This is a genomic window from Actinoplanes siamensis, from assembly GCF_016862395.1.
Classification (GTDB): Bacteria; Actinomycetota; Actinomycetes; order Mycobacteriales; family Micromonosporaceae; genus Actinoplanes; species Actinoplanes siamensis.
The window spans coordinates 1-56,943 of sequence record NZ_BOMW01000067.1 but is presented as its reverse complement, the minus strand read 5'-3'; the positions used below and the strand labels follow the sequence as shown (position 1 = coordinate 56,943).

The 56,943-nt window shown below is 71.4% G+C and carries 51 protein-coding genes, 2 tRNA genes and 1 pseudogene (1 of these 54 only partly in view); 39 read left to right on the top strand and 15 right to left on the bottom strand.

Annotation, left to right across the window (positions count from 1 at the left end):
- Positions 1–12: the beginning of a hypothetical protein gene (locus Asi03nite_RS31430; RefSeq protein WP_239103053.1), read on the bottom strand. It extends 522 nt beyond the left edge of the window; 12 of the gene's 534 nt are visible here — the first part of the coding sequence; it begins with the start codon at positions 10–12; its stop codon lies beyond the left edge, outside the window.
- 246 nt (positions 13–258) lie between these two features.
- Here Asi03nite_RS31430 and Asi03nite_RS38165 point away from each other — a divergent pair, with 246 nt between their 5' ends.
- Entirely contained in the window at positions 259–516 is a 258-nt protein-coding gene (locus Asi03nite_RS38165) for a hypothetical protein (protein WP_239103057.1), read from the top strand.
- A 14-nt stretch (positions 517–530) separates the two neighbouring features.
- On the opposite strand, the pseudogene Asi03nite_RS38160 reads toward Asi03nite_RS38165, so the two are convergent.
- Positions 531–671, bottom strand: a pseudogene (locus tag Asi03nite_RS38160) (FmdB family zinc ribbon protein); the annotation flags it as partial.
- Between the two features lie 221 nt (positions 672–892).
- On the bottom strand, positions 893–1,570 hold the full coding sequence (locus Asi03nite_RS31420; RefSeq protein WP_203684132.1) for a 5-formyltetrahydrofolate cyclo-ligase: 678 nt from the start codon (positions 1,568–1,570) through the stop codon (positions 893–895).
- Between the two features lie 81 nt (positions 1,571–1,651).
- Here Asi03nite_RS31420 and Asi03nite_RS31415 point away from each other — a divergent pair, with 81 nt between their 5' ends.
- The 6 genes from Asi03nite_RS31415 (at position 1,652) to Asi03nite_RS31390 (ending at position 7,993) form a co-directional block, all read left to right on the top strand.
- Positions 1,652–3,772: a diguanylate cyclase gene (locus tag Asi03nite_RS31415; protein ID WP_203684131.1), complete on the top strand. Its 2,121-nt coding sequence runs from the start codon at positions 1,652–1,654 to the stop codon at positions 3,770–3,772.
- A 60-nt stretch (positions 3,773–3,832) separates the two neighbouring features.
- Complete coding sequence (locus Asi03nite_RS31410) at positions 3,833–4,744, top strand: UTP--glucose-1-phosphate uridylyltransferase (protein WP_203684130.1); 912 nt, start codon at positions 3,833–3,835, stop codon at positions 4,742–4,744.
- On the top strand, positions 4,741–6,051 hold the full coding sequence (locus Asi03nite_RS31405) for a molybdopterin molybdotransferase MoeA (protein ID WP_203684129.1): 1,311 nt from the start codon (positions 4,741–4,743) through the stop codon (positions 6,049–6,051). Before Asi03nite_RS31410 ends, Asi03nite_RS31405 begins: the two co-directional genes overlap by 4 nt.
- Positions 6,052–6,687 (top strand): GNAT family N-acetyltransferase, encoded by a 636-nt coding sequence (locus tag Asi03nite_RS31400; RefSeq protein WP_203684128.1) that lies wholly within the window; start codon positions 6,052–6,054, stop codon positions 6,685–6,687. It abuts the gene before it with no gap.
- 118 nt (positions 6,688–6,805) lie between these two features.
- Positions 6,806–7,558, top strand: coding sequence for a divisome protein SepX/GlpR (gene sepX, locus Asi03nite_RS31395; RefSeq protein WP_203684127.1), 753 nt, complete (start codon positions 6,806–6,808; stop codon positions 7,556–7,558).
- Positions 7,559–7,916: 358 nt separating this feature from the next.
- Positions 7,917–7,993, top strand: a tRNA-Ala gene (locus Asi03nite_RS31390).
- A gap of 260 nt (positions 7,994–8,253) precedes the next feature.
- On the opposite strand, the gene Asi03nite_RS31385 is transcribed toward Asi03nite_RS31390, so the two are convergent.
- Positions 8,254–8,772: a DUF2199 domain-containing protein gene (locus tag Asi03nite_RS31385; RefSeq protein WP_203684126.1), complete on the bottom strand. Its 519-nt coding sequence runs from the start codon at positions 8,770–8,772 to the stop codon at positions 8,254–8,256.
- 143 nt (positions 8,773–8,915) lie between these two features.
- Here Asi03nite_RS31385 and Asi03nite_RS31380 point away from each other — a divergent pair, with 143 nt between their 5' ends.
- The gene (locus tag Asi03nite_RS31380; protein ID WP_203684125.1) at positions 8,916–10,160 is read left to right on the top strand and encodes a GAF domain-containing sensor histidine kinase; all 1,245 of its coding nucleotides are present in this window, start codon (positions 8,916–8,918) and stop codon (positions 10,158–10,160) included.
- A gap of 70 nt (positions 10,161–10,230) precedes the next feature.
- Here the strand turns inward: Asi03nite_RS31380 and Asi03nite_RS31375 are convergent, their stop codons facing one another.
- The 3 genes from Asi03nite_RS31375 to Asi03nite_RS31365 all read right to left on the bottom strand — a co-directional run bounded on the left by Asi03nite_RS31375 (position 10,231) and on the right by Asi03nite_RS31365 (position 15,385).
- Positions 10,231–12,585, bottom strand: coding sequence for a bifunctional polysaccharide deacetylase/glycosyltransferase family 2 protein (locus Asi03nite_RS31375; protein ID WP_203684146.1), 2,355 nt, complete (start codon positions 12,583–12,585; stop codon positions 10,231–10,233).
- Between the two features lie 50 nt (positions 12,586–12,635).
- The gene (locus tag Asi03nite_RS31370) at positions 12,636–13,283 is read right to left on the bottom strand and encodes a hypothetical protein (RefSeq protein WP_203684124.1); all 648 of its coding nucleotides are present in this window, start codon (positions 13,281–13,283) and stop codon (positions 12,636–12,638) included.
- A 521-nt stretch (positions 13,284–13,804) separates the two neighbouring features.
- Entirely contained in the window at positions 13,805–15,385 is a 1,581-nt protein-coding gene (locus tag Asi03nite_RS31365; protein ID WP_203684123.1) for a dolichyl-phosphate-mannose--protein mannosyltransferase, read from the bottom strand.
- 60 nt (positions 15,386–15,445) lie between these two features.
- Here Asi03nite_RS31365 and rsmI point away from each other — a divergent pair, with 60 nt between their 5' ends.
- Entirely contained in the window at positions 15,446–16,303 is an 858-nt protein-coding gene (gene rsmI, locus Asi03nite_RS31360) for a 16S rRNA (cytidine(1402)-2'-O)-methyltransferase (protein ID WP_203684122.1), read from the top strand.
- Here the strand turns inward: rsmI and Asi03nite_RS31355 are convergent.
- A complete protein-coding gene (locus Asi03nite_RS31355; RefSeq protein WP_203684121.1) occupies positions 16,297–17,295 on the bottom strand; it encodes a hypothetical protein in 999 nt (332 codons plus the stop codon). The two genes, rsmI and Asi03nite_RS31355, sit on opposite strands and share 7 nt — an antisense overlap.
- A gap of 119 nt (positions 17,296–17,414) precedes the next feature.
- Here Asi03nite_RS31355 and metG point away from each other — a divergent pair, with 119 nt between their 5' ends.
- Complete coding sequence (metG, locus tag Asi03nite_RS31350; protein WP_203684120.1) at positions 17,415–19,214, top strand: methionine--tRNA ligase; 1,800 nt, start codon at positions 17,415–17,417, stop codon at positions 19,212–19,214.
- A gap of 58 nt (positions 19,215–19,272) precedes the next feature.
- On the opposite strand, the gene Asi03nite_RS31345 is transcribed toward metG, so the two are convergent.
- Positions 19,273–20,307 (bottom strand): hypothetical protein, encoded by a 1,035-nt coding sequence (locus tag Asi03nite_RS31345; protein WP_203684119.1) that lies wholly within the window; start codon positions 20,305–20,307, stop codon positions 19,273–19,275.
- A 70-nt stretch (positions 20,308–20,377) separates the two neighbouring features.
- Between Asi03nite_RS31345 and Asi03nite_RS31340 the strand changes: the two genes are divergently transcribed.
- From Asi03nite_RS31340 to Asi03nite_RS31320, 5 genes are all read left to right on the top strand, one after another.
- The gene (locus Asi03nite_RS31340; protein WP_203684118.1) at positions 20,378–21,307 is read left to right on the top strand and encodes a TatD family hydrolase; all 930 of its coding nucleotides are present in this window, start codon (positions 20,378–20,380) and stop codon (positions 21,305–21,307) included.
- 54 nt (positions 21,308–21,361) lie between these two features.
- Positions 21,362–22,249, top strand: coding sequence for a 16S rRNA (adenine(1518)-N(6)/adenine(1519)-N(6))-dimethyltransferase RsmA (gene rsmA, locus Asi03nite_RS31335; protein WP_203684117.1), 888 nt, complete (start codon positions 21,362–21,364; stop codon positions 22,247–22,249).
- Positions 22,246–23,193, top strand: coding sequence for a 4-(cytidine 5'-diphospho)-2-C-methyl-D-erythritol kinase (locus Asi03nite_RS31330; RefSeq protein ID WP_203684116.1), 948 nt, complete (start codon positions 22,246–22,248; stop codon positions 23,191–23,193). Before rsmA ends, Asi03nite_RS31330 begins: the two co-directional genes overlap by 4 nt.
- A gap of 8 nt (positions 23,194–23,201) precedes the next feature.
- Positions 23,202–24,998 (top strand): ABC-F family ATP-binding cassette domain-containing protein, encoded by a 1,797-nt coding sequence (locus tag Asi03nite_RS31325; protein WP_203684115.1) that lies wholly within the window; start codon positions 23,202–23,204, stop codon positions 24,996–24,998.
- Between the two features lie 115 nt (positions 24,999–25,113).
- Complete coding sequence (locus Asi03nite_RS31320) at positions 25,114–25,539, top strand: DUF4383 domain-containing protein (protein ID WP_239103052.1); 426 nt, start codon at positions 25,114–25,116, stop codon at positions 25,537–25,539.
- A gap of 46 nt (positions 25,540–25,585) precedes the next feature.
- Here the strand turns inward: Asi03nite_RS31320 and Asi03nite_RS31315 are convergent, their stop codons facing one another.
- Complete coding sequence (locus Asi03nite_RS31315) at positions 25,586–26,191, bottom strand: TetR/AcrR family transcriptional regulator (RefSeq protein WP_203684145.1); 606 nt, start codon at positions 26,189–26,191, stop codon at positions 25,586–25,588.
- A 112-nt stretch (positions 26,192–26,303) separates the two neighbouring features.
- Between Asi03nite_RS31315 and Asi03nite_RS31310 the strand changes: the two genes are divergently transcribed.
- From Asi03nite_RS31310 to cysN, 10 genes are all read left to right on the top strand, one after another.
- Entirely contained in the window at positions 26,304–27,185 is an 882-nt protein-coding gene (locus tag Asi03nite_RS31310) for a helix-turn-helix domain-containing protein (protein ID WP_203684113.1), read from the top strand.
- A 38-nt stretch (positions 27,186–27,223) separates the two neighbouring features.
- A tRNA-Gln gene (locus Asi03nite_RS31305) sits at positions 27,224–27,294 on the top strand.
- An 82-nt stretch (positions 27,295–27,376) separates the two neighbouring features.
- On the top strand, positions 27,377–28,819 hold the full coding sequence (gene glmU / locus Asi03nite_RS31300; protein ID WP_203684112.1) for a bifunctional UDP-N-acetylglucosamine diphosphorylase/glucosamine-1-phosphate N-acetyltransferase GlmU: 1,443 nt from the start codon (positions 27,377–27,379) through the stop codon (positions 28,817–28,819).
- A 112-nt stretch (positions 28,820–28,931) separates the two neighbouring features.
- Positions 28,932–29,912 carry a ribose-phosphate diphosphokinase gene (locus Asi03nite_RS31295; RefSeq protein WP_203684111.1) on the top strand — a complete coding sequence of 327 codons (981 nt, stop codon included), beginning with the start codon at positions 28,932–28,934 and terminating at the stop codon, positions 29,910–29,912.
- 360 nt (positions 29,913–30,272) lie between these two features.
- Positions 30,273–30,878, top strand: a complete 606-nt coding sequence (locus Asi03nite_RS31290) for a 50S ribosomal protein L25/general stress protein Ctc (protein WP_203684110.1) — start codon at positions 30,273–30,275, stop codon at positions 30,876–30,878.
- A gap of 82 nt (positions 30,879–30,960) precedes the next feature.
- Positions 30,961–31,548 carry an aminoacyl-tRNA hydrolase gene (gene pth / locus Asi03nite_RS31285; RefSeq protein WP_203684109.1) on the top strand — a complete coding sequence of 196 codons (588 nt, stop codon included), beginning with the start codon at positions 30,961–30,963 and terminating at the stop codon, positions 31,546–31,548.
- A gap of 137 nt (positions 31,549–31,685) precedes the next feature.
- A complete protein-coding gene (locus Asi03nite_RS31280; RefSeq protein ID WP_203684108.1) occupies positions 31,686–33,458 on the top strand; it encodes a sugar transferase in 1,773 nt (590 codons plus the stop codon).
- A gap of 25 nt (positions 33,459–33,483) precedes the next feature.
- Positions 33,484–34,374 (top strand): 3'(2'),5'-bisphosphate nucleotidase CysQ, encoded by an 891-nt coding sequence (locus Asi03nite_RS31275; protein WP_203684107.1) that lies wholly within the window; start codon positions 33,484–33,486, stop codon positions 34,372–34,374.
- A gap of 51 nt (positions 34,375–34,425) precedes the next feature.
- Positions 34,426–35,337 (top strand): sulfate adenylyltransferase subunit CysD, encoded by a 912-nt coding sequence (gene cysD, locus Asi03nite_RS31270; RefSeq protein WP_203684106.1) that lies wholly within the window; start codon positions 34,426–34,428, stop codon positions 35,335–35,337.
- Positions 35,337–36,635, top strand: a complete 1,299-nt coding sequence (cysN, locus tag Asi03nite_RS31265) for a sulfate adenylyltransferase subunit CysN (RefSeq protein WP_203684105.1) — start codon at positions 35,337–35,339, stop codon at positions 36,633–36,635. The genes cysD and cysN overlap by 1 nt, the downstream gene beginning before the upstream one ends.
- Positions 36,636–36,643: 8 nt before the next feature.
- Here cysN and Asi03nite_RS31260 read toward each other — a convergent pair whose 3' ends face one another.
- From Asi03nite_RS31260 to galE, 4 genes are all read right to left on the bottom strand, one after another.
- Complete coding sequence (locus tag Asi03nite_RS31260; RefSeq protein ID WP_203684104.1) at positions 36,644–37,453, bottom strand: ATP-binding protein; 810 nt, start codon at positions 37,451–37,453, stop codon at positions 36,644–36,646.
- 317 nt (positions 37,454–37,770) lie between these two features.
- Positions 37,771–37,974 (bottom strand): hypothetical protein, encoded by a 204-nt coding sequence (locus Asi03nite_RS31255; protein WP_203684103.1) that lies wholly within the window; start codon positions 37,972–37,974, stop codon positions 37,771–37,773.
- 366 nt (positions 37,975–38,340) lie between these two features.
- Positions 38,341–39,486 (bottom strand): galactokinase, encoded by a 1,146-nt coding sequence (galK, locus tag Asi03nite_RS31250; RefSeq protein ID WP_203684102.1) that lies wholly within the window; start codon positions 39,484–39,486, stop codon positions 38,341–38,343.
- A 67-nt stretch (positions 39,487–39,553) separates the two neighbouring features.
- Complete coding sequence (gene galE / locus Asi03nite_RS31245; protein ID WP_203684101.1) at positions 39,554–40,528, bottom strand: UDP-glucose 4-epimerase GalE; 975 nt, start codon at positions 40,526–40,528, stop codon at positions 39,554–39,556.
- A 138-nt stretch (positions 40,529–40,666) separates the two neighbouring features.
- On the opposite strand from galE, the gene trpS reads away from it, so the two are divergent.
- The 12 genes from trpS to Asi03nite_RS31185 all read left to right on the top strand — a co-directional run bounded on the left by trpS (position 40,667) and on the right by Asi03nite_RS31185 (position 52,177).
- Positions 40,667–41,692 (top strand): tryptophan--tRNA ligase, encoded by a 1,026-nt coding sequence (trpS, locus tag Asi03nite_RS31240; RefSeq protein ID WP_203684100.1) that lies wholly within the window; start codon positions 40,667–40,669, stop codon positions 41,690–41,692.
- Positions 41,693–41,697: 5 nt separating this feature from the next.
- Entirely contained in the window at positions 41,698–42,228 is a 531-nt protein-coding gene (locus tag Asi03nite_RS31235) for a 2'-5' RNA ligase family protein (protein ID WP_203684099.1), read from the top strand.
- 46 nt (positions 42,229–42,274) lie between these two features.
- A complete protein-coding gene (locus tag Asi03nite_RS31230; RefSeq protein ID WP_203684098.1) occupies positions 42,275–43,195 on the top strand; it encodes a YihY/virulence factor BrkB family protein in 921 nt (306 codons plus the stop codon).
- A gap of 7 nt (positions 43,196–43,202) precedes the next feature.
- Positions 43,203–43,589: a hypothetical protein gene (locus Asi03nite_RS31225; RefSeq protein WP_203684097.1), complete on the top strand. Its 387-nt coding sequence runs from the start codon at positions 43,203–43,205 to the stop codon at positions 43,587–43,589.
- 22 nt (positions 43,590–43,611) lie between these two features.
- Positions 43,612–43,881: an SCO4848 family membrane protein gene (locus Asi03nite_RS31220; RefSeq protein WP_203684096.1), complete on the top strand. Its 270-nt coding sequence runs from the start codon at positions 43,612–43,614 to the stop codon at positions 43,879–43,881.
- Positions 43,882–44,127: 246 nt separating this feature from the next.
- A complete protein-coding gene (locus tag Asi03nite_RS31215; RefSeq protein WP_239103051.1) occupies positions 44,128–45,219 on the top strand; it encodes a BMP family lipoprotein in 1,092 nt (363 codons plus the stop codon).
- Positions 45,220–45,303: 84 nt separating this feature from the next.
- A complete protein-coding gene (locus Asi03nite_RS31210) occupies positions 45,304–46,902 on the top strand; it encodes an ABC transporter ATP-binding protein (protein WP_307834041.1) in 1,599 nt (532 codons plus the stop codon).
- On the top strand, positions 46,899–48,149 hold the full coding sequence (locus Asi03nite_RS31205) for an ABC transporter permease (protein WP_203684094.1): 1,251 nt from the start codon (positions 46,899–46,901) through the stop codon (positions 48,147–48,149). The genes Asi03nite_RS31210 and Asi03nite_RS31205 overlap by 4 nt, the downstream gene beginning before the upstream one ends.
- 4 nt (positions 48,150–48,153) lie before the next feature.
- On the top strand, positions 48,154–49,422 hold the full coding sequence (locus Asi03nite_RS31200; protein WP_203684093.1) for an ABC transporter permease: 1,269 nt from the start codon (positions 48,154–48,156) through the stop codon (positions 49,420–49,422).
- Positions 49,423–49,502: 80 nt separating this feature from the next.
- Positions 49,503–50,216, top strand: a complete 714-nt coding sequence (locus Asi03nite_RS31195) for a cytidine deaminase (protein WP_203684092.1) — start codon at positions 49,503–49,505, stop codon at positions 50,214–50,216.
- Positions 50,213–51,490, top strand: a complete 1,278-nt coding sequence (locus Asi03nite_RS31190) for a thymidine phosphorylase (RefSeq protein WP_203684091.1) — start codon at positions 50,213–50,215, stop codon at positions 51,488–51,490. The genes Asi03nite_RS31195 and Asi03nite_RS31190 overlap by 4 nt, the downstream gene beginning before the upstream one ends.
- A gap of 6 nt (positions 51,491–51,496) precedes the next feature.
- On the top strand, positions 51,497–52,177 hold the full coding sequence (locus tag Asi03nite_RS31185; RefSeq protein ID WP_203684090.1) for a DUF4272 domain-containing protein: 681 nt from the start codon (positions 51,497–51,499) through the stop codon (positions 52,175–52,177).
- A gap of 55 nt (positions 52,178–52,232) precedes the next feature.
- On the opposite strand, the gene Asi03nite_RS31180 is transcribed toward Asi03nite_RS31185, so the two are convergent.
- The gene (locus Asi03nite_RS31180) at positions 52,233–53,093 is read right to left on the bottom strand and encodes a putative RNA methyltransferase (RefSeq protein WP_203684089.1); all 861 of its coding nucleotides are present in this window, start codon (positions 53,091–53,093) and stop codon (positions 52,233–52,235) included.
- A 26-nt stretch (positions 53,094–53,119) separates the two neighbouring features.
- On the opposite strand from Asi03nite_RS31180, the gene Asi03nite_RS31175 reads away from it, so the two are divergent.
- Both Asi03nite_RS31175 and Asi03nite_RS31170 read left to right on the top strand, forming a co-directional pair.
- Complete coding sequence (locus Asi03nite_RS31175) at positions 53,120–54,241, top strand: adenosine deaminase (protein WP_373872189.1); 1,122 nt, start codon at positions 53,120–53,122, stop codon at positions 54,239–54,241.
- Between the two features lie 450 nt (positions 54,242–54,691).
- Positions 54,692–56,943: sensor histidine kinase (locus Asi03nite_RS31170; protein ID WP_203684088.1), on the top strand; the 2,252-nt coding region annotated here is incomplete at its 3' end.

Sequence of the window (56,943 nt, the reverse complement as noted above, 5' to 3'; positions counted from 1 at the left end):
TCGCCATCGCACCGGATCCAGTCGCTCGTTCGGATCACGGGATCGGCCCAGCACTGCGCCCTCCTGCCGTCGGCATGTCCAGGCGGGCGAGGCTAGGCGAGATCCGCGTCGGGCGCGGCTGGCCCTGTGGACAACCGCGCACTGTGGATAACTCAGGACGCGGAGCCGGCCGGGGTTAGGGTGGGCTCACGCGCGGCGAGACCGTTGGTTTGACAACACAAGAGCGATTGGCGGGTACGACGAAAAGGGCGCCCCGCAGTGGGCACGCCCTTCTCCGTCAGCTGCGGTCAGGAGGCCGCGGCGGCCTTCGCCCCGGACGAGGAGCCGCTGCTCGACGAGCTGGAGGCGCTCGACGAGCTGGACGAGCTCGACGACGAGGTGCTCGTCGAAGTCGAGGAGCCGCTGGTCGAGGCGGCCGTCGAGGCCGGGGTGCTCTCCGTCTTCTTCGCGGCGGCATCGCCGGAGCCGTTCGACTTGTCGGCGCTCACGTTGCCGGAGCGGGAGTCGTTGCGGTAGAAGCCGGAGCCCTTGAAGACGATGCCGACCGAGTTGAACACTTTACGGAGCTTGCCGTGGCAGTTCGGGCACTCGGTGAGCGCCGGGTCGGAGAAGGACTGAACGGCTTCGAGATGCTCACCGCACTCGGTGCAGGCGTACTGGTAGGTAGGCACGGCTCCTCCGGATCTGTCGGCTGCTGGCACTCGCCAACTCCGAGTGCCAATGTTGCGGCATCGGAGGTAATTTCGTCCACTCCGGCCCGGGTCTGAGGCCCCGGTGGGCCGCCGGATGTGACGAACTACGCCCGCGGGCGCGGTGGGCGGTCACCCGCGGGCCTTCCCGCCTGCCGTGACCCCGGTCGTCCGGTCCGGCCGTTCCGCGCCCGGGAACGAGGTCAGGCCGGGCGGGCGGAGAAGCCCGCGGTGGGGGTGAGGACGCCGTGGACGGGACGGTCGTGTGGCTCGGCCGGGACCGAGTCGACGGCCTCGTGGTCGTGCAGGAGCGCGACTACCAGCGGGCCGAGTGGGGCCGAGCCCGCGCCGGGCGCCGGGTCCGGGGAGGGTGAGCCGGTGGCCGGCTGGTTCCGGGACGGCAGGCGGGACAGGGCGCGGTCGTAGGAGCCGCCACCGCGGCCCATCCGGACGCCGTCACGGCCCACGGCCAGGGCCGGTACCAGGATCAGGCCGGCGGAGCGGATCGCGGTCACGCCCAGGCGCGGCCCGCTCGGCTCGCGCAGGCCGCGGCGGCCGGTGAGCAGGGCGCCGGTGTACTCCGCCCAGTCCAGGTCGTTGTCCGGCAGGAGCACCGGGAGGAGCAGGCGGCCGGCGGGCGGGAGGGCGTCGCGGAGGACGTCCGGCAGGTCGGGACCACCCGGCTCGGAGCCGGACGGGACGTAGGCGGCGATGGTCGTGGGGGCGATCCGCCGTACCAGAGCAAGGATTTGACTTTGAAGTTGCGCGGCGGCGACCGCGCGAGCGGCGACCGAGAGTGATCTACGTGCGGTGAGTAGCTGCGCGCGTAGCGTGATCTTGTGGTGGGGTGATTTTTCCGCAGGAACGGCTAAATCCGACATGCAACACCCCCTTTCTAAAAGCGGCAAACGGTGCACACTATGTCAGCATCGCTCCAAAGAGGGCCAGTCCCGGGAGGATGTGTGACTTTACGTGGCCGGCTCACCAGCGCCTTCCTGGTGGTCGTGCTCGGTCCGGTCCTGCTCGGGTCCATCTTCGTCGCGTTGACTGTCGCGGCGGTCAACCGGGACCGGACCGACGACCGTCTTGATCATGCGGTGACGACCGTTCAGGCCGCGGTCGGGGAGATCTGCGGGCGGCTCCAGGCGGCGGCCGACGCGGTGGCCGTGGTTCCGGCGGAGGCCCGACCCGCGGTCGCCGACCAGTTGATCGAGCGCGGCCTGGCCGGCGACATCCGGGTGACGGGCGCCGAGCCGGCCGGGCTGGCCCGCCGCGCGCGGACGGCCCCGCCCCGGGACGCGCAGGCGCAGGACGGCTGGCAGGACTGCGCCGCGCCGAACAGAAAGCAGGCCGCCGCGGAAGGGCAGGCCGCCGCGGGGAGCCAAGCCACGGCGGGAGGTCAAGCCACTGCGGGAGATCAGGCCACTGCGGGAGATCAGGCCACCGCGGGAGATCAGGCCACCGCCGGAGGCCACGTCACCGCGCTTGCCGCTTCCGCACATGCCGTGGACGTCACCGTGCTGGCCGCCCAGCCGGTCGACGCCGCCCTGTTGCGCCGCCTCGGTGAAGCCGGCGGCGTCGCAGTCACGCTCGGCGCGGACGGCCGGAACGCCAGTGACGGCCGAGACGACGACAAGGTCCGGCGGGTGCCGGCGGGCGTGGGCCGGCCGCTGCCGCTCACGCTGACCGCGTCCCCCGCGCGGCCCACCTTCCGGTACGCCGTCATCCCTCTGATCGTGCTGGTCACCGCAGGCGTCGCGGTGATCGCCGCGCGGTGGCTGGCGCGTTCGACGACCAGGCCGCTCGGGGACCTGGCCTGGGCCGCGGACCGGGTGGCCAACGGGGACCTGGACACCCGGGTGCCGATCCCGCGGCCCGACGAGCTGAGCCGGCTGGCCGGGACGTTCAACCGGATGACCCGCGAGCTGCAGTCCTACGTGCAGGCGCTGACCGCGAGCCGGGATCAGCTGCGGCGGCACCTGGCGATCCTCGGCGACACCCTGTCCAGCACCCACGACCTGGACCGGATCCTCCCGGTGATCCTGCGCACCGCGATGACCGCCACGGGCGCCCGGGCCGGGCTGGTGCTCCTGGTCGACGCGGCCGACGGGTCGCTGGGCGCGCGCTGTGGCGCCGGACTGACCGGTGAGTGGGACCTGCCGGCCGCGGAGCTCGCCCAGCGGCGCCTGGTGAGCGGGCGGGGCGTGCTCGGCGCGGTGGCCGCCACCGGGACGCCGCAGCGGGGCGCCGCCGGGACCGCGCCCGGGGAGCCGGCCTGCGAGTCGTACCTCGCGGTGCCGATCTGCGCGCCACCATCGGGTGAAGAGACCGAGCCGGGTCCGGGCACGCTGGGCGTGCTGGCGCTCTACGACCGGCTCGGCAGTCCCGCCTTCGACGACGCCGACCTGCGGACTCTTCGCACCTTCGCGGGGCAGGCCGGGGTGGCCGTGCACAACGTGCGGGTGCACGAGGAGGCGCAGCGGCTGTCCTTGACCGACCCGCTCACCGGGCTGTGGAACTACCGTTATCTGCGCGAGGTGCTGCGCCGGGAGGTGGAGCGGGCCAGCCGGTTCGGCCGGATGCTCACCGTCCTGGTGCTGGACCTCGATCACTTCAAGGAGGTGAACGACACGTACGGGCACCCGGCGGGCGATCAGGTGCTGGGCGAGTTCGCCCGGCGGATCCGGGTCGGTCTGCGCGAGGTGGACGTGGCGTTCCGGCAGGGCGGGGAGGAATTCGTGGTGCTGCTGCCGGAGACCGACGCGTACGGCGGGGTGATCGTGGCCGAACGGCTCGGCTCCCTGGTGCGGGACCGGCCGGTGCACCTCGACCCGCGGCGGCCCGGGGTGGCCGACCGGGTCTCCATCACCGTCTCGATCGGGATCGCCGTCTTTCCCGAGCACGGCTCCGACGCGCAGGAGGTGCTCGACGCCGCTGACGAGGCGCTGTACGCGGCGAAGAACGCGGGCCGCGATACGTATCGTCTCGCGGAGAGCGTTTCGTCTCGGATGAGTAAGGGGAATTTCGATCCCGCCACTGCCGCGAGTGGACCGCAACCGCCGCGGCGTGGTCTCGGCGGATAGTCTCGCGGCATGCTTCCGAGCCATACAGCCGGGCACGATCCAGCGAAGGTGCGGTGACTGATGACAACGAACGCGCAAGGGTCTGGCAAGCGCGCGGTGAAAGCGGTGATTCCGGCGGCCGGCCTCGCCACGCGTTTCCTGCCTGCCACCAAGGCCGTGCCGAAAGAGCTCCTGCCGGTCGTCGACCGGCCCGTCCTGCAGTACATCGTCGAGGAGGCGGCCTCCGCCGGGATCACCGACGTGCTGCTGGTGACCGGGCGCGGCAAAACCTCGATGGTCGACCACTTCGACCGCCGGCCGGACGTCGAGCAGCGGCTGGAGGAGAAGGGCGACACCGAGCGCCTCGCGGCGGTGCGCCGCACCAGCGAGCTCGCCGACATCTACACCTGCCGCCAGGGTGAGCCGCTCGGACTCGGCCACGCGGTCGGCACCGCCGCCTCGCACGTCGGCGACAACCCGTTCGCGGTCCTGCTCGGCGACGAGTTCGTCGACGAGGGCAGCCCGCTGCTGCCGGACATGCTCGACCTGCAGGCCCGCACCGGCGGCATCGTGCTCGCGTTCATCGAGGTCAAGCCGGAGGAGACGTCCCGCTACGGGATTGCCTCGGTGCGCGAGTCCGACCTCGGCGAGGGCGTCGTCGAAGTGACCGGCCTGGTGGAGAAGCCGGCGCCGAGCGAGGCGCCGAGCAACCTGGCGGTGGTGGGCCGCTACGTGCTGCCCGGCAAGATCTTCGACGCGATCGCGGACACCAAGCCCGGCAGCGGCGGCGAGATCCAGCTGACCGACGCGATGGCCGCGCTGCTGGAGGCCGGCACCCCGGTGCACGGCATCGTCTACCGGGGCATCCGGTACGACACCGGCCAGCCCCTGGGCTACCTGCAGACCGTCGTGCAGCTCGCCGCCCAGCGGCCCGACCTCGGCGAGGAGTTCCGGGCCTGGCTCACCGACTTCGTCGGTGGTCAGAAGGGATGACCGCCACGGCCGATGCCGAGGCGGCCGCCAACGAGCTGATGCCTCTCGCCGAGTACCTGGGCAGCGTGCTGCGCAGGCTGCGGGCGCTGCCTCCGCTCGACCTCGACCTCACCCAGGCGCACGGGAACGTGCTCGCGGCGGACGTGATCGCGCCGCACCCGTTCCCGGCGTTCGACCAGGCCGCGATCGACGGATACGCGGCCCGCTGGGAGGATCTGGCCGGCGCCGGGCGCCTCGGCACGCACCCGGCGTTCGGCCAGTTCGACAACCCGACCCGCGGCGTCCGGCTGAACGTGGTCGGCGATCTGGGCGCGGCCAGCTGGCGGCCGGTCCGGCTGACCGCGGGCACCTGCTTCTCGGTCGCGGCCGGCGCGCCGCTGCCGATCGGCGCCGACGTGGTGGTCCCGGTGCACTGGACCGACCAGGGCATGGCCGCTGTGGAGATCCTGCACGCCCCGAAACGCGGTTCCGGGGTGCGGCGGGCCGGCGAGGAGCTCGCCGTCGGCCAGGTGCTCGCCACCGCGGGGACCTATGTGACACCGCCGATGGTGGCCACCTTCGCCGCGGCCGGGATCGGGCACGTGCTGGTCCGGCCCAGTCCCCGGGTGGTGGTCGTGGCCACCGGCGACGAGCTGGTCGACGTGGGCCGGCCCAGCCAGCCGGGGCAGGTGGTGGACGCCAACTCGCACGCTCTGACCGCTGCCGCGGTGGAGGCCGGGGCGCTGGCGTACCGGATCGGCATCTGCGACGACGACCCGGAAGGGCTGCGCGGCCTGCTGGAGGACCAGACGCTGCGCGCCGACCTGATCATCACGACCGGAGGCACCGGCACCGGGCCCGGCGACATGCTCCGCCGGGTGCTCTCCCGCCCCGGCACCGGCCGCGGCACCGTCGAGTTCACAGACGTCGCGCTCTGCCCGGGCACCGCGCTCGGGTTCGGCACGGTCGGTGGCGAGGAGGTCCCGGTGGTCTGCCTGCCCGGTGAGCCGGGCGCCGCGCTGATCGGCTTCGAGGTGCTGGCCCGGCCGGCGATCCAGCTGCTCGCCGGTGCCGAGCCGGTGTTCCGCCCGAGTGTCAAGGCGCACCTGCTGGAGACCGTCTCCTCGCCCGGCGGGCTGCGCGAGTTCCGCCCGGCGCACATCGCCCAACGGCGTGGTGGTGGTTACACTGTGCAGCCGCTCGCCGGTGGGCCGTACACTCTCTCCGGTTTGGCCGAGGCCAACGGATTGCTGGTGCTCGGTGAGCGGGTCACCACGGCGGCGGCCGGCTCGACCGTGGACGTCCTGCTGCTCGACCGGAGGCGATGAATGCTCGGGGCAACCCCCGGCTGGCCCGCTGTGCTGGCGGACGGGCCGGTGTTGCTGCGGCCGTACAAGCGGTCCGACGCGCGGGCCTGGTCCGAGGTGCGGATCGCCAACCAGGCCTGGCTGGCGCCCTGGGAGTCGTCACCTCCGGGGCCGTGGGCGGAGATGAACTCTACCCGGGCGTACGGATACGTCTACCGCGACATGAAGCGCGCCGCCCGGCGCGGCGACAGCATGCCCTTCGCCGTCTGCCTGCTCGAGAGCGGCCGGGAACGCCTGGTCGGGCATGTGAACCTGGGCAACATCGTGCGGCGGGCGTTCGCGTCGGCGTACGCCGGCTACTGGGTCGACTACCGGGTCGCCGGCCGCGGTGTGATCCCCACCGCGCTGGCGCTCGCCGTCGACCACGCGTTCGGCCCCGGCGGCCTGCACCGCATCGAGGTCAACATCCGCCCGGAGAACGGCCCGAGCCGCCGGGTGGTGGAGAAACTGGGCTTCCGCGAGGAGGCGTACCACAAGCGTTACATGCACATCGACGGCGGCTGGCGCGACCATCTCGGATACGCGATGACCAGCGAAGAGGTGGCCGCCGAGGGTGGTCTGCTGTGCCGCTGGAAACGGGTACGCACCGCCAAGTGATCTTGAGGGCGCCGGTGCCGTCGGCGCGGCGCACGAAATATCCCCGCTACCGCCCGTAACCTCGCATTCGTCGTGTCATTTTTCATGTGATCTGTCGTGGCGGAACGGAAGGGTGAGGATGCCGACCTCGGTGCTCCTCGCCGTCCTCGCCGCGGCCGGGCTGCTCGCTCTCGCCCCGGCGCTGGTTCGCCGGTACGACGCCACCGAGCGCCTCGCCGCGGAGCGGGCGTCGTCGACGGCGCGGGTGCTGCAGCGCCGCCGCCGTCGCCGAACTGTGCCCGGACGACGACCGATCAACCCCGCGCGCCGCGTTACGGTTACGGTGCCCGCTCCATCGGGTGAATCTGCCGCCCCGCCACCGCAGCGCCGGCTGCGCCTGGTCACCGGCCGGCGCCCGCCGCGCCGCGCCGCCCGTCGCCGGGGCGCCCCCGCCGTCGTCCGCCGCCGCCGGGTCTTCGCCGCTCTGGTTCTGCTCAACGCGATCGAGCTGGTCGGCGTGATGGCCGTCGGCCCGGGCTTCTGGATCAGCTTCGCGGTCACCGGGACGCTGCTCGGCATCTACCTGGTCCACCTGCGCAACCGTGCGCTGGTCGACCGGCGCCGGCGCCGGGTGCAGGCCCGGGAGGCGGCGTGGCTGGCCGCGCGCCAGGCCGAGGTCCGCCGGGAACAGGCCCGCCGTGCCGCTGCCCGCCGCGAGACCCAGCGTCGCCTGGCCGCCCAGAAGGAGGCGGTGCGCCGCGCCGCGATGGGCTTGGACCGGGAGCCCTCGGACCTTCCGGTCGCCTCGAACGGCGGCTCGGTCTCCTATCGCCGGCGGGGTGGGCTGCGGGGCCGCCCCTACGAAGCCGGTGGCCGCCACCACACCGCATGACCGCTGTCGGCCGGTCCGCCTGAGCGGTGTCCCACTGCCGACGTGCCCCCGGCTGCCGGTCGGCGAGCTCGGGCTGGCGTCCAGGGGTGTCTCCGGGCTGCGGATGGACTCGAGTGCCAGCCGGCGGGTTCGGGCCGGCGGTCAGGGGTGTGTCGCGTCAGTCGAGGGACCCCGGCCGCCGACTGGCGGGTTCCGGCTGGTGGTGATGGTGGATCCGGGCTCTGGTGTGCCCGGGAGGTTGTTCCGGAGAGGGGGCGGGGGTTCGGGCGGCGGAGGGGAGGGGTGGTTCGCGGGGTGGACCGGAGACCTGTTAGCCTTTCGGAGGTTCCACGGTGAAGGCCTCACCGAGGACCGACCAGGGGCTGTGGCGCAGACTGGTAGCGCACCTCGTTCGCATCGAGGGGGTCAGGGGTTCAAATCCCCTCAGCTCCACCACTGGTGGCTGGCTGTTCCGGAGATTCCGGGACAGCCTTCGTGCGTTTGCGAGCCCTTCAGGCCTCACCGGCAGGTCTTTTCCGGCGTTGTCGTCGACGTGGAGTCAGGGGACTCCGCGGGGCGGAGCCGAGCAGGGCGGCAGTGACTGACGGTGGTCAGCCCCGGAGGAACGCGAGCAGCGGTCGGCTCGGCGGCCGAGGCGGTGTCGGCCTGGGACAGGACAGCGGTCAGCGTAGAACGCCGAGAGGGGCGGCGCCGATCTACGGCTGGCTCTCCAGCCGGTGCAGGTGGAAGCTGGCGATCTCCTCCACCCGGGACCGGAAGATCCCGGCGCGCTGTTCGATCGCCAGAGGGTGGCCGGTGGGCTCCAGCTCGATGTAGGGCGGCTGACCGACCGGCCGGGTGTGGACCATGGTCTTCAGGTTCAGGGTGCTCGGCTCGTAGCCGCCGATCTCGTTGGAGAGCCAGCCGAAGTACGGCGGTTCGGTCTCCCGGCCCGGCTCCTCCCAGACGTCGACGGCCCGGGTGAAGTTCTGCCGGCTCAGCGACACCCACATGCTGTAGGTGAAGACGTCGCCGGTGTCCCAGACCGGAAGTTCGATCAGGCCGCGGATGAAGAACCGCTCACCGCTGATCACGCACAGGTCGGAGTCGAGCAGGCAGCCGTCCGCCTCGGCCATCTCCGGCCGCCAGAATTCCGGGGCCGGGGCGGCGAAGCTCAGCGGCGGGCCGCTGTGTGTCGAGCCGCAGATGGCGCACGCGAACTCGTCGGTGTTCATGGCCGCGAAGCATACGGCCGTGGCCGTGAATGATCAGCGGCATGCCTGGACATGTCACACTCGCCAGCCATGGGATCTGGGCGAAATGTGAAGGTGGCTACTTTTGCGTGGTACCTCTGAAGCAAGTCTCGGAGGTGACCGCCATGAAAGCACCCCTGCCCGACAACGAGATCGAGCGGCTGGCCGCGCTCTACTCGCTCGACATCCTGGACAGCCCGCCGGAGAAGGACTTCGACGACATCGTCACACTGGCCGCCGGCGTCTGCGAGGCGCCGATGTCGATGGTCAGCCTGGTCGACGCGGACCGGCAATGGGCCAAGGCCAGGACCGGCTCTGATCTCGCGGAGACGTCCCGCGACCTGTCCTTCTGCGCGCACGCCATCCTCGACCGGGACCTGCTGATGGTCCCGGACGCGCGGGAGGACATGCGCTTCGCCGACAATCCGGCGGTGACCCCTTCCGACGGCATCCGGTTCTATGCCGGAGCGCCGCTGATGACCACCGACGGGTTCGCGCTCGGCACGCTCTGCGTGCTGGACACCGAGCCGCGCCGGCTGGCCATGGAGCAGCAGCAGGCGCTGCGCGCGCTGGCCCGGCAGGTGACCGCCCAGCTGGAGTTGCGGCGGTACGCGTACGCGCTGGCCAACACCACGGCGCGGCTGCAGGAGCTGGAGCGCCGTAAGGACGATCTGGCCGGGCTGGTCGGCGGTGAGTTGCGTTCGTCACTGCGGCTGATGTCGACGTACCTGGAGAACCTGGGCGACACCGGCTTCCACGATGCCGAGCTGGCGGATCTGGTCGGCCGGGCCACGGCCGCGCACGTGCGCGGGTTCCGCGAGCTGATCGACCACCTGACCCAGATGGCCGACGCCGGGCTGGGCGGGGACAGCCTGCACATGCGGCAGGTGGACCTGACCCGGGTGACGCAGCGCGCGGTCGAGGCGGTCCGGCCGATCGCGGCCAGCAAGCACATCTGGATCCTGAACCAGGCCGGCGGCCCGTCGCTGCCGATCATCGCCGATCCGGTGCGGCTCGAGCAGGTGCTGACGCATCTGCTGTTCGCCGCGGTGAAGTACACCCCGGAGGGCGGCCGGGTACGGGTCGGCACCGAGATGGAGTCCGGGCCGACGGTCCGGCTCGACGACATGGATCTGCCCGACGGGATGCGCCCCGACCTGTTCCCGCACCTGTACTACGGGGCCATCGCGAACCCGGCGGACGTGCCGGGCCCGGACCGCGGGCTGGCGGTGGCCAAACGGATCCTGGACGCCCACCACGCGACGGTGGCGCTCTCCGACCGGCCGGGTGACGGGACCTCGCTGCACGTGGTGTTCCCGTACGCCGATCTGACCCCGGACGAGCTGTTACGGGACCTGGCCGCGGTCTGAGCAGGAAGGCCGCGGCCGGGTCCGCGGGACCTGGCCGCGGCCCGAGCGTGAAGGCCGCGGCCAGGAGCCGCTACCGGGGGATCTCCTCCCGGTGCGCCTGGGACGGCACGGCGGGCGTGGTGGGCGGCGCGACCGCCCGCCCGACCGCCTGCTGCTGCCGCGGCACCTCCGGCTGCGCCGACGGCGGCCAGCCGTCGATCACCGGGGCCACGCTCCCGCCCGGCGGTGACGGCCAGCTGTCGATCACCGGCGCCACGCCCTCACCCGGCGGCGGTGGCGGTGGCGGCGGGATCTCCGGGAGCGGGGTGAGCCCGGCCCGGTTCAGCTTGTGCCAGCGCAGCCGGCCGCCGGTCATCGCGGTGGTCGCGGACTGGATCAGCACCAGGTACATCAGCTGGCGGTAGGCGAACTGCTGCAGCGGCAGCCGCCACAGCGGCCGGAGCGGCTCCCGGTCGAAGCGGAACGCCACCGCCGCGGTGAACAGCTGCAGCCCCAGCATGCCCAGCCAGGCCACCGCTGTCTCCTTGAGCTCCCAGAAGACCAGCCCGTACACCAGCATGACGTCGACGACCGGGGCGAGCATCGGCAGCGCCACCCCGAACAGCGCGAGGAACGGCAGGCCGACCCGCCCGAAGCGGCCGGACGACCCGTTGTCGAACAGCGCCCGGCGGTGCTTCCACATCGCCTGCATGGTCCCGTAGCTCCACCGGTACCGCTGGCGGTAGAGCTGTTCCAGGGTGGTCGGGGCCTCGGTCCACGCCTTGGCGTGCTCCTCGTAGACCACGCGCCAGCCCTCCCGGCACAGCGCCATGGTCACGTCGGTGTCCTCGGCGAGCGTCTCGTCGCTGACCCCGCCGACCTTGGCCAGCGCCTCGCGGCGGAACGCGCCGATCGCGCCCGGGACGGTCGGCATGCAGTTCAGCGTCTCGTACAGCCGGCGGTCCAGGTTGAAGCCGATCACGTACTCGATGTGCTGCCAGGTCGCGACCATGCTGGCCCGGTTGCCGACCTTGACGTTGCCGGCCACCGCGCCGACCGTGGGGTCGGCGAACGGCTGGACCAGCCGGCGGATCGAGTCCTCCTCGAAGATGGTGTCGCCGTCGACGGTGACGATCAGGTCGTGCCGGGCCAGCGCGATGCCGGTGTTGAGGGCGTTCGACTTGCCGCCGTTGGGCACCCGGACCACCCGTACGTTGGGCAGGCGCAGCCGTTCCACGATGTCGGCGGTGCCGTCGGTGGAGCCGTCGTCGACGACCACCACCTCGATCTCCGGGTGGTCGCCGAGAGCGAGCGAGCGGACGGCCGCCTCGATGCCCTCCTTCTCGTTGTAGGCCGGCACGATCACCGAGACCGGGTCGGTGACCGGTGGCCCCCAGCTCCAATCGGGTCTGCGGCGCTTGCGGGCGTGCCGGGTAGCGAGCAGCAGCAGCAGCGCGGTCCGCCCGATGGTCAGCAGACCGACCACCACGAACAGCGCGGCGACCACGGTGACCAGGCTGTCGGCCAGTCGTACGGTCCAGATCAGCGCCGCGCCGCGCCACTCGTCGCCGGCCGCGGCCGCCGGGTTCTCCGGCAGTGTCGGGATGACCGTGGCGCTTTCCGGGGCGCGGCCGGCCCGTACGTCCGCGGCCTGTTCCTCGATGCCCAGGTTCAGGCCTTCGGTGACGGTGGTGAACCGGTATCCCCGGGCTTTCATCATCGGGATGAACTTGGCCAGCGCCGCGACGGTCTGCGAGCGATCGCCACCGGCGTCGTGGAACAGGATGATCGCCGAGCGGTCCCCGGACGGCACCGCGTTGTGGATGATCTGGTCCACGCCGGGGCGCTGCCAGTCCTCGCTGTCCAGGTCGTTGACGACGATCAGATAGCCGGCCCGGCCGGCCTCCTTGACGACCTTCCAGTTGGTCTCGTCGATCGCCTCGGACTTCGACGAGTACGGGAACCGGGCCAGGTTGGTGTGCACGCCGGTGGCCCGGGCGATGGCCACCTGGTTCTGGGACAACTCCAGGTGCCGCCGCCACGGGGCGAGCAGCTGCATGTTCGGGTGGGTGAAGGTGTGCAGGCCCAGCTCGTTGCGGTCGGCGACGATCTGCTTGGCCAGTCCCGGGTGCCGGGCCACCTGCGAGCCGACCACGAAGAAGGTGCCGTGCGCGTCGTTGTCCCGCAGCACTTCGAGCACCTTGGGCGTCCACACCGGGTCGGGGCCGTCGTCGAAGGTCAGCGCGATGGTGCGGTCCGGCAGCCGGCTGGTGCTCTCCTGACCTCCGGTGGTGTTGATGATCGGCCCCCCGCCGCGGATCGACAACGGCACTCCGTCCTGGTCGCCGACCTCTGTCTCCTTGTGGTCCGCGGTGAACTCGGAGTTGATGTACGCCTGCACCAGCAGCACGCCGACGAACAGGCCGAGCAGCAGCGAGCCGAGCATCACCCGGGGGCGGGGCAGGATGCGCCGGCGGCTGCGGCCACGGGTCCGGCTCACGCCGTGCCGTCCGATGCCGCCGGCCCGGCCGGGGCGCCGAGCGTGGGCAGCGCGGCCGGCTGACCCTTGGCGCCCACGGCGGGCGGGACCGGGTCGGGCGCCTTGGTGGGGGCCGGATCGGCGGCCGGGGTGGTCGTCGACTCGGTGGGCTTGGTGGTCGTGCTCGGTTTCGGCGTGCTCGGCGTGGGCGTCGGCGTGGTGGCCGCGGTCTTGGCCGGCGTGGTGGCCGGGGTGGCTCTGGTGCTGGCCACCGGCCGCGCGGTCACCGGGGTCCGCTGCTGGACCGGCTGGCGGCCGGCTCCGGTGGCCGGCTCCGCCGCGGGCCGCTCGGGGCTGCCCGACGGGACCGCGGCCGGGGCCGGGCTGGGCCGTGGCGGCACCGGGGCGGCCTGGTCCGCGTCGTCCACTCCGGGCAGCGGCAGCACGGCGCTGGAGCTCACCGGGCCGCCGGCCAGGCTGACGCTGACCAGCCCGCCGTAGGAGACGACGAGGATGCCGAACCCCAGCGCGATCCGACGCAGCAGCCGGCTCCGTCGCCCGGTGGAGTCGACGAACACCGGGGCCGGCGCCGCGACGGCGATGAACTCCGTGTCCGGATTGCGCTGGTCGGCGGTCTGCGGTTGTTGGGTTTCCTGCGTTGTCACGCGGCGAGCTTAAGAACATTTATCGCGATCTTGGCGGTTGTCGCCCATACGGGGGATGGCCGACTGATCAGGCGAAATGGGACGAAATGATGACCCTGCCGGTTTGACGCCCACGGGCGTGGAGATCCACAGCGGTCGCCGACTCCGCTGAGCAGCGGTGCGGCCGAGGGGCCGAATACGTTACGCCAGAATCGGCATCGAATTACTGTCGTATTCCCGACCGTAGATTTGAATCGTATTCATAAGCGGGTATGCCGGTTAAAAGGCTAATAGAGAATAATGTCCGAATCGCTGTGATGCTCGGATCGACACGGCAATCCGTGGCGGGCACCCGTTGTGCGGCTCATCCGGGCTCGTTAAGCTGCATCTTGCGCGCCCCTATCGCCCGCTTCCCCCGTGGCAGGCGATCGGGGCGCGCCCTGTTTCCCGGCGATCTCGTTCCCGCCATCTCGGACAATGCGCTGGTCATGATCAGCGAAAAGGCGCAAGCGCGGCCAAGTCCACAAAGGCCATGCGCCGGGTCAGATCCAGCGGCTGCCGAGCCACATCCGGACCGACCAGTCGTCGTAGGGGATGGTCTTGCCCACGAAGACCGGCCAGAAGTAGGCGAAGCAGAGCGCCACCAGCACCACGTAGGTCGCCGCCACCACCGTGCCGATCAACTGCCGGTCGGTGCGCGCCGCGCCCTTGGCCATCCCCTCCGGCGGCGTCATGATCGCCCCGAGGACGTAGACCACCGCCAGGATCAGGAACGGCACGCCGGGCAGCAGGTAGAACGAGAACATCGTGCGCCCGTCCTGCACCGCGAAATAGAACCACGGCAGCAGGGCCGCCATCGCGCCGGAGAAGATCGCGTAGGCGCGCCAGTCGCGCCGCGCGATGCCGAACCAGACCAGTGCGCACAGCGCCGGCAGGAACGACCACCACAGGATCGGCGTGCCCAGCAGCAGGATCTCCGCGGCGCAACTGGTCGACCCGCAGCTGCCGTTGCCGTTCCAGTAGAACGCGACAGGCCGGCCGAGCAGCAGCCACTGCCACGGCCAGGACTGGTAGACGTGCTTCTCGGTGAGTCCGCTGTGGAAGCCGTACGCCTCGGAGTGGTAGTGCCACAGGTTGAGCAGCGCGCCCAGGACCGGCGGCTCGCTCAACCCGTTCGCCTGCCGGTAGTGCCGGAAGTAGCCGGTGTTCGTGACGAACCAGCCGGTCCAGGTGGCCAGGTAGAAGACGACGCTCAGGGCCAGGCTGACGAGCAGGTAGCCGAAGTCGCCGAGGATGCCCGCCACGAACGGGCCGCGCACCCGGGCCGACCGGCGGGCCTGCCAGCGCCAGGCCACCACCAGCGCGGCGAAGAACGGCGCGAAGAACAGCGCGCTCCACTTGACGCCGCAGGCCAGGCCGAAGAAGACGCCGCCGGCCAGCAGCCACCACGGCACGATCCGCGGGATCCGGTGGGTGGCCGCCGGGTCGAAGCCGTTGGCCAGCTCGTTGCGCCAGCGCCGCCGGTAGTGGTCCCGGTCGAGCACCAGGCAGGCGAACGTGAGCAGGATGAACAGCCCGAGGAAGATGTCCAGCAGCGAGGTGCGCGAGAGCACCAGCTGGAAGCCGTCCAGCGTCATCAGCAGGCCGGCCATCCCGGCCAGCACCACCGAGTGGAACATCCGGTACGCCACCCGGATCAGGATCAGGATCATCAGGGTGCCGGCGATCGCGGCCGGGAAACGCCACCCGAGCTCGGTGTTGCCGAACGCCTTCTCGCCCAGCGCGATCAGCCATTTGCCCAGCGGGGGATGCACCACGTACGCCGGGCCGTTGGTCTTCTCGTCCCACTCGACGCCGTGCTGCAGCATGTCCCAGGCGTCGGTCGGGTAGTACACCTCGTCGAAGATGTACCCGGTCGGCTTGCTCACCCCGGCCAGGCGCAGGATCGCGGCGGCCGCGGTGATCACCGCGGTGACCAGCCAGGAGTAGGGGTCGAGCCGGGAGTCCAGCGTCGACAGGCGCCGCCGGACGAGGTCTGGCACCACGCGCGTGCCACGGGACGACTCCGCCTCGGCGGGGGAGTCCGCGGTGGTGAGGTCTGTCTCAGCTGTCGCCGTCGTCACCCCGCGATCGTAGGCTGCCGAGCTTTGAACTGATGCCCGGGCGTGTGGTGGACTTTTCGGGTGTCTCGTGAAGAAGCAGGAGTGGGCCGGGTCGTGCTGGCCGGAGCCCCGCTGGGCAACATCGGTGACGCCTCGGCCCGGCTGCGGGAGGTGCTCGCCTCGGCGGACGTGGTCGCCGCCGAGGACACCCGCCGGCTGTCCCGGCTGGCCCGGGATCTGGGCGTGACGGTGCGCGGCCGGGTGGTCTCCTACTTCGAGGGCAACGACGAGCGGCGTACGCCGGAGCTGGTCGAGGCCCTGGCCGGCGGCGCCACCGTGGCGGTGGTCACCGACGGCGGCATGCCCAGCGTCTCCGACCCCGGCTTCCGGCTGGTCCGCGCCGCGCTCGAGGCCGGTTATCCGGTCACCGCGGCGCCCGGCCCCAGCGCGGTGACCACCGCGCTGGCGCTGTCCGGCCTGCCCAGCGACCGGTTCGTCTTCGAGGGCTTCCTGCCGCGTACCGGGTCGAACCGCCGGTCCCGGCTGCGCGAACTCGCCGCCGAGCCGCGCACGCTCGTCTTCTTCGAGGCGCCGCACCGGATCGCCGGCGCGCTCACCGACCTCTCCGCGACGTTCGGCGCGGACCGGCCGGCCGCGGTCTGCCGGGAGTTGACCAAGACCTACGAGGAGATCCGCCGCGGCACCCTCGCGGAGCTGGCCGTCTGGGCCGCCGAGGGCGAGCCCCGCGGCGAGATCACCCTGGTGGTGGGCGGCGCCCCGGCCGGCCCGCCGGCCCGTCCGGCGGACCAGGAACTGCGCGAGGCGGTGGCCGGGCGCGAGGCCGCCGGCGACTCGCGGCGGGATGCGATCCAGGCGGTCGCGGAGGAGTACGGCCTGAAGAAGCGCGACGTCTACCACGTGGTGCACAGCGGTCAGTAGGCCGCGATCAGGAATCCGGCCAGCAGCAGCACCGGCCCGGCCAGGCTGCCCAGCAGGGCCGTCCGCCGGGCGCTCGGGGACTCCAGGTGGCGTGCCCCGGTCGCGCCGGCGATGCCGTACCCGCAGATCAGCACGAGCAGGAAGCCGAGCACCCAGCGCAGGTGCATGAGCAGTCCGGGCGGCGCGGCGTAGGCCTGGGCGCTGCCCGGGCCGACCATCCGGGCGCCGGAGACCGCGCCTGGTTCGCGGGCCGCCCCGGAGATGCCGAGCAGAACCACCCGGCCGGCCGTGATCCGGCCGTCGGAGCTGGCGAACCGTCCGGTGCAGCGTTGGGTGAGGCCGTCGCCGTGGCAGCTGGTGGTGGTCGCGTACCCCCGGTCACCGTGGCCCATGGCCAGCCAGAACGGCTCCGCGCTGACCCATCCGAAGAATGCCGCCACCAGGCCCAGCCCGATCAGCGAGAGCATCGCGGTGACCGGGCGGGTGACCGGGGGCCGGCGCCGGCGGCCGGGTCCCTCGTCGAGGCGCGCCTCGGCGGCGATGCGGGCCTCGTCGGCCGCCCAGAACGGGGAGTTCTCCACCCGGGCGAGGCGGCCGGCGGTGGCCGGGGAGACGCCGCCTTCCGGCAGCGGCGGCAGCGGTGGGCGCCGCGGGTCGAGGGGGACTGTGGGCCGGGTGCCGTCGTCCGGCTCGGGCGACACCACGAGCTCCGGTACGGGCCGGTCCGGCTCCTCGTCGGCGGGCCCCGGCCGCCCCGGCTCGATGATCATGAGCTCGTCCGCGGTGGTCAGGCGTTCCGTGGGGTCGTGGGCGCCCGCGGTCCGAGCCGGCCCGGCGCCCGCCGCCCGGGCGTCGTCGGCCTTGCGGTCGGCCCCCTCCTGCGAGGTCGGCAGCCGGTCGGTGTCGCCCTGCCACCAGCCGGGCTCCGGCTCGGGGCGCGCCCAGGGGCTCCCGGCCGGTGTCTCTCCTGGCTGTGGCGTGTTTCCGGTCACACCTCCAGTCAACTACGGAGCTCGCCGCGGAGGCTGCCATTGATCGGGCGTGTCGGGACAAATCGGCCGGGCGGTTATCCGTTCGCGGCCCTCTCGCGAGGGTCACTACGCTAGGCGTCATGAGTCACGTTCTCGCCGCGGTCGCCTGGCCCTACGCCAACGGCCCGCGCCACATCGGTCATGTGTCCGGCTTCGGGGTGCCGTCCGACGTCTTCAGCCGGTACATGCGGATGGCCGGCCACGACGTGCTCATGGTCTCCGGCACCGACGAGCACGGCACCCCGATCCAGGTCCAGGCGGACGCGGACGGGGTGAGCCCGCGCGAGCTCGCCGACCGGTACAACCGGGTGATCGTGGAGGACCTGCACGGTCTGGGCCTGTCCTACGACCTGTTCACCCGCACCACCACGCGCAACCACTACGCGGTGGTGCAGGAGCTGTTCGAGGGCCTGCACCAGAACGGGTACATCGTCGCCCGTACCACGCTCGGCGCGATCTCCCCGTCCACCGGCCGCACGCTGCCCGACCGCTACATCGAGGGCACCTGCCCGATCTGTGGTTACGACAGCGCCCGCGGCGACCAGTGCGACAACTGCGGCAACCAGCTCGACCCCGAGCAGCTGATCAACCCGAAGTCCCGGATCAACGGGGAGACCCCGCAGTTCGTCGAGACCGAGCACTTCTTCCTCGACCTGCCGGCGTTCGCCGAGGCGATCGGCGGCTGGCTGGACCGCCGGGAGAACTGGCGGCCCAACGTCCTCAAGTTCTCCCGCAACCTGCTCGACGACCTGCAGCCCCGGGCGATCACCCGGGACCTGGAGTGGGGCGTGCCGATCCCGCTGGACGGCTGGCGCGACCGCGCCGACAAGCGCATCTACGTCTGGTTCGACGCGGTGATCGGCTACCTCTCGGCGTCCGTCGAGTGGGCCCGCCGCACCGGCGACCCGGAGGCGTGGCGGCGGTGGTGGTCGGCCGACGCGCACGGCAAGGACGCGCTCGGCTACTACTTCATGGGCAAGGACAACATCGTCTTCCACTCGGTGATCTGGCCGGCGCTGCTGCTCGGCTACTCCGGCGAGGGGGACAAGGGCGGCCAGCCCGGCCGGCTCGGCCGGCTGAACCTGCCCACCGAGGTGGTCTCCAGCGAGTACCTGACGATGGAGGGCAAGAAGTTCTCCTCGTCCCGCCGCGTGGTCATCTACGTGCGCGACTTCCTGGAGCGCTACGACGCCGACGCCCTGCGGTACTTCATCGCCGCGGCCGGCCCGGAGTCCAACGACACCGACTTCACCTGGGCCGAGTTCGTCAGGCGCAACAACGACGAGCTGGTGGCCGGCTGGGGCAACCTGGTCAACCGGTCGATCTCGATGGCGGCGAAGAACTTCGGCGCCATCCCGCCGGCCGTCGACCTGACGCCGGAGGACCGGGCGCTGCTCGAGGTGGCCAGGGCCGGCTTCGCCACGGTCGGAGAGCTGATCGGCAAGCACCGGCAGAAGGCCGCGATCGGCGAGGCCATGCGGGTCGTCGCCGAGGCCAACAAGTACCTGTCCGAGCAGGCCCCGTGGAAGCTGAAGGACGAGTCGCAGAAGGAGCGGCAGGGCACCGTCCTGCACGTCGCGCTGCAGGTCGTCTCCGACGCGAACACACTGCTCACGCCGTTCCTGCCGCACTCCGCGCAGAAGGTCTTCGAACTGCTCGGCGGCACCGGGGTGCACGCCCCGATGCCGGAGATCGTCGAGGTCGAGGACCTGGACGGCGGCCCGGCGTACCCGGTGCTGATGGGTGACTACACGGTCGGCGCCCGCTGGGAGTCGGTGCCGCTGACGCCCGGCACCCCGCTGAGCGCGCCGAAACCGGTCTTCCGCAAGCTCGATCCGTCCGTGGTCGAGGAGGAGCTGGCCCGCCTGGGCGAGGCGTGAGAGAAGGGCCCGGCCGGAGGGCCGGGCCCTTTCCCTGCAACTGGTACGTGCTGTTCCCCTACATCTGGTACGCGACGTCCGCGATGTGATGGTCGGCGAGCTCGTCGACCGGCGCCCACGCCTCGTAGACGCCCCGCTCGTAGCAGCGGGCCCCGGTCGCGCCGAGCGCGTCCACGTTCGGCCGCAGCAGCCGCAGCCGCGCCCACGTCTCGTCCCGCTGCAGCACCCAGCACGGCACCCCACGCCACAGCGCCTGCTCGGCGCGCCGGCTCAGGGTCTGCACCGGGTAGCGGGCGGCGCGGGTCAGCGCGCGGACCCGGAACTCGCCCGGCGGGTCGGCGACCGCCTCGTACTCCTTGCCGTCGATCAGGCCGACCAGGCGGGCGGTGCCGGTCGCCGTGCACGGCACGTACTCCCGGTCCGGGCTCACCCCGGGCAGCTCGTCGAGCAGGCCGCGCCAGCGCGGGCCGGCCAGCCGCAGCCAGCCGTGCTGCTCCGGCTGGTAGGTGTAGAGCACCACCTCGTCACCGCCCGGCACGTGCGCCACCAGTTGGGCGTTCGCAGGCAGCGGCAGGTCGGCGAAACCGGCCGTGACGTACTCCGGGATCAGGTCGTCGGTGCTCGGGGTGAAACCGGTGCCCAGCACCATCGCGCCGATCCGGTGGTGCCCCGGCAGCGCGGCCAGGCCCGGCTGCGCCGGATTCCCCGGCACCTCGTAGTCGGCCGGGTCGGTGGCCCGCCAGCGCAGCGTGAACGCGACCCGCCCGTCGGTGGCGCCGTCCGTGCGCAACAGGGTGAGCTGCTCCGGCTCGGTCAGGTGGGCGATGTCGCGGGAACGGTGACAGAAGCCGTACGGCAGCCAGCCGCCCAGATGGCCGGCGACCTGGGCCGGCGAGAGCAGCTTGGTCATCCGCGTGCCGCGCCGCACGGCCGCGGTCTCCCGGATCCGGCGCAGGGTGGGATCGTCGCGGTGCACCGCCGACTGGCTCATCGCCTGCACCGCCGACCAGGTCAGATCGCGGCGCAACGGTGCCATCAGAGGAGGTTCGAGCGGGTCGGCGCCCAGCTCGCTGTCCTCACCGATCACGGTCACCTGGCGGAACCTAAGTGATCCCGGTGGATGCCTGATGAACGGTGGGTTACCGGAAAGCAGGACGTGCACAATGTCTCACATGCCTCCGACTGCTCCGTCCAGCGATTCCCCGACCCCCTCCGAGAAGCGCGGGGCGAAGGCCGCGCGCCGGGCCGGCGAGTTCCCGCCCGCCCCGGAGCCCCTGGCGGTGCCGGTCTTCGACAGCCACACCCACCTGGACCTGACCATCCAGGAGGCGGGCGTGCCGGGCGGCGCGGACCCGTCCACCGACCCGGTCCAGGCGCTGATCGGCGCGGCCGCCAAGAACGGCGTGGACCGCCTGATCCAGGTCGGTGTGGACGTCGACTCGTCGCGCTGGGGCGCGGACCTGGCCGACCGGGAGGGATCGGTGCTGGCCACTGTCGCGATCCACCCGAACGAGGCGCCCCGGCTCTCCGATCTGGACGAGGCGCTGCGCGAGATCGAGGCGCTCGCCGCCCGGCCGCGCGTCCGCGGGCTGGGCGAGACCGGGATGGACACCTTCCGGACCGGCGACGAGGGCCGCGCCGCGCAGGAGGCCAGCTTCCGCGCGCACATCGCGATCGCCAAGCGGCACGGCAAGGCGCTGATCATCCACGACCGCGACGCCCACGCCGACGTGCTGCGGATCCTCGACTCCGAGGGCGCTCCGGACACCGTGGTGCTGCACTGCTTCTCCGGGGACGCCGAGTTCGCCGCCGAGTGCGTGCGCCGCGGCTACCACCTCAGCTTCGCCGGGACGGTGACCTTCGCCAGCGCCACCAACCTGCGCGAGGCGGCGGCGATCACGCCGCCCGAGCTGATGATGGTCGAGACCGACGCGCCGTACCTGACGCCCGTCCCGCACCGTGGCCGGCCCAACGCGTCCTATCTGATTCCGATCACGGTACGGGCGCTGGCCGCGGCCCGCGGCATCGACGTCGACGAGCTGTGCGCGCGGATCTCGGCCAACGGCGAGCGAGTCTTCGGCCCCTGGCACTGACCCCCGGGCGTGCCCGCCTGGGTGGCCCGGTAGTCGGCCGCCTAGGCTGCTCCCATGGCTGACGGACTGCTCGGCCCGGCGGAGATCCGGGAACTCGCCGCGCGCCTCGGCGTCGCGCCGACCAAGAAACTCGGCCAGAACTTCCTGCACGACCCGAACACCATCCGCCGCATCGTGGCCGCCGCCGCGCTGCGCCCCGACGACGTCGCCCTCGAGGTCGGCCCCGGGCTCGGCTCGCTCACCCTGGGCCTGGCCGGCGCGGTCGCGCACGTGCACGCCGTCGAGATCGACCCGGTCCTGGCCGCCGCCCTGCCCGGCACCGTCCCGGCCGCACACCTCACCGTGCACCCGGCCGACGCGCTGCGGGTCACCGGTGACCGGTTCGACCCGCCGCCCACCGTGCTCGTCGCCAACCTGCCGTACAACGTCGCCGTCCCGGTCGTGCTGCACCTGCTCGCCGAGCTGCCCACCCTGCGCGGCGGCCTGGTGATGGTGCAGAAGGAGGTCGCCGACCGGCTCACCGCCGGACCCGGATCCAAGGTGTACGGGGTCCCGTCGGTCAAGCTGGCCTGGTACGCCGAGGCCAGATCGGCGGGGAAGGTGCCGCCCGCGGTGTTCTGGCCGGTGCCCAACGTGGACTCCGGCCTGGTCGCCTTCACCCGCCGCGAGCCGCCCACCGGCGCCGGGCGGGCCGAGGTGTTCGCGGTCGTCGACGCCGCCTTCGCCCAGCGGCGCAAGACGCTGCGCGCCGCCCTGGCCGGTTGGGCCGGCAGCGCCGCCGCCGCGGAACGTGTGCTCCTGAAGGCCGGAGTGAACCCGCAGGCCAGGGGAGAGTCGCTGACGGTCGGGGAGTTCGCCGCGATCGCCGCCGCGGCGAGAACCCCGGAGCACGGCGGTAAGCTCACCCCGTCCGGCGCACAGCCCGAGGAGGCGGAAGCATGACCGAGGCGTGGGGTCCGGACGACGACGAGCCGCGGCCGCACAGCGGACCGGTGCGGGTGCGGGTCCCCGCGAAGATCAACCTGCATCTCGGGGTCGGCCCGCTGCGACCCGACGGCTACCACGAGCTGAACACCGTCTACCACGCCATCAGCCTGTTCGACGAGATCACCGCCCGGCACGGCGACACCCTCACGCTCACCATGGAGGGCGAGGGCACCGGCGAGCTGGCGCTCGACGAGACGAACCTGATCATCCGCGCGGCGCGCGCGCTGGCCGCCCGGGCACGCGTCCCGGCGTACGCCCGGTTGCATCTGCGCAAGTCGATCCCGCTGGCCGGCGGCCTGGCCGGCGGCAGCGCCGACGCCGCCGCCACCCTGATCGCCTGCGACCTGCTCTGGGGCCTCGGCCTCGGCCGCGACGAGCTCGCCGACGTCGGCGCCCAGCTCGGCTCGGACGTGCCGTTCCTGCTGTATGGCGGCACCGCCCTGGGCACCGGCCACGGCGAGGCGGTCAGCCCGATCCTGGCCCGCCCCACCACCTGGCACTGGGTCGTCGCGATCGCCGACGGCGGCCTCTCCACCCCGGCCGTCTACCGCGAGCTCGACACCCTGCGCGACAGCTCCTGGCCGCCCGCGCCGCTCGACAGCGCCGACCGGCTGATGGCCGCCCTGCGCCAGCGCGACCCCGAGGTCCTCGCCGCCGCCCTCGGCAACGACCTGCAGCCGGCCGCCCTCGCGCTCCGCCCGCAGCTCGCCGACGTGCTCAAAGCCGGCACCGAGGCGGGCGCCCTGACCGGCCTGGTCTCCGGCTCCGGCCCCACCTGCGTCTTCCTCGCCGCCACCGCCGCGCACGCGCAGGAGATCGCCGGCCGGCTCACCGCCGCCGGCGTCTGCCGGGCCGCGGTCACCGCCCGCGGACCACAGCCCGGCGCGCGGGTAATCTAGAGCCCATCGTGGCGAACATCATCAACCTGGACCGGGTCAACAAGGGCTACGGCGCCGCCGGTCAGCTGCTCACCGACGTCTCGCTGGGGCTGGACGACGACGCCCGCGTCGGCATCGTCGGCCTCAACGGGGCCGGCAAGTCCACCCTCCTGCGCATGCTCGCGAAAATCGAGGAGCCGGATTCGGGACGCGTAACCCACCGCCGTGACCTGCGTGTGGCCAACCTCCCGCAAACTCTCGACCTGGCCGCCGACGCCACCGTGCGCGACGTCGTGCTCGGCACCGCCTGGCTGCCGCAGAGCATGGGCGCCGAGCACGAGTGGGCCGGCGACGCCGGCGTGCGCACCATCCTCGACGGCCTCGGCATGGGCCACCTCGGCCTGGACACCCCGGTCGGCCCGATGTCCGGCGGCGAGCGCCGCCGGGTCGCGCTGGCCGCGCTCCTGGTCCGCGCCAGCGACCTGCTCATCCTCGACGAGCCCACCAACCACCTCGACGTGGCCGGCGTCGACTGGCTCGCCAAGCACCTGCTCACCCGCCGGGGCGCCCTCGTCGTGGTCACCCACGACCGCTGGTTCCTCGACGCCGTCTGCACCGTGACCTGGGAGGTCGTCGACGAGCAGGTGCACACGTACGAGGGCGGGTACGCCGCCTGGGTCCTGGCCCGCGCCGAACGGCAGCGCGTCGCCGCCGCCGTCGAGGCCCGCCGGCAGAACCTGCTCCGCAAGGAGATCGCCTGGCTGCGCCGCGGCCCGCCGGCCCGTACCTCCAAGCCCAAGTTCCGGATCGACGCGGCCAACGAGCTGATCGCCGACGTCCCGCCGGTCCGCGACACCGTCAGCCTGCAGCGGCTGGCCACCACCCGGCTCGGCAAACAGGTCTACGACCTGGAGGACGTGACGCTCAACGCCGGGCCCAAGCCGATCTTCCGGGACCTGACCTTCCAGGTCGGCCCCGGCGACCGGATCGCCATCCTGGGCGCCAACGGGGCCGGCAAGACCACTCTGCTACGCATGCTCGCCGGCGTCACCGGGCCGGACGGCGGGCGCCTGGTCACCGGCTCCACCGTGCGCCCCGCCTTCCTCTCCCAGGAGCTCAAGGAGCTGCCCGGCCACCTGCGCCTGCTCGAAGCCGTGGAGGAGGTCGCCAAGCGGGTCAAGCTCGGCGACCGGGAACTCTCCGCCGGCCAGCTCGCCGAGGTGTTCGGCTTCACCGACAAGCGGATCTGGACACCGGTCAGCGACCTGTCCGGCGGCGAGCGGCGCCGGCTGCAGATGCTGCGGCTGCTCGCCACCGAGCCGAACGTGCTGCTGCTCGACGAGCCCACCAACGACCTGGACACCGACACCCTCGCCTCGCTGGAGGACCTGCTCGACTCCTGGCCCGGCACCATGGTCGTGGCCAGCCACGACAGGTACCTGGTCGAACGGGTGACAGACGTGGCGTACGGGATGTTCGGCGACGGGCGCCTCGTGCACCTGCCCGGCGGCATCGACGAGTACCTGGCGCGTGTGCACGGGGGCGCCGCCGCGGCCGTACCGCGGAAGGAAGCGCAAGCGGAGCCCGCCGCGACCGGCCTCTCCGCGGCCGAGCTGCGCCAGGCCCGCAAGGATCTGGCCCGGATGGAACGCCAGATGGACAAGCTCGGCGAGAAGGAAGCCAAGATCAACGAGAGTCTCGCCGAGCACGGCAGCGACTACGACCGGCTGGTCGAGCTGGAGGCCCAGCTCAAGGCCGTCCAGCAGGAGCGGGAGCAGGTCGAACAGGCCTGGCTGGAACTGGCCGAGCAGGTGCCCGGAAACTGATCCGGGGGGTGTACCTGCGCCGCTTGTCGCGGATACGCGAGAATCGGGACGACAACACCTGACCTTGGAGACGGACAGCATGGCGCATATTCCGGTCAACCACCCCCTTCGGCCGATGTACCGCTTGGCCGGTTTTGTCGCCGGCGCTTACCTGGTGGTCTTCGGCATCGTCGGCTTCGCGCAGACGGCCGGTGACAGCTTCACCGGGTATACCGGCGACCGCGTGATCGGACAGGGCAGCAACCTCCTCTGGTCGATCCTCTCGCTCGTGATCGGCGCGCTGGTGCTGCTCGGCGCCGTCGTCGGGCGCAACGTCGACGTCGAGGTCGACAAGTACCTCGGGTGGGCGCTCCTGGTCATCGGCAGCTACTCGATGGCCACCATCCGGACCGACGCCAACTTCCTCGGCTTCAGCATGGCCACGGTCGTCGTCACCTACCTGGTCGGCCTGCTGCTGATCACGATCGGGCTCTACAGCAAGGTCGCGCCGCAGAGCAAGGCCGGCGCCCCGCGGCAGGTCCGGGAGGGGCGTACCGCCTGATCCCGCTCCCACCTGCGATGACCGCCGGCCCGCGAAGGCCCGGCGGTCATCGCGTTCTCCTGGTGATCAGGCCCGGCTTCGTCTCCAGGTTCGACAGGCCGTTCCAGGCCAGACTCACCAGGTGCGCGGCCACCATCTCCTTCTTCGGGCGGCGCGCCTCCCGCCACCACTGACCCACCAGCGCCACCATCCCCACCAGCGCCTGCGAATAGAGCTCGGCGAACTTCGGATCCAGCCCCCGCGTCCGGAACTCCGCGCCCAGAATGTGCTCCACCTGGTGCGCGACGTCGTTCATCACACTCGAGAACGAGCCCGCCGGGGCCAGCACCGGCGCCTGACGCGCGGTCAGCACCTGGAAACCGTGCGGCTCTTCCTCGATGTAGTCCAGCAGCGCCAGCGCCGCCTGCTCCAGCAGCTCCCGCGGATGACCAGCGGTGAGCGCCGTGGTGATCCGGTCCAGCAGCGCGCGGACCTCGCGGTCGACGACCACCGCGTACAGCCCCTCCTTGCCGCCGAAGTGCTCGTAGACCACCGGCTTCGACACCTTCGCGCGGACCGCGACCTCCTCGACCGTGGTGCCGTCGTAGCCGCGCTCGGCGAACAGCTGGCGGCCGATGATGACCAGCTGCTCGCGGCGCTGGGTGGCGGACATGCGGCGGCGTGGTTTGTCGGTTTCCTCGGTCACCCGGCCATCCTGCCAGGGGATCGCGAATGCCTGGCTTGAATACTTACGATCATGCATCCGGTTGTTCTAATGTAGGTACATGGTGATGAGCGATTGTCCCGGTCTTCGGGATGGGCGGGCCGAGGCGCGGCGGTTGCGGGTAGATCCCGGGCTGTCCCGGTCCCAGCTGATGAAGCACTTCGGCGTGAGCAACGGGACTTTGTCCGAGTGGCTCAAGGGGCTCGATCCGCCCGAGTGGACCCGCCGGCCGCGGGCGAAGGACGAGGCGCGGCATCGCGCCAGGGAGATGCGGGCCGAGGGGCGGACGGTTCCGGAGATCGCGGCGGCGCTGGGGGTCTCCAAGTCGTCGGCCTACCTCTGGACGCGCGACATGCCGCTGGACGCCACGCCGGAGGAGGCCGCGGCCAGGCGCAGCCGGAACTCGAAGAACATCGCGGAGGCGCGGTGGAAGCCATACCGGCAGGCGCGGGATCTGGAGCGCGATGCCACCCGGGCCAGGGTGTCGGACTGGGTCGGGGAGCTCACGGATCGCGAGGTCATCCTGCTCGGCTCGGTCGCCTACTGGTGTGAGGGCGCCAAGGAGAAGCCGTGGCGGCCGCAGGCGACGAATCTGCAGTTCATCAACAGCGACCCGAAGTTGATCCGGCTCTTCCTCCGGTACGTGACGCTCCTGGGCGTCAGTTCCGGCCAGCTCCGGTTCCGGCTCTACATCCACGAGTCCGCCGACGTCACCGCGGCAACGATGTGGTGGGCGGGGCTCGTCGGCGTCGCGGCGCAGGACTTCCAGCGGCCCACCCTCAAGAGGCACAACCCGGCGACCGTCCGGCACAACGTGGGCGAGTCCTACCGGGGCTGCCTCGCCGTCACCGTCTGCAAGTCGGCGCGTCTCTATTGGGAGACCGAGGGAGTCATGGAGGGGATTGCCCTGAGTGAAGATCAGAGTCCGCCCGCTATCATGTGACCGGCGGGCATGACCTTTAGGGAAATGTCCGAAATTAGTCCCGGATCGTCTAATGGTAGGACCGTGGCTTTTGGTGCCATTTATGGGGGTTCGAATCCTCCTCCGGGAGCTTTGCGTCTGAGTCTGCGGCCAGGCTGGCGCTGGGCTGCATCGACTGTCGATATTGCCTCTAGCGAACTTGGAGTTGGCGCGTGAGCCAGGCCCCCAGCCGTACCGTTGTCGTGCTTGCCGCTGGTGAAGGCAAGCGGATGAAGTCCGCTACACCCAAGGTGTTGCAGCCCCTTCTCGGGCGCACCCTGCTCGGCCACGTGCTGCACGTCGCCGCGGCGATCCGGACCGATCGCACTCTCGTCGTGGTCGGGCACAAGGCCGACCAGGTCGGCGCGTTCCTGTCCGAGGTGGCGCCGGAGGCGACGCCGGTGCTGCAGGCCGAGCAGAACGGGACCGGGCACGCCGTGCGCATCGCGCTCGACGCCGCGCCCGAGCTGACCGGGACCGTCGTGGTGCTCAGCGGTGACGTGCCGCTGCTGCGCCCGGAGACGGTGGAGGCGCTGCTCGCCCAGCACGAGCGGACCGGCGCGGCGGCGACGGTGCTCAGCGCCGAGGTGGAGCGGCCGGCCGGGCTGGGCCGGATCGTGCGGGACGCGGCCGGGAACCTGGAGCGGATCGTCGAGTCGAAGGACGCGTCGCCGTCGGAGCTGGAGATCCGCGAGGTCAACTCGGGGATCTACGCGTTCGACGCGGTGCTGCTGCGCGAGGCGCTGGGCAAGCTGTCGACCGACAACGCGCAGGGCGAGGAGTACCTGACCGACGTCTTCGGGATCCTGGGCGGCCAGGGTCACCCGGTGGCGATCGAGGTGGCCGAGTTCGCGTACGAGACGTTGGGCTGCAACGACCGTGCGGAGCTGGCCCGGCTGCGGGTGCTGATGCGCGATCGGGTGAACGACGCCTGGATGCGCTCGGGCGTGCTGCTGCTGGATCCGGCGACGACGTGGATCGACGTGACGGCGACGCTGGAGCCGGACGCGGTGGTGGATCAGAACTGCCAGATCCTGGGCGCCTCGTCGGTGGCGACGGGCGCGGTGGTGGGGCCGGATTCGACTCTGGTGGACGCCACTGTGGCCGAGGGCGCGACGGTGCTGCGGTCGCACGCGGTGGGCGCGGTGATCGGCCCGGAGGCGACCGTCGGTCCGTATTCGTATCTGCGTCCGGGGACGCGGCTGGCGCGCAAGGCGAAGGTCGGCGGGTTCGTCGAGACGAAGAACGCCGAGCTGGGTGAGGGTGCGAAGGTGCCGCACCTGTCGTACGTGGGGGATGCCGAGATCGGGGCGAAGGCGAACATCGGCGCCGGCACGATCTTCGCGAACTACGACGGGGTGCGGAAGAGCCGGACCGTGGTGGGCGATGCCGCGTTCGTGGGTTCGGACTCGGTGCTGGTCGCGCCGGTGGAGGTCGGCCCGGGGGCTTACGTGGCGGCGGGCTCCGCGGTGGTGAAGGATGTTCCTGCGGGCAGTCTGGGTGTGACGCGGGCCCAGCAGCGCAACGTCGAGGGTTGGGTGGCGATGAAGCGGCCCGGCACGGTGTCCGCGGAGGCCGCCGAACGGGCTCGGGATATCACCCCTGGCGAGGAGTGATCCAGCGGGGGTGAGTCATCCCACGTAGCGCCTGGGAAACATGGCGGTTACCTGACCGGCAGGGATACTTCACGGGAACCTACCCCCCTAATCCAACGGGAGCAGCGAGCCGATGGGCAGCATCGTCGCGGAGAACCGTAAGAGTTTGATGCTCTTCACCGGCCGGGGCTTCCCGGAACTGGCTGAGGAGATCGGTCAGGTGCTCGGTGTGGCGCCGACCCCGTCGGACTCGTACGAGTTCGCCAACGGTGAGATCTTCGTCCGGTTCAAGGAGTCGGTGCGGGGCTCGGATGCCTTCGTGGTGCAGTCGATGACCGAGGGGGTGAACCGCTGGGTCATGGAGACGCTGATCATGATCGACGCGTTGAAGCGCGGGTCGGCGAAGCGGATCACCGTGGTCCTGCCGTTCTACCCGTATTCGCGTCAGGACAAGAAGCACCGGGGCCGGGAGCCGATCTCGGCCCGTCTGGTGGCGGACCTGCTGAAGACCGCGGGTGCGAACCGGATCCTGACGGTGGACCTGCACACGGCGCAGATCCAGGGCTTCTTCGACGGCCCGGTGGATCACCTGTTCGCGATGGACATTCTCGCGGAGTACGTGGAGAAGAAGTTCGCGGGGCGGCCGATGACGGTGGTGGCGCCGGACTCGGGCCGGGTGCGGGTGGCCGAGCGGTGGACCGACCGGCTGGGCGGCTGCCCGCTGGCGTTCATCCACAAGACGCGGGATCCGATGAAGCCGAACCAGGTGGTGGCCAACCGGGTGGTCGGTGAGGTCGAGGGCCGGGTGTGCTTGATCGTGGATGACATGATCGACACCGGTGGCACGATCGCGAAGGCCGCGGACATCCTGTTCGACGAGGGTGCGGCGGATGTGGTCGTGGCGTCGACGCACGCGCTGCTGTCGGACCCGGCGACCGAGCGGTTGAAGAACAGCCGGATCTCCGAGCTGGTGGTGACGAACACCTTGCCGCTGGCCCCGGAGAAGCGGCTCGACAAGATCACTGTGTTGTCCATCGCGCCGCTGTTGGCGCGGGCGATCCGTGAGGTGTTCGACGACGGGTCGGTGACCACCCTGTTCGGTGGTTTGAGCTAGTTCACGAGGGGTGAGAGCGCCCGTTCGCCGGTGTGGCCGGCGGCGGGCGCTCTCCGTGTTCCGGGATGATTTTTTCGAGTTGACCGGCCGTGTGCCGGACCCGCTGATTTCCGCCGGTTCGAAGCAGGTAAGCTAGTGCGGTTGCCACGGCGAGGGTGCCCCGTGGTCTGCTGAGGTCCGCAGTCCGCTCGAGGCGCCGTGATCGACGCGGTGCTCCGGGCCTGTGCCCAGCGCGCCCCCTTGCCCGGCAGCGCCGGCGACGGCTTCCACGCCGTCGTTGATCACCACCGCAGCACTGCCGGAACATCGCAGCCGCAGACTTAGACGCAGCCCGCATCGAAGAGTTTCAGGAGTTTCCCCGTGTCCGAGGTAAAGATCAGCGCCGAGCCCCGTACCGAGTTCGGCAAGGGTGGTGCCCGCCGCACGCGCCGGGCCGGCCTGGTGCCCGCCGTGCTGTACGGGCACGGCGAGGCGCCGCAGCACATCGCCCTGCCGGCTCGTGAGTTCGCCGCCGCCATCCGGCATGGCGGTCTGAACCAGATTTTCACCATCGACATCGCCGGCAACTCGGGCGCCGTCCTGGCGCTGCCGAAGGCGATCCAGCGTGACCCGATCAAGGACACCTACGAGCACATCGACCTTCTGATCGTGAAGAAGGGCGAGAAGGTCCAGGTCGACGTCCCGGTCACCCTGACCGGTGAGGCCGCGAAGAACACCCTGACCGTGCACGAGTCGAACACCGTCGCGGTGGTCGCCGACGCGCTGCACCTGCCCTCCGAGCTGGAGGTCTCGGTCGACGGCCTGGAGGCCGGCTCGCACGTGACCGCCGGTGACGTGAAGCTGCCGCGCGGTGTGGAGCTCGCGGTGGACGCGGAGACCGTGCTCGCGGTCATCAGCGCGGCGCAGAGCACCACGACCCAGGAAGAGGCCGGCGAGGGCGAGGCCGCCGAGGCTGCGGCGGAGTAACCAACGCTTCGAGCGCGTCGAGTCATTCGTCAGGGAAAGTGCCTGTGGCACTTTCCCTGACGTGTATCCGGAGGGCGGAGAGGTGACTGACGAGTCGCCGTGGTTGGTGGTGGGCCTGGGTAATCCGGGCCGGGAGTACGCCGGTAACCGGCACAACGTGGGTTTCATGGTGGCCGACCTGCTGGCGTCCCGGGTGGGGGCGAAGATGGGCCGGGCGAAGCGGGCCCACGCCGAGGTGGCGGAGGGCCGGCTCGGGTTCGGCGGACCGAAGCTGGTGCTGGTGAAGCCGCTGACGTACATGAACCTGTCCGGCGGCCCGGTGGTGTCGCTGGCGCAGTTCTTCAAAGTGCCCGTGGCCCATGTGATCGCGGTGCATGATGAGCTGGATGTGCCGTTCGGCCAGGTTCGGGCGAAACGCGGCGGCGGCGAGGGCGGCCACAACGGGCTGCGCTCCATGTCGAAGTCGTTGGCGAGCAAGGACTACGCGCGGGTGCGCTTCGGCATCGGTCGGCCCCCGGGACGGCAGGATCCGGCGGACTACGTGCTCTCCGACTTCTCCTCGGCGGAGCGCAAGGAGCTGGACTTCCTGGTGGACCGGGCGGGTGACGTGGTGGAGGCGGTCGTGCTCGAGGGTGTCGAGTGGGCGCAGAACAAATACCACGGAAGTTGATGGCCCGGGCCGGAATCGAGTGACCCTTTGGGTCTATTTGTCTGCCTAGTCATACCGTGACGGGTCCGCCGTCCGTCCGTTGGTCACCACAGGTGCACGCTTTCGGTGCGCCGCCGACGTGACGGGGGGTTCGTGGGATGTCTCAGGACGTGTCCGAGGGTCGGACGGACGCCCTGACCGAACCCACGGTGAGCCGGACGGCCGTACCGCCGCCGGGTCTCGGTCCCGCCAACCATCCGCCGGCCAACCACGGTCCGCAGGGCCCGCCGGTGCGCCGCTCCGGCCTGAACGCCCGGATCCCCGGCCCGGTGGCGCCGCTGAGCCCGCCCCCGGCCGGGGCAGCCGAGCAGCCGCGGGACAACTGGCCGCCGCAGGCGGTGCGCGGCCCGGCCGACCCGGCACACAACCGCGCGATGGACCGGCTCTGGGCACCCGTTCAGAACCGGTCATGGGCGGTCCGCCCGGCCAGCCGGCCGTTCGTCCGGACACGTGGGCGGCACGCGGCGATGTCGCGACGGCAGCGGTGGGAGGGCCGGTACGTGCGGTCCCTGGTGCTCTCCGATCTGGCGGCCGGGGTGGCAGCCGGCGCGGCCGGGTTCGCGTTGCGTTTCGGGGACCAGCTGACCACGTACAACCGGGTCTATCTGATGCTCTCCGCGCTGCTGCCGGTGGTGCTGCTGGCCGTGCTGGCGGTGGCTCGGGCGTACGAGCGCCGGTACCTGTTCGTGGGCAGCGACGAGTACCAGCGGGTGATCCGCGGCGGGGGCGGGCTGATCGCCGGGGTGGCGCTCGTGTCGTACGCCCTCGATCTTGATCTCGCCCGATCCTATGTGCTGGCCGCGTTGCCGGCAGCGGTGGTCTCCGTGCTGGTCCTGCGGTTCGTGCTGCGCAAGCGGCTGCATCTGGCGCGGGCCCGCGGCGAGGCGCTCCGGCGGGTGATCGTGGTCGGTCACGAGCTGTCGGTCATCGGGATCACCCGGCAGCTGCGCCGCGAGCGGTACCACGGCCTGGAGGTGGTGGGCGCGTGCCTGCCTCCGCACGCCGACGGGATCGAGGTGGACCTGCCGGTCTACGGCAGTTTCGAGGACGTGGCGTCGGCCGTCGAGCAGGCCGACGCGGACACCGTGGTCGTGCTCAGCTGCCCGGAGCTGGACGGCGCGGCGGTGCGCCGGCTGGCCTGGCGGCTGGAGCGCGACGAAGTGGACCTGGTGGTGGCCAGCGCGCTGGTCGACGTCGCCGGGGCGCGCACCACGATCCGGCCGTTCGACGGACTGCCCATGCTGCACGTCGAGCATCCCCGGCTGCACGGCGGCTCGCGCCTGGTGAAGGAGCTGGTCGATCGGATCGGGGCGCTGCTGCTGCTGGTGCTGTTCGCGCCGGTGCTGCTCGGGGTGGCGTTCTGCGTGCGGATCACGTCACGTGGCCCGGTACTCTTCCGCCAGGTACGCGTGGGACGGGACGGGCAGATGTTCCGGATCTTCAAGTTCCGCAGCATGTACCTCGACGCCGAGGCCCGGTTGAGCGAGCTGAGGCACCTCAACGAGCACGACGGTGTGCTCTTCAAGATGCGTGACGATCCGCGGGTCACCCCGGTCGGCAGGTGGTTGCGCCGATTCTCGCTGGACGAGCTCCCTCAGCTGCTGAACGTGCTCTGCGGGCAGATGTCGCTGGTCGGGCCGCGGCCGCCGCTGCCAACCGAGGTCGCCGCCTACGCCGACGACGTGCGACGCCGGCTGGCGGTCAAGCCCGGTATGACCGGTCTGTGGCAGGTGTCCGGGCGGTCGGATCTCTCCTGGGAAGAGGCGGTCCGGCTTGATCTGCGCTATGTCGAGAACTGGTCGCTCAGTTTGGATCTGGTCATCATGTTGAGGACCATGACCGCAGTGGTGCGCTCCTCCGGGGCGTATTGATGAACCGGCAGGATGGAGAAGGACGATGGGCGAGCAGACGAAGGCGTCCGCACGCGTGGCCGGGCAACGGGACGGCGCCGACGGCGGCGCGCCGCCGGTGATCGACGCCGCGTTCGCCCGTTGGCTCGCCGAGCGCGCCGGCCAGGAGCTGCTGCGGGTCCGCGACGAGCTGGGCTTCGCCGACGGCAAGGCGCTCAAGGCGGCCGGCGACCGGGCCGCGCACGACCTGCTCCGCGCCGAGCTGGCCCGCTGGCGCCCGGCCGACGCGGTGCTGTCCGAGGAGGACGAGCACGCCCGGGTGGCCTGGCGGGAGGGCGAGCCGGGCACGGTGCGCCCGGACCGGCTCGGCGCGTCCCGGGTGTGGATCGTCGACCCGCTGGACGGCACCCGGGAGTTCTCCGAGGAGGGCCGCTCCGACTGGGCGGTGCACGTGGCGCTCTGGACCGCCGACTCGGCCAGCCCCTCCTGCCTGGCGGCCGGCGCGGTGGCGATGCCGGCCCAGCATCGCACGATCGCCACCGACCACCCGCCGGCGTACCCGCCGATGCCGCTGGAGTCGGCGACCGGTGGGGCGATCCGGATCGCGGCCAGCCGCACCCGGCCGCCGGCGTTCGTCACCGCGCTCGCCGAGGAGCTGGGCGCCGAACTGGTGCCGATGGGCTCGGCCGGGGTGAAGATCGCCGCGGTGATCAGCGGCGAGGCGGACGCCTACATCCACGCCGGCGGTCAGTACGAGTGGGACTCGGCCGCACCCGTCGCTGTGGCGTTGGCCACGGGGCTGCACGCCTCGCGCGTCGACGGGACCGCGCTCGGTTACAACCGGGCCGATCCGAAGCTGCCTGACCTGGTGGTCTGTCGCAAAGATCTCGCTCCTCGGTTGCTTGCTGCGATCAGCAGGCATCTTCCGCCACAATGACGAGCCGGCTTCGACCGTGGAAAATCGCAGAATGAGCTGGGGATTGAACTGATGAGCCAGACGAAGGACTATCGCGTCTCGCACCTGGATGCTCTCGAGGCGGAGAGCATCTTCGTCATGCGGGAGGTCATGGCCGAGTTCGAGCGCCCGGTGCTGCTCTTCTCCGGCGGCAAGGACTCGATCGTCATGCTCCGCCTCGCGGAGAAGGCGTTCGCCCCGGGGCGCATCCCGTTCCCGGTGATGCACGTCGACACCGGGCACAACTTCCCCGAGGTGTTGGAGTACCGGGACCGCCGGGTCGCCGCGCTCGGGCTGAACCTGGTGATCGCCAGCGTGCAGGAGGCCATCGACACCGGCCTGGTCCGCGAGCTGCCGGACGGCACCCGCAACCGGATCCAGACCCCGGTGCTGCTCGCCGCGGTGGAGAAGTACCGGTTCGACGCCCTCTTCGGCGGCGCCCGCCGCGACGAGGAGAAGGCGCGCGCCAAGGAGCGGATGTTCAGCTTCCGCGACGAGTTCGGCCAGTGGGACCCGAAGAACCAGCGCCCCGAGCTCTGGGCGCTGTACAACGGCAAGCACCACCCGGGTGAGTCGATCCGGGTGTTCCCGCTGTCCAACTGGACCGAGCTGGACGTCTGGCACTACATCGCCAAGGAGCGCGTCGAGCTCCCCGGCATCTACTACGCGCACGACCGGGAGGTCGTCGAGCGCGGCGGGATGTTCTACGCGGTCAACGAGTTCATCCGGCTGCGCGACGGTGAGACCTCGCAGGTGCGCCGGGTGCGGTACCGCACGGTGGGCGACGCCTCGCAGACCGCGGCGGTGCTCTCCGAGGCCGACACGGTGGAGAAGGTGATCGACGAGGTCGCCGCGACCCGGATCACCGAGCGCGGCGCCACCCGCGGCGACGACAAGGTCAGCGAGGCCGCGATGGAAGACCGCAAGCGAGAGGGTTACTTCTGATGAGCCAGGCCGTTCTGGACCCGGGCGCCGCGTCCGCGCGCAACATGGACCTGCTGCGGTTCGCCACCGCGGGCAGCGTGGACGACGGCAAGTCCACCCTGATCGGGCGGCTGCTCTACGACACCAAGACGATCTTCGCGGATCAGCTCGAGGCGGTCGAGGCGGCCAGCGCCTCCCGCGGCGACGAGTACACGAACCTCGCGCTGCTCACCGACGGCCTGCGCGCCGAGCGCGAGCAGGGCATCACGATCGACGTGGCGTACCGGTACTTCGCCACCCCGCGGCGCAAGTTCATCATCGCCGACACCCCGGGCCACATCCAGTACACCCGGAACATGGTCACCGGCGCCTCCACCGCCGACCTGGCGCTGATCCTGGTCGACGCGCGCAAGGGCCTGGTCGAGCAGTCCCGCCGGCACGCGTTCCTCTGCTCGCTGCTGCGCGTGCCGCACCTGGTGCTCTGCGTCAACAAGATGGACCTGGTCGACTGGGACCAGCAGGTGTTCGAGAAGATCGCCGACGAGTTCACCTCGTTCGCGGCCAAGCTGGACGCGCCCGACCTGACGGTCATCCCGATCTCCGCGCTCAACGGCGACAACATCGCCTCCCGCTCGGAGGCCAGCCCGTGGTACGAGGGCCCGTCGCTGCTGCACCACCTGGAGCACGTGCACATCGCCAGCGACCGCAACCTGGTCGACGTCCGCTTCCCGGTGCAGTATGTGATCCGCCCGCAGTCCACCACGGTCACCGACTACCGCGGCTACGCCGGCCAGGTCGCCTCCGGCGTGCTCAAGCCCGGCGACGAGGTGATGGTGCTGCCGTCCGGCCTGCACAGCACGATCGCCGGCATCGACACCGCCGACGGCCCGGTCGACGAGGCGTTTCCGCCGATGTCGGTCACGGTCCGGCTGACCGACGAGATCGACATCTCGCGTGGCGACATGATCTGCCGCCCGCACAACGCCCCGGCCGTCGCGCAGGACATCGAGGCGATGATCTGCTGGATGGACGAGAGCGCGCAGCTGCGCGTCGGCGCGAAGTACACGATCAAGCACACCACCCGTACCGCCCGGACGGTGGTGCGCGGCCTGCAGTACCGGCTGGACGTCAACACGCTGCACCGCGACGACGCCGCGGACGGCCTGGGGCTCAACGAGATCGGCCGGGTCCGGCTGCGCACCACCGTGCCGCTGCTCGCCGACGAGTACCGCCGCAACCGCACCACCGGCGGCTTCATCCTGATCGACGAGTCGACCAACCGCACCGTCGCCGCCGGCATGATCATCGAAGCCGGCTAGGGCCCGGGTCAGGCGGCGGTCCGGCGCGCCCGGACCGTCGCCCACACCACCTTGCCGTCCGGGGTCGGCATCGCACCCCACAGCTCGGCCGTCCCGTCCACGGCCTGCAGCCCGTGCCCGCGCTCGTCCAACGGCAGCCCCGGCCGCTGCCGCGCCGGGCGCACCAACCGCGGCAGCGCCACCGAGCCGTCGGCCACCGACAGGTGCAACCCCGCGCCCCGCCGGACGACCGCCACCTGGATCTCCGTGCCGGCGTGCTCCACCGCGTTGGTCACCAGTTCCGAGATCACCAGCCGGGCCGGGTGCAGCAGGTGCGCCAGGCCCCACTCCAGGCACGCGTCACTGACCAGGTTCCGCGCCGTGATCGGCGCGTCCGTGTCCGGCCGCAGCGTGACAGTGATCCGCGCGCCCTGCGGGATCCGCCCGGCCACCGCCACCCGCGCCTGCCGCACCTTCGCATAGATCGGGAGGAACCGTCCCGTGTCCAGCCCCTGCATCCGGTCGGCCAGCGGCAGATCCGGCGGCACGCAGAGCGCCAGGTGCATCGGCGGTTGCAGCGCGGCGGCGACGGTTCGTGCGGTGGTCCAGACCGGCATGCTCTCGCTGCGCGGGTCGAGGAGCCGGCTGAGGTCCACGATCAGCGCGTCCGGATGCTCGGTGAAGCACCGGCGCAGCGTGGCGAAGGTGTTCCGGCGCAGCTCGTCGTCCCACGCCCCACAGACGGTGAGCAGCGAGACGGCGGCGTCGGCGGCGAAGTCGACGCGAACCGAGACACTCGGCTCGGTCTCGTCCTGAAGGTGTGGCGGGCTTGCCCCCATGTCGACACGATAACCGCGCCCGGCGCGGGCGGATGCGGGTCTCGCTCCTGCGGGTGATCGGGCGAAAGGCCGGGTGGGGGAAGGCCGAACGGCTCCCTTCCCGCGCCGCAACCCGCCGCGCTGACGCGTCCGCAGCCCGCGAACCGGCCCTCACCAGCGCCGACCGCCAACGCTCGCCCACCGGCGACGCCGAGCCCACCGGCCCGCCGGATTCAGCGCGTGCTGCCCTCGGCAGCGCGGCTCGGTCGCCGGTTGACGGCGGCGCTGCGCCGGCTGCCCGGCTCGGTCCCCTGCTCGTGGTGCGGCCGCGGGCCCGGTCAGCCGCGGTCGTGGTGCTCGTGATCGGTGAGTTCGTCGATCGCCTCGGTGATGGCCCCGGTGAGATCGTCGGACGGCACGGCGATCCGCTCGCCCTCGCCCTCGGCCAGGTGCGCCGGCTCGGGCAGGCTCGGGTCACCCGCGAAGCCGTACTGGTTGGGCTGGTTCTCTTCCTCACGAACCGGGTTCTGCTCAGTCGTCATGCCGCAGCCATACCCGCCTCAGCCCCGGTCGAAGCCCTCTATCAAGATCAAATTCAAGATCATGATGTCGTGCGCCCAGCGTGGTACAGGCCGCCGCTCCCGCCGGGCCGGGCGCGGCGATCTGGCCGCTACGCGTCCGGAACAATCGCCGCGCCCTGCACTCTTCGTGGGTGGTCCCGCAAAACCAGAACCCCGGACACACCCTGAAGGCCAGCCGGACCCACCCAGCCGGCCGCCAGGGGTGTGCCCCAGGGTCGTGACGCGTCGACGGGCGCCAGCCGGGACCGCCGGGCCGGGCGTGCGGGGTGTGCTCAGGGTCGGCGGAGTTCGTGTCCCGGCCCGGGTGACCCCGGCTGGGTGGGGGGGTCAGAGCTTCGTGGCGCCGGGGCCGGCTACCGCGACCCAGCTCGTCGGCGGGTCGAAGCGGTGTTCCGCGTATGCCGAGGCCACCGCCTCCGCCGTGGCCTCGGCCCGGTCGGCGTCGACCAGAGCCAGCACGCAACCGCCGAAGCCGCCGCCGGTCATCCGTGCGCCGTGGGCGCCGGCCGCCAGCGCCGCCGAGACCGCCACGTCCACCTGCGCCACGGTGATCTCGAAGTCGTCCCGCATCGACTCGTGCGACGCGGTCAGCAGCGGGCCGATCTCCCGCACGTCGCCGGCCCGCAGCAGCGCCACGGTGTCCAGGACCCGCTGGTTCTCGGTGACGATGTGCCGGGTGCGCTTGCGCAGCACCTCGTCGCCGAGGCGGTCCAGCGCCTGGGCCAGGCCGTCGACGCCGATGTCGCGCAGGGCCGGGACGCCCAGGATCGCTGCCGACTCCTCGCAGCTCTTGCGGCGGGCGCCGTACTCCCCGTCGACGTGCTGGTGCGGAGCGTTGCTGTTGATCACCAGGATGGCCAGGCCCTGGCCGGCCAGGTCGAACGGGATCTGCTCGATCTCGTACGAGCGGCAGTCCAGGAACAGCGCCCGGCCCGCCTCGCAGCGGATCGACGCGGACTGGTCGAGGATGCCGGTGGGCGCGCCGACGTACAGGTTCTCGGCGCGCTGGGCGATCGCCGGGCGCCGCTCCAGCGGGACGTCCAGGCCGCCCAGGTCGATCAGGGCGGTGAGGACCACCGACTCGAGGGCGGCCGACGACGACACCCCGGCGCCCAGCGGCACGTCCGAGGCGATGGCGACGCGTGCCGCGGGCGGCTCGAACCCGGCGTCGCGCAGCGCCCAGACCACGCCGGCCACGTACGCCCCCCAGCCGGTCACCTCACCGGGCTCGGTGACGCCGAAGGTCACCGGCTCGGGCGCCAGGGTGGAGCAGACCGACCAGGCGCCGTCCGCGGACGGGGCGGCCGCCGCGACCGTGCGCTGTGGCAGGGCGAACGGCAGCACGAAGCCGTCGTTGTAGTCGGTGTGCTCGCCGATCAGGTTGACCCGGCCGGGCGCGGCCCACAGACCGGCCGGCTGCACGCCGTACGCGTCGGTGAAGGCTTTCCGGGCCTCGGCGGAGATGTCGGTCATGCGGTGCCTTTCTTCGGCGTGCGGGGGTGGGCGCCCGGCGCGGGGAGGTGCCGCCCGGCGTGGTGGCTCACGCCACGTGCCTGCGGTAGAAGGTCCAGGCGTCCCCGATCATCGCCTGCAGGGTGTTCTTCTCGGGAGTCCATCCCAGCTCGGTGCGGGCGCGCTCGGACGAGGCGACCAGGGTGGCCGGGTCGCCCTCGCGCCGCGGGGCGATCTCCACCGGGATGGCGGCGCCGGTCACCTCGCGGGCCGCCTCGACGACCTCGCGGTTGGAGAAGCCGCTGCCGTTGCCCAGGTTGTAGATCCGGTGCTCGCCGGGGGTGGCCGCGTCCAGCGCCAGCAGGTGCGCGCGGGCCAGGTCCTCGACGTGGATGTAGTCGCGCACGCAGGTGCCGTCCGGCGTGGGGTAGTCGTCGCCGAACAGCTGCAGCTTGTCCCGCTTGCCGGCGGCCGTCTGCAGGGTGATCGGGATCAGGTGGGTCTCCGGGTCGTGCCGCTCGCCGATCTCGTGGCCGCCGCGGATGTACGCGCCGGCCACGTTGAAGTAGCGCAGCGAGACGGCGGCCAGCTGGTGGGCGAACGTCTCCGAGGTCAGCGCCAGGTCGAAGGTCAGCTTGGTGGACCCGTACGTGCTGGTCGGCGCCTTGGCCGCGGTCTCGCTGATGGGCAGTTCGACCGGGTTGCCGTAGACCGCGGCGGTGGACGAGAAGATCACCCGCGGTACCCGGGCGGCGCGGATCGCGTCCAGCAGGGCCAGGGACTTGACCACGTTCTCGTGCCAGTACAGCTCCGGCTTGGCCATCGACTCGCCGGCCGCGATCAGCCCGGCGAAGTGCAGCACCGCGTCGAAGCCGGCGTCCGGGGTGAGGACCCGCGCCGCCTCGGCGATGTCCGCCTCGACGAACGTGGCGTCCGGGGCGACCGCCTCGCGGAAGCCGGTGCGCAGGTTGTCGAGCACCACGACCTCGTGGCCGGCGTCCAGCAGCAGCCGGCTGGTCACGCTGCCCACGTATCCGGCGCCGCCGGTGACGAGCAATTTCACGTCTGGAAACCTCTCTCTGACGGGAACTTCCGATCATAGAATCACGCGGAATCGCTCATGAGTCAACAGGTTCGAACATCACCCCACGGCGGCGAGGGGGTTCGCGGGATCCGGCCCGAGACTGACACAATGGCACTCATGTCCGACGTTGCCCGCCGTCCGCGAGTGCTCTCCGGCATCCAGCCGACAGCCGACTCCTTCCACCTCGGCAACTATCTGGGCGCGGTGCGCAACTGGGTGGCGATGCAGGAGACGCACGACGCTTTCTACTGCGTGGTCGACCTGCATGCGATCACCATGGGCCACGATCCGGTCGCGCTCCGCAACCGTACTCGGGTTTCCATCGCGCAGTTGCTGGCCGTCGGGCTGGACCCGGAGCGGTGCACCCTGTTCGTCCAGTCGCACGTGCCCGAGCACGCCCAGCTCGGCTGGGTGCTCAGCTGCATCACCGGCTTCGGCGAGGCCGGCCGGATGGTGCAGTTCAAGGACAAGTCGGCCAAGGCCGGGCAGGACAGCACCACCGTCGGGCTGTTCACCTACCCGATCCTGCAGGCCGCCGACATCCTTCTCTACCAGGCCGACCAGGTCCCGGTCGGCGAGGACCAGCGGCAGCACCTGGAGCTGACCCGCGACCTGGCGCAGCGGTTCAACACCCGGTTCGGCCAGACCTTCACCATGCCCTCGGCGTACATCGTCAGGGACACCGCGAAGATCACCGACCTGCAGGACCCGACGATCAAGATGTCCAAGTCGGCGTCCTCGCCCAACGGCATCATCGAACTGCTGGACGACCCGGCCCGCTCGGCCAAGAAGATCAAGTCGGCGGTCACCGACACCGGTCGCGAGATCCTCTACGACGAGGTCAACAAGCCCGGCATCAGCAACCTGCTGACGATGTACGCGGCGCTCACCATGCGCACCATCGACGAGCTCCTGGAGCAGTACGACGGTCGCGGCTACGGCGACCTCAAGAAGGATCTCGCCGAGGTGCTCGTCGAGTTCGTCCGGCCGATCCAGGAGAAGACCAAGGGTTACCTGGACGACAAGGCCCAGCTCGACAAGATCCTGGCGGTCGGCGCGGAGAAGGCGCGCGCCGTCGCGGCGTCGACCCTCGCCAAGACGTACAAGAACGTGGGTTTCCTCAGCCCCGCCCGCGGGGCCTGAGCCCTATGGGTCATCCTGCTCGGACGCGTATCGGCGTGGCGATCGACATCCCGGAACCCTGGGGATCGGCGCTCACCCGCAGGCGCGCGGAGGCCGGCGACCCGCAGGCCGCCTGGACGCCCGCGCACGTCACGCTCCTCGGCCCGACCGAGGTGGACACCGACGCCCTGCCGGCGGTGGAGAAGCACCTGGAGTCGGTCGCCTCGGCGCAGCCGCCGTTCGTCGTCCACCTGCGCGGCACCGGCACGTTCCGGCCGGTGACCGAGGTGGTCTTCGTGAGCCTGGCGATGGGCATCAGCGAGTGCGAGCTGCTCGCCGAGGCGATCACCCGCTCGCCGGACATCCAGCGGGACAGCCGCTTTCCGTATCATCCACATGTCACGGTGGCGCAGGACGTGGCCCCGGAGGCGCTGGACGCGGTCTTCGACGACCTGGCCGGCTTCTCCGCGCGCTTCCCGGTGGCCTCCTTCACGCTGTTCTCGCACGGTGGCGAGGGCCCGTGGCGGCCCCGCCGGGACTTCCCATTGGGTGGCTGAGCGAGGGGACTGAGCGGTCCGCTGTGTCGTCCGTTACGGTCGCCCGGTGAACGCAGTCGACCGGGCGTACGATGCGGCCGCCGCCCGGATCATGGCAATCCGGTACCGCTCCCGCTCCTTCGACCACCTGTGCCGGGCGATCCTGCGCTACGAGGGCGTCCAGGGTGGCCGGCTGGCCGCCGCCATCGCGTACTACGGGTTCTTCGCGATCTTCGCGCTGCTGCTGATCGGCTACTCGGTCTTCGGGTTCCTGCTGAGCAGCAACACCGAACTGTTCGACCTGGTCGGCGACTTCCTCCGGCATAACCTGCCGTTCCTCGACGTGCAGGCCATCCTGGACAGCAAGAAGACGGTCGGGATCGTCGGCCTGGTCGGCCTGACCTTCACCGGCATCGGCTGGGTCGAGGCGATCCGCTCCTCGCAGCGGCTCATCTGGCGGCTGCGCGAGCAGCCCGGTTACATCGGCGTCCGGCAGGGGGTCGACCTGCTCGTGCTGATCGGCGTCCTGCTGCTGCTGGCCCTCACCCAGGCCGCCGTCTACGGCCTGGAGCAGCTGCTCGACTGGCTGGCCGGCGGCGGCTTCCGGACCACCCTGTCGGTGGTCAGCCTGATCCTGACGCTCGGGGTGAACATGCTGTTCGCGGCGGCGCTGCTGGCCGCCGTGCCGCGGCTGCGGATGACCGCGCGACGGATGGCCCCGCCGGTGCTGCAGGTCGGCGTGGGGCTGATGCTGCTCAACACGGTGGGCAAGTCGTTCGTCGGGATGGTCGAGCGCAACCCGGCGTACGGCCTGGTCGGCTCGGCCGTCGGGGCGCTGGTCTACCTCTACCTGTTCAACCAGCTGCTGCTGTTCGGCGCGGCGTGGGCGGCGACCAGCCCGCACGGACGTGTGGTGGACCTCTCAGCTGACGACAAAACGGCCCCCGTGGGCCAAAACCGCTGGATCCGGGATGCCCGCCCGCGATGATGTCCCGATGGGCGCTCTCGTCACTCTGCATCCGCCGATCGGCTCGCCGCACACCGGTGTTCCGTGGGTGGTCACCATCGGCTCGCTCGGTGACCGGGAGGACTGGGATCCGGTGGTCTGCGGGCCGTACGAGCGGGAGCACGCGATCGCCCTGGCCCGCGCCGTGGTCGCCGACGACGATCTGATGGCCGTGGTGGAGCCGATGTTCCCGCTGGACTCGGCGGACGCGATCCGCGCGGAGATCGGGGCGGTCCGGGCGGCGGCCGAGAACGCCGAGCAGCCCGGCGAGGAGCTGCTGGCCGAGCAGGGCATCGGCGGGCCGCCACCGCCCACCCCGGGGCGCTCCGAGGTGCGCGACGGCTGGCGGCGGATAGCCACCCGACTGAGCGGCTGAGGACGCTGCGATACTGGTCGTCGTGGTGATCACACGGCGTTGGGCGGCGTTCCTGGTGGCGGTCGGCGTGTGGACGTGGGTGATCTGGCCCCGCTTCGGCGTCGCCATCTATCGCGACGACCGTTCGTTCGACGGCGGCACGCCCACCTCGTTCCTCTGGGTCCACGCCCTGTTGATCACGGCGTCACTGGTGATCGGCACGATCGTCGGCGTCCTCGGGATCCGGGCCTGGCGAGAGTCGTACCGGAGGCAAGCGGAGGATGACCAGAAAGCGGCCGTGACCGAACGGTGATCTCAGCCGTCACGAACCGTTATCAAAGCCGGTTGCGGAGGGCGAAGATTAATCCCCGGTCACCCGGCCCCCCGGGCAATTCCCCTGCGAACCCATCGAAAGCGGCAGGCAAAAGGCCTGGTGATTGCGGCGCGATAACGGTGCGCCAACAGTCCGTACCGAACGCCTGACGACCACATGGCCCACCGTTACGCTGCCGACCTGAGACCCACCGAGAGTGTCGGTGTGCAGCGGAAGGAGGGCGTCTTGCGCCCAGTACGTGGGAAGCGGATCGTGGCGGTTCTCGCGGCAGGTGGGCTGACGCTCGCGGCCGCCGCTTGTGGTAAGGCTCCGGACACCCCCTCGGCGGGCGGCAGCGCCAGCACCGCCGCCGCTTACAAGGCCTGCATGGTCACCGACACCGGTGGCATCGACGACAAGTCGTTCAACGCCTCGGCGTGGGCCGGTATCCAGGCCGCCAAGGTCGAGTCGAGCAACGTCGACGCGAAGTACGTCTCCTCGTCCTCCGAGGCCGACTACGAGCCGGGCCTGCGCAACTTCGTCTCGCAGAAGTGCGACTTCATCCTCGCGGTCGGCGGCCTGATGGGCGACGCCACCAAGAAGGTCGCCGCCGAGAGCGCCGGCTCGCAGTTCGCCATCGTGGACAGCAACAGCACCGGCGCCAACGTCTACCCGATGCAGTTCGCCACCCACCAGGCCGCGTTCCTGGCCGGCTACCTCGCCGCGGGGTACTCGAAGTCCGGCAAGGTCGGCACCTACGGCGGTCTGAAGATCGCCCCGGTCACCATCTTCATGGACGGCTTCGCCGACGGCGTCGCCTACTACAACCAGAAGAAGGGCAAGACCGTCCAGGTTCTGGGCTGGGACAAGGCGAAGCAGAACGGTTCCTTCGCGGACAGCTTCATCGACCAGAACAAGGGCAAGACGATCACCCAGACCCTGGTCTCGCAGGGCGCCGACGTGATCCTGCCGGTCGCCGGCGGCACCGGCCTGGGCACCGCGCAGGTCGCCAAGGACTCCGCCGGCAAGGTCTCGGTCGTCTGGGTCGACCAGGACGGCTGCAAGAGCGCCGCGCAGTACTGCGACGTGTTCCTCAGCACCGTGGTGAAGAACGTCGAGGAGGCCGTCAAGGAGGCCGTGGTCAAGGGCGCCAAGAAGGAAGCCCTCGCCGCGAGCCCGGGCTACATCGGCACGCTGCAGAACGACGGTGTCGGCCTGGCGCCGTACAACAAGTTCGACAGCAAGGTCGACGCCGCCCTCAAGGGCGAGGTGGACCAGCTGAAGAAGGACATCGTCGCCGGTACGGTCAAGGTCGAGTCGGCCAGCGCGCCGAAGTGACCAACCGGTAGTAACATTCGGCCGCCGCTCGGCCATGGGCTCCGGGTCCGTGGCTGAGCGGCGGCTCGCATTAGGTTCTGCCGGGTGAATCGCGCCGGAGTGGCGCCACGCCGCAGAACCTACCGTCCACCAGGCATTTCCGACGTCGGGGAGATTCCGCTGAAACTGGAACTGCGCGGCATCACCAAGCGCTTCGGCGACCTGGTGGCCAACGACCACATCGACATCACCGTCGAACCGGGCGAGGTGCACGCCCTGCTCGGGGAGAACGGCGCCGGCAAGTCGACGCTGATGAACCAGCTGTACGGTCTGCTCCAGCCGGACCAGGGCGAGATCGTCGTCAACGACGAGCCCAAGGTGTTCCGCAGCCCGCGGGACGCCATCGCGGCCGGCATCGGCATGGTGCACCAGCACTTCATGCTGGTCCCGGTCTTCACCGTGGCGGAGAACATCGCGCTCGGCGCCGAGGAGACCCGGGGCGGCCCGCTCGGCTGGCTGGACCGCCGCCGGGCCCGCCGCGACGTGCTGGAAACCTCCAAGCGCTTCGGCCTGCCGGTCGACCCGGACGCCCTGGTCGAGGACCTGCCGGTCGGCGCCCAGCAGCGGGTGGAGATCGTCAAGGCGCTGACCCGCGACGTCGACCTGCTGATCCTGGACGAGCCGACCGCGGTGCTCACCCCGCAGGAGACCGAGGAACTGCTCGCGGTGATGCGCTCGCTCACCGAGATGGGCAAGTCGATCGTCTTCATCACGCACAAGCTCAAAGAGGTCAAGGCGATCGCCGACCGGATCACCGTGATCCGCCGCGGCCAGGTGGTCGGCACGGCCCGCCCGGACACCAGCGAGGACGAGCTGGCCGCCCTGATGGTGGGCCGCGCGGTGAGCCTCGAGGTGGACAAGCGCCCGGCCGAGCCCGGCCGATCGGTGCTGCGGCTCGCCGGCCTGGTCGTCGACGACGACCGCGGCATCCGGGCGGTCGACGGCGTGGATCTGGAGGTCCGGGCCGGTGAGGTGCTCGGCATCGCGGGCGTCCAGGGCAACGGCCAGACCGAGCTGGTCGAGGCGGTGATGGGGCTGCGCGAGGTGCGCGCCGGCCGGATCGAGCTGGACGGCGACGACCTGGCCGGGCAGAGCACCAAGCGGATCCTGCGCTCCGGCGTCGGCTACGTCCCGGAGGACCGCAGCCACGACGGCGTGGTGAAGGAGTTCACCGTCGCGGAGAACCTGATCCTGGACATGTACGACCGGGACCCGTTCGGCAACCGGTTCCGGCTGAACCTCGACAAGATCGACGGTAATGCCAAGGAGCGGGTCGCCCAGTTCGACATCCGCTGCCAGTCACCGGAGACCCCGGTCGGCACGCTCTCCGGCGGCAACCAGCAGAAGGTCGTCATCGCCCGGGAGATGTCCCGGCCGCTGCGCCTGTTCATCGCCTCCCAGCCGACCCGCGGTGTGGACGTCGGCTCGATCGAGTTCATCCACGGCCAGATCGTCCACGAGCGCGACCAGGGCACCGCCGTGCTGGTGGTCTCCAGTGAGCTCGACGAGGTGGTCGGTCTCGCCGACCGGATCGCGGTGATGTACCGCGGCCGGATCCTGGCGATCGTCTCGCCGGACACCCCGCGCGAGGAGATCGGCCTGCTGATGGCCGGCATCACCGGCGGCAACGAGGAGAAGAAGTGACCGCCGAAGCGACCAAACAGAAGGCACCTGTCGAGAAGGAGCCGTTCCTCAACGTCTTCCTGCGCAACCTCTGGTCCTCCAACGGCGTCACCGTCACGGTCCTGTCGATCGTGCTGGCCGTGGTGATCGGCGCCGTGCTGATCGTGGTCTCGGACTCCGCGGTGCTGGCGAAGTTCGGGTACTTCACCGCCCGTCCGGGCGACGCGCTGGAGGCCAGCTGGACGTTGATCAGCTCGGCCTACTCCGACCTGCTCAAGGGCGCGCTGGGCGACCCGGACGCGTTCCGCGCCTGGTTCTCCGGCGGCGGCACCTGGCAGGACGCGCTCGCGCCGATCTCCGAGACGCTCACCTACGCCGCCCCGCTGGTCTTCACCGGCCTGTCGGTGTCGCTGGCGTTCCGCGGCGGCCTGTTCAACATCGGCGCGCAGGGCCAGGCCGTGCTCGGCTGCATCGCGGCCGGTGTCGCCGGCTTCACCCTCGGCCTGCCGATCGTGCTGAACCTGATCGTCGCGCTGGTCGCCGGCGCGCTCGGTGGGGCCCTCTGGGGCTTCCTGCCCGGCCTGCTCAAGGCCCGGACCGGCGCCCACGAGGTGATCACCACGATCATGCTGAACTACACCGCCGGCCTGTTCCTGGCCTGGCTGGTGATCCAGAAGGGCGTGCAGCAGCCGGGACGGACCGACGCGATCAGCAAGGTGGTCGCCGAGTCCGCGCAGCTGCCCTCGTTCGGCGGCGTGCTCCGGGTGCACCTGGGCATCGTCCTCGCGGTGCTGGTCACCGCCGGGGTGGCCTGGCTGCTGAACCGGTCGGCGTTCGGCTTCGAGCTGCGGGCGGTGGGCGCCAACCCGCACGCCGCGCGGACCGCCGGGATCAGCGTCGCCAAGACGTACGCGCTGCTGATGGCCGTGGCCGGTGGCCTGGCCGGGCTCGGCGGCGCGACTCAGGTGCTCGGTACGGCGTACGCGCTGACCCCGTCGGTGGCCGGCAACATCGGCTTCGACGGCCTGCTGGTCGCGCTGCTCGGGCGCAACCGCCCGTGGGGCACCCTGCTGGCCGCGCTGCTGTTCGGCGCGCTGCGGGCCGGCGGCAACCGGATGCAGTCGTTCACCGGCATCTCGCTGGAGCTGGTCACCGTGCTGCAGGCCCTGATCGTCATCTTCATCGCCGCACCCGCCCTGGTGAAGGCGATCTTCCAACTGCGTGCCGCCCGCGTCGCCGGGCTCGGCGCCGTACCGGCGAAGGGCTGAGAACATGTCGACCGCGACTGTGGAGGCGCCCGCCGAGGTCGCCGCGCCGGAGCCGTTCTGGACCCGGCAGCGCCGCTTCGGCGTGGCCCTGATCCTGCTCGGCGTCCTCGCCGCCGTGCTGTTCGGCTCGCTCGCGCCGGACAAGGACGCCCGCTTCACGCTCACCGAGGACGCCCAGGGCGCGGCGCTCTCGATCAACGGCCAGTTCGGCGCCGTGCTGTTCGGCGTGCTCACCCTGGTAGCCGGTGGCCTGCTGCTGGCCGGCCTGCTCAAGCGCTGGTCCAACGCGCTGCTGGTGGCCGGCATCGTGACCTTCGTGCTGTCCTTCCTGTGCTGGCAGGTGGCCGGGCAGTTCATGTCCCTGCAGGACACCCTCGGCGGCACGCTGGACCTGGCCCTGCCGCTGATCCTGGGCGCGCTGGCCGGTGTGCTCGGCGAGCGTTCCGGCGTGGTGAACGTCGCCATCGAGGGCCAGTTCCTGATGGGCGCGTTCGCCGGCGCCCTGATCGGCACCCTGGCCGGCAGCGTCTGGGCCGGTCTGATCAGCGCGGCGATCGGCGGTGTGATCATCGCGGCGATCCTGGCCGTGCTCTCGATCCGCTACCTGGTCGACCAGACAGTGGTCGGCATCGTGCTGAACCTGTTCGCGCTCGGCATCACCGGCTTCCTCTACGAGCGGCTGATGCAGCCGGACGCGCAGCACTACAACACCCCGCCGCAGATGCCCGCGTGGCGCATCCCCGGGCTGGCCGACATCCCGGTGCTCGGCCCGGTGGTGTTCGACGCCACCCTGCTGCTCTGGATCGCGTTGATCCTGGTCGTGGTCATCCACTTCGCGCTGAACCGGACCCGGTGGGGCCTGCGCACCCGGGCGGTCGGCGAGCACCCCACCGCGGCCGACACGGTGGGCATCCGGGTGCGCGGCCTGCGCTACCTGAACGTGCTGCTCGGCGGCGTGGTGGCGGGCCTCGGCGGGGCGTACTTCACGCTGGTGGCGACCGGCAGCTTCACCAAGAACATGACGGCCGGCGCGGGCTTCATCGCGCTCGCCGCGCTGATCTTCGGGCGGTACACGCCGATCGGAGCGTTCGGGGCGGCGCTGTTCTTCGGCTTCGCCCAGAAACTGGCGTTCTACCTGAGCGCGATCAACAGCCCGGTACCGAACCAGTTCCTCAGCATGCTGCCGTACCTGGCGACGATCATCGCGGTGGCCGGTCTGGTGGGCCGCGTGCGGGCGCCGGCGGCGGATGGGCTTCCGTACGTCAAGAGTTAGGCAATTCCTGCGAACGGATGCCCGGCCAGAGGCCGGGCATCCGTCTTTGACAGGCCGGACAGTGGGGCAGAATCGAGATCATGGAGATCGACTGGGCGGCGCTACGAGCAGCCGCCATCGAGGTGATGCGGCGGGCTTACGTGCCCGCCTCCGACTTCCCGGTCGGTGTGGCCGCCCTGGTCGACGACGGCCGGGTGGTGGTGGGCTGCAACGTGGAGAACGCGTCCATCGGCATGACCCTGTGCGCCGAGTGCGGCATGGTCGGCTCGCTGCACGCGACCGGCGGCGGCCGGCTGGTGGCGATGTCCTGCGTGGATGCCACCGGCGCCCCGCTGATGCCGTGCGGGCGCTGCCGGCAGATCCTGTGGGAGCACGGCGGCCCGGAGATGCTGGTCGAGGCGCTGCCCCGGCCGCTGCGGATGGAAGAGCTGCTGCCGCACGCGTTCGGCTGGGTGGACATGGCGAAGGTGACCGGCCCGGCCGGTGGCCCCGAGGTCCCCGCCGAGCTGGCCAAGTGGCGCGGGCGGGGCACGGTGTTCGTGCACCCGGACCTGTCCGGTGGCGAGACGATCTGGACCGGGTACTGGGAGCGCTCGTCCGGCGCCCCGGGCACCGGCGAGGACAAGGGCATCCTGGAGGAGGGGCCGAACTTCCCGAGCGCCTCCGCCGCGGTGGCCTGGGGCCTGGTCCGCAGTCCGCGGGTCGTGGTGGTGGACGCCGAGGGCGGTCTGTCCTGGGCGGGCGAGGGTGAGCTGCCGGAAGGCATTCCGCAGCGCTGGAAAGAGGAAGCATGAGCGGATTCGCCGCGGTCGACGTCATCCGGGCCAAGCGGGACGGGCACACCCTGACCGACGCCCAGATCGACTGGGTGGTCGACGCCTACACCAGGGGCGTGGTCGCCGACGAGCAGATGTCCGCGCTGGCCATGGCGATCCTGCTGCGCGGCATGACGCCCGCCGAGATCGCCCGGTGGACCGCCGCGATGATCGCCAGCGGCGAGCGGCTGGACCTGTCCGCGGTGTCCCGGCCGACCGCCGACAAGCACTCCACCGGCGGCGTCGGTGACAAGATCACGCTGCCGCTGACCCCGCTGGTCGCCGCGTGCGGCGTGGCCGTCCCGCAGCTGTCCGGCCGCGGCCTGGGGCACACCGGCGGCACGCTGGACAAGCTGGAGTCCATCCCGGGCTGGCGGGCCCGGCTGGACAACGACGAGTTCATCCGGCAACTCGACGAGATCGGCGCGGTGATCTGCGCGGCGGGTGAGGGCCTGGCCCCGGCCGACCGCAAGCTGTACGCCCTGCGCGACGTCACCGGCACCGTCGAGGCGATCCCGCTGATCGCCAGCTCGATCATGAGCAAGAAGATCGCCGAGGGCACCGGCGCGCTGGTGCTCGACGTCAAGGTCGGCTCCGGCGCGTTCATGAAGGACCTGGCGAGCGCCCAGGAGCTGGCCCGCACCATGGTCCGGCTGGGCAAGGACAGCGGGGTCACCACTGTCGCCCTGCTCACCGACATGAACACCCCGCTCGGCCGGGCCGTCGGCAACGCCAACGAGGTGGCCGAGTCGGTCGAGGTGCTGGCCGGCGGCGGCCCGGCCGACGTGGTCGAGCTGACCCTGGCCCTGGCCCGGGAGATGCTGGCCGCCGCGGGTGTGGACGCGGACCCGGAGAAGGTGCTGGCCTCGGGCGCCGCGATGGACACCTGGCGGGCGATGATCCGGGCGCAGGGCGGCGACCCGGACGCCCCGCTGCCGGTCGCGGCGCACACCGAGGTGCTGCGGGCCGAGGCGGACGGCGTGGTGACCACCCTGGACGCGTACGGGATCGGGGTCGCCGCCTGGCGGCTCGGCGCCGGCCGGGCCCGCAAGGAGGACCCGGTCAGCTTCGGCGCCGGGGTGCAGTTGCGGGTGAAGCCGGGCGACCGGGTGAAGGCCGGTGACGTGCTGCTGGAGCTGCGCACCGACGACGAGTCGCGGATCGAGGCGGCCCGGGCCGACGCGGCCGCGGCGATCGCGCTCGGAAGCGACGCCCCCGCCTCTGCCGGTCTCCTGCTGGACCGCATAGCCTGACGCACCATGACGAAGGCCGCTCCCGATCCACGCGCGGTCCGCGAGGCCAGCCTGGACGAACTGGCCCGTCTGGGCCTGCCGCTGCCGCCCCTCTCCTTCCCGCTGGTCTGGGAGCTGGGCGACACAGTCGAGCTGCGCCCGGTCGCCGAGCTGGAGGCCCGCGCCGCGGTGCTGCACGTGGTGGTGGCCCGCTGCTTCGGGATGCCCACCGAGGCGGCGATGAGCTGGCTGCTGGCCTCGCACCTGGTGGAGCTGGTGACCCCGCCGGAGTGGCAGTTCGTGATCGGCGCCAAGGGCGACCACCGGTCGTTCGTGCTGCACCACGACGCGGTCTTCGCGCTGGCCTGGCTGCTCGGGCTGGGCCGGCACCTGGACCCCACGGTGCCGCCGGACGACCACCTGATGACCCAGATGCCGGATCTGCCGGCCGGCGAGACGTTCGCCCGCTGGCGGTCCCGGTCCCTGGTCGCGGTCCGGGACGCGGCCGAGGCGGCGGTGCTGCTCGACCTGTACTACTGCCTGGACTGGGCGTTCCAGGAGGCGGAACAGGCCGGGCGGCAGCTGCCCGGCGAGGTGGACAGCAACGCGATCGGGCAGCGGCGCTGGGCGCTGGAGTGGGCTGTCATCTTCCACGGCCCGTACCACGACGACCCGCCGGAGTGGGAAGAGGTCGATCTCTCCGTCTAGGTCGCGGCCGCTCCGGGCCGCTTCGATCGCTTGCGTACGGGACGGAGCGCCGTCCTCAGCGTGGCCGGTAGACCGACAGGTCCACCGCGGCGGTGACGGTGCGGTCGTGGGTGGGCAGGGCGTTCACCGGGACGTGCCGGGCGCTCGGGGTCATCCCGATCAGCGTGCGGACCTCGGTGGCGCTCAGCCGCAGCCCGGCGCGGAGAGTGGTCGTGCCGGCCGGCGCGAAGTGCTCGTCCAGCGCCCCGCTCACCCGGGCCGCCTTGTCCGGGTCGACCTGGATCAGGCCGTGCGCGCTGACCAGCTCGGACAGGTGGTCGGCGGCCGGGGTGACCACCAGCAGCCAGCCGTCCGGGCGCAGCACCCGGCGGAACTCGGCGCCGTTGCGCGGGGCGAAGACGTTCAGGATCACGGTGGCGCAGGCGTCCGCGACCGGCAGCGGGCGCCACAGGTCGGTCAGCACCGCGGCGGCCCGCGGGTGGGCGCGGGCGGCCCGGCGCAGGGCCGGCTTCGAGACGTCCAGGCCCAGGCCGACGGCCGTGGGGGCGGAGTCGAGCACGTGGGCCAGGTAGTCGCCGGTGCCGGTGCCGGCGTCGACGATCAACGGCGGGGCGCCGGCCTCCCCTCGTACGCCGATGGCCTCTTGATCTTGAAGGTGGTCCGCAGCGGTCCGGACCGCCTCGGCGAGGGCCGCGGCGATGAAGGCGTAGTGGCCGGCGGCCAGGAAGCCGGCCCGGTCGGCGATCATCTCGGCGCTGTCGCCGGTGTGCGGCAGGCGCCCGGCGCTCAGGTCGGCGTAGCCCTGCCGGGCCATGTCGAAGCTGTGCCCGCGCGGGCAGCGCAGCGCCCGATCACCCCGGTCGAGTGGCAGTCGGCACACCGGGCACCTCAGGTACGGCAATGCGCCATCGATCATTCCGGTCTTCCCTCTACGCTTCCCTGATGGCTGCCATTGCACATTCGGACATCGTCAAAGCCCCCAAGGTTCTGCTGCACGACCATCTGGACGGCGGCCTGCGCCCCGCCACGATCGTGGAGCTGGCCGCCGCGGTGGGCCACGAACTGCCGGAGACCGACCCGGCCCGGCTCGGCGACTGGTTCGTCGCCGCCGCCGACTCCGGCTCGCTGGAACGGTACCTGGAGACCTTCGCGCACACGGTCGCGGTGATGCAGACCGAGGAGGGGCTGCGCCGGGTGGCCCGGGAGTGCGCGCTCGACCTGGCCGCCGACGGCGTCGTCTACGCCGAGGTGCGGTACGCCCCGGAGCAGCACCTGGAGGGCGGCCTGACGCTGGACCAGGTGGTCGAGGCGGTGCATGCCGGGTTCCGCGAAGGTTGCGCCGAGGCGGCCGCGGCCGGCACCCCGATCCGGATCGGCACCCTGCTGACCGCGATGCGGCACGCCGCCCGCTCGCAGGAGATCGCCGAGCTCGCCGTCCGGTTCCGGGACACCGGCGTGGTCGGCTTCGACATCGCCGGTGCCGAGGCCGGCTTCCCGCCCACCCGGCACCTGGACGCCTTCGAGTACCTGCAGCGGGAGAACTTCCACTTCACCATCCACGCCGGCGAGGCGTTCGGCCTGCCGTCGATCTGGGAGGCCATCCAGTGGTGCGGCGCCGACCGGCTGGGGCACGGCGTCCGGCTGGTGGACGACATCGCAGCGGTGCCGGACGGCCCGAGCGCGGTGACCGCGACCGGCGGCACCGCGGCCGCCCCGCCGGTGCTGGGACGTCTCGCGGCCTACGTCCGGGACAAGCGGATCCCGCTGGAGCTGTGCCCGTCGTCGAACGTGCAGACCGGCGCGGCCGAGTCGATCGCGGCGCACCCGATCAAGCTCCTGCACGACCTGCGCTTCCGGGTCACTGTCAACACCGACAACCGGCTGATGAGCGGGACATCGATGAGCCGTGAGATGAGCCTGCTGGTGGATTCGTTCGGCTGGGGCTGGGCGGAACTGCAGTGGTTGACGATCAACGCGATGAAGTCGGCGTTCGTCCCGTACGACGAGCGATTGGCGTTGATCAACGAGGTGATCAAGCCGGCGTACGCCAAGTTGCTGGGCTGAAGTCCGGCTTTTCGCCCTTTTCCTGGAAAGGAGCGAACGTACGTCAGGCGAAATCACCTGTCCGGATCCCGGCCTCGGCCGTTCGGCTACACTGCCGCCTACAAACTTGGCATAATCCGGCATCTCGCCTTGCCGATCGCGGGGAACCGAGCCATCGTCACTCCTGTCGCGATCGACTACGATACGACCCGTCGGCCTGCGCCCACCCCCCACGCCGCGCCGACCTCGTTCGAGTGACCTTGAGATACAAGAACTTCTACAGGTAGTGATTTCAGACCGGCGATGTCCAACTGCGACGTTGCAACATCGCGTCACACAACCGGTCCGTGCCCGCCTGGTCTTTCTCTTTGACACTCGTCGTGATGGAATCTCGGGGGCCCGACCCGGCGAGTCGGCCGTGCGCGGTGCCCGGCGAGCCGAATGCCGGGCCCGAATCAGGAGGACGGTGACGTGAGCAAGCGCCCCAGTGAGGCGGACGGCGTCATGTCGCGTCTGCGTCGACCCGCGGGTCGGCTGCGAGACCTACCCATCTGGTCCAAGCTTGGTCTGATCATGCTCGTGCCGACCGTCGCGACGATCATCGTCGGCGTCAACGGCCTCATCGAGCACATCGACCAAGCCAATACCGCGGAGAACACTCGGACCCTCGCGGCTCTCGCCGAGGCCGCTGGTGGCCTCGCCGACCAGTTGCAGGACGAGCGGTCGTACGCGATGCAGATCGCGATCGTGAAGGAGCGTTCCAGCAAGGCGGCGGTTCCGGACCCGCTGGTCGCGAAGTTCAACGGTCAGCACTCGAAGGTCGAGGCGGCCAGCCAGCCGTACTCGCAGCAGCGCGCTGCCCTCGAAGGTCAGCCCGAGCGGGTCGAGCAGTTGCTCTCCCGCCTGGACCTGAACCTGGCGGACCTCGCGGCGTACCGCAGCAAGGTCACCAACGGCTCGGAGAGCACGAAGAGCGTCGACACCACGTACACCGGACTGGTCGGCGACCTGCTCTCGGTGCGCGACGTCGCCGCTCAGCAGGCCACCGACAGCGGCCTGAGCGACCGCCTGCGCGCGGTTGCCGAGGTGGCCCGCGCCAAGGAGTACGTGTCCGAGGAACGCTTCATCGGCCACCAGGTGATCGGCGCCAACGAGTTCTCCACCACGTTCCGCCAGTCCTTCCTCACCGCGGACACCGGCTTCAACCTCGCCCGGGCCAACCTCAAGGCGGTCTCCACCAACGGCGAGTACGACCTGTTCGTGAAGTCGACGGACGAGAACCCGGCCCAGCGCTCTGCCACCAACCTGACCAATCCGCTGCTCAGCAGCCCGGGCACCGACATCTCCCGGTCGCACCTCACCGCCGACGGGTGGGACGAGGCGATGTCCGGTTACGACAACACGTTCCGCCAGGTCGAGGAACAGCTCGACAAGAGCATCGTTGCCCGGGCCAACGACCTGCGAAACACGACGAACCGCACGGTGTTCCTGGAGACCAGCCTCCTGCTGGGCATGCTGCTGCTGGCCATCCTGTTCGCCTGGCTCGTCGCCCGGTCGATGGCCCGCTCGCTGCGGGAGCTGCGTCAGGGCGCCCTCGCGGTGGCCCAGTTCGGCCTGCCGCACGCGGTGAGCCGGCTGCGTGACCCGGCGTTCTCCGCGTCGCTCACCCCGGCCCAGGTCGCCGACCAGATCGCCGAGCCTCTCCCGGTGCGCAGCCGGGACGAGTTCGGGCAGGTGACCGAGGCGTTCAACGCGGTCCACCTGGAAGCGGTGCGGACCGCGGCCGAGCAGGCCGCACTGCGCGCCTCCGTCGCGACCATGTTCGTCAACCTCGCCCGCCGTTCGCAGATCCTGGTCGACCGGCTGATCGGCCACCTGGACCGGCTGGAGCGCGGCGAGGAGGACCCGGACCGGCTGGCCGAGCTCTTCCAGCTGGACCACCTGGCCACCCGAATGCGGCGCAACGACGAGAACCTCCTGGTTCTCGCGGGCGCCGACTCCACCCGCGTGCAGCGCGAGCCGGCCGCCCTGATCGACGTGCTGCGCGCCGCGCAGTCCGAGGTCGAGCACTACACCCGGATCGAGTTCGGCGTCATCGACCGGGAGATCGAGGTGGCGGCGCACGCCGTCAACGACATGGTCCACCTGGTCGCCGAGCTCTTCGACAACGCGACTGCCTTCTCCCCGCCGAACTCCAACGTTCTGGTGGAGGCCCGCCGGGTCGGCGAGAACGCGGTGCTCACCGTGGAGGACCACGGCATCGGCATCAGCCGTGAGCAGCTGCGCGACCTCAACGAGCGGCTGGCCAACCCGCCCACTGTGGACGTCGCCGTCTCCCGGATGATGGGCCTGGTCGTGGTGGCCCGGCTGGCGAACCGGCACGGCGTCCGTGTCGAGCTGCGCCCGGCCGACCGTGAGCGGGGTACTGTCGCTGAGGTGGGCCTGCCCGTCTCCGTCCTGGCTGCCGCGGCGACCGCCCGTGCGCAGGGTGGATACGACGCGCCCCCGGCCGCGATGCCGTCCTTCGGCGAGCCGCTCGCCCTGGAGAGCGGCCGCGGTGGATACCCGGGTGCCAACGGCACCAGCGGTTCCGTCCCGGCCTGGTCCGACCTGACCGGTGCCGCGTCGTCCAACGGCTTCGGCGGTGGCCCGACCAACGGTTTCGGCGGTGGCCCGACCAACGGTTTCGGCGGTGGCCCGACCAACGGTTTCGGCGGTGGGAT

Bases quoted from the DNA above. Each gene is read 5' to 3' on its own strand.
- cysN (WP_203684105.1), top strand. From the start codon at position 35,337: ATGAGCCAGGCCGTTCTGGACCCGGGCGCCGCGTCCGCGCGCAACATG.
- Asi03nite_RS31420 (WP_203684132.1), bottom strand. From the start codon at position 1,570: ATGTCGGATTTAGCCGTTCCTGCGGAAAAATCACCCCACCACAAGATC.
- Asi03nite_RS31185 (WP_203684090.1), top strand. From the start codon at position 51,497: ATGACGAAGGCCGCTCCCGATCCACGCGCGGTCCGCGAGGCCAGCCTG.
- Asi03nite_RS31315 (WP_203684145.1), bottom strand. From the start codon at position 26,191: ATGTCCGCCACCCAGCGCCGCGAGCAGCTGGTCATCATCGGCCGCCAG.
- trpS (WP_203684100.1), top strand. From the start codon at position 40,667: ATGTCCGACGTTGCCCGCCGTCCGCGAGTGCTCTCCGGCATCCAGCCG.
- Asi03nite_RS31175 (WP_373872189.1), top strand. From the start codon at position 53,120: ATGGCTGCCATTGCACATTCGGACATCGTCAAAGCCCCCAAGGTTCTG.
- Asi03nite_RS31295 (WP_203684111.1), top strand. From the start codon at position 28,932: ATGGGCAGCATCGTCGCGGAGAACCGTAAGAGTTTGATGCTCTTCACC.
- Asi03nite_RS31190 (WP_203684091.1), top strand. From the start codon at position 50,213: ATGAGCGGATTCGCCGCGGTCGACGTCATCCGGGCCAAGCGGGACGGG.
- Asi03nite_RS31310 (WP_203684113.1), top strand. From the start codon at position 26,304: ATGGTGATGAGCGATTGTCCCGGTCTTCGGGATGGGCGGGCCGAGGCG.
- Asi03nite_RS31400 (WP_203684128.1), top strand. From the start codon at position 6,052: ATGCTCGGGGCAACCCCCGGCTGGCCCGCTGTGCTGGCGGACGGGCCG.
- Asi03nite_RS31225 (WP_203684097.1), top strand. From the start codon at position 43,203: ATGGGCGCTCTCGTCACTCTGCATCCGCCGATCGGCTCGCCGCACACC.
- Asi03nite_RS31320 (WP_239103052.1), top strand. From the start codon at position 25,114: ATGTACCGCTTGGCCGGTTTTGTCGCCGGCGCTTACCTGGTGGTCTTC.
- Asi03nite_RS31180 (WP_203684089.1), bottom strand. From the start codon at position 53,093: ATGATCGATGGCGCATTGCCGTACCTGAGGTGCCCGGTGTGCCGACTG.
- cysD (WP_203684106.1), top strand. From the start codon at position 34,426: ATGAGCCAGACGAAGGACTATCGCGTCTCGCACCTGGATGCTCTCGAG.
- Asi03nite_RS31260 (WP_203684104.1), bottom strand. From the start codon at position 37,453: ATGGGGGCAAGCCCGCCACACCTTCAGGACGAGACCGAGCCGAGTGTC.
- Asi03nite_RS31235 (WP_203684099.1), top strand. From the start codon at position 41,698: ATGGGTCATCCTGCTCGGACGCGTATCGGCGTGGCGATCGACATCCCG.
- sepX (WP_203684127.1), top strand. From the start codon at position 6,806: ATGCCGACCTCGGTGCTCCTCGCCGTCCTCGCCGCGGCCGGGCTGCTC.
- Asi03nite_RS31195 (WP_203684092.1), top strand. From the start codon at position 49,503: ATGGAGATCGACTGGGCGGCGCTACGAGCAGCCGCCATCGAGGTGATG.
- Asi03nite_RS31255 (WP_203684103.1), bottom strand. From the start codon at position 37,974: ATGACGACTGAGCAGAACCCGGTTCGTGAGGAAGAGAACCAGCCCAAC.
- Asi03nite_RS31280 (WP_203684108.1), top strand. From the start codon at position 31,686: ATGTCTCAGGACGTGTCCGAGGGTCGGACGGACGCCCTGACCGAACCC.
- rsmA (WP_203684117.1), top strand. From the start codon at position 21,362: ATGGCTGACGGACTGCTCGGCCCGGCGGAGATCCGGGAACTCGCCGCG.
- Asi03nite_RS31200 (WP_203684093.1), top strand. From the start codon at position 48,154: ATGTCGACCGCGACTGTGGAGGCGCCCGCCGAGGTCGCCGCGCCGGAG.
- metG (WP_203684120.1), top strand. From the start codon at position 17,415: ATGAGTCACGTTCTCGCCGCGGTCGCCTGGCCCTACGCCAACGGCCCG.
- Asi03nite_RS31405 (WP_203684129.1), top strand. From the start codon at position 4,741: ATGACCGCCACGGCCGATGCCGAGGCGGCCGCCAACGAGCTGATGCCT.
- Asi03nite_RS31375 (WP_203684146.1), bottom strand. From the start codon at position 12,585: ATGCTCGGCTCGCTGCTGCTCGGCCTGTTCGTCGGCGTGCTGCTGGTG.
- galK (WP_203684102.1), bottom strand. From the start codon at position 39,486: ATGACCGACATCTCCGCCGAGGCCCGGAAAGCCTTCACCGACGCGTAC.
- Asi03nite_RS31340 (WP_203684118.1), top strand. From the start codon at position 20,378: ATGTCTCACATGCCTCCGACTGCTCCGTCCAGCGATTCCCCGACCCCC.
- Asi03nite_RS31380 (WP_203684125.1), top strand. From the start codon at position 8,916: ATGAAAGCACCCCTGCCCGACAACGAGATCGAGCGGCTGGCCGCGCTC.
- Asi03nite_RS31275 (WP_203684107.1), top strand. From the start codon at position 33,484: ATGGGCGAGCAGACGAAGGCGTCCGCACGCGTGGCCGGGCAACGGGAC.
- Asi03nite_RS31330 (WP_203684116.1), top strand. From the start codon at position 22,246: ATGACCGAGGCGTGGGGTCCGGACGACGACGAGCCGCGGCCGCACAGC.
- Asi03nite_RS31385 (WP_203684126.1), bottom strand. From the start codon at position 8,772: ATGAACACCGACGAGTTCGCGTGCGCCATCTGCGGCTCGACACACAGC.
- Asi03nite_RS31410 (WP_203684130.1), top strand. From the start codon at position 3,833: ATGACAACGAACGCGCAAGGGTCTGGCAAGCGCGCGGTGAAAGCGGTG.